This window comes from Methylomonas methanica, from assembly GCF_001644035.1.
GTDB lineage: Bacteria > Pseudomonadota > Gammaproteobacteria > Methylococcales > Methylomonadaceae > Methylomonas > Methylomonas methanica_A.
The window spans coordinates 1-57,671 of record NZ_LUUG01000052.1 but is presented as its reverse complement, the minus strand read 5'-3'; the positions used below and the strand labels follow the sequence as shown (position 1 = coordinate 57,671).

The following is a 57,671-nucleotide window of genomic DNA, read 5'->3' as shown; positions in this document are numbered from 1 at the left end:
AAAAATGGGCGACAGAAGTCGAGCATTTGTCGATCAAGGCTTAGTCATGGCAACACAGAATGAAGGCATTTTACCGCGTAACTTCGATTTGGAAGAATACCGCCGTGACGTAGCGCTGGTTCGGCAATTGGAGCCAATTGTTCTGGCCGCGAGGCAATTAATCAAACGTATAGAAGATACCTATCTGGCCGCCGGCAGCGATGCTTATGGACAAACGCTGGTCGTTTATCAGGCCGCAAAACTGGCTGGTAAAGACGGCTCTTTGGCCGAACACCTGGACAGCCTAGGCAAACGCTTCGCACGCAAATCGCCTGGACCCAACCATGGCGCAGCAAATCCCGCGTAACTAGCCTAGCATGTGGCAACTGAGGTTTTGAGGTAGCGCAGTTTCACTCACGGCCTCAGCATTGTCATCTGAAAGCGCAAGACGCAAACAACTAGCAACAACGATCTACTTCAGAACCCCAAGGTTCGCTCTTTGGACCTGATCATTCTCAATCAAAGCCTCGCCAACCTACCTCTGAGCACAATCATTCGCTTTCCGAGCTTGGAAGCCCTCCTTCTGAGCTCGGCAATTTTCACTTTGAGCATGATCATTCAAGCTCGGAACTAGACAAACCACTCTTTCAGCTAGATCATTCTCGTTCAGAGCTTGAATGATCTCTCTCTAAGCTCGGCAGTTCTCCCCCGGAGCTCGACAAGTCACCCTAAAAGCCTGGGCACTCTGGTTCGGAACTTGAACATTCCCCCTCTGATCTGGTAAATCCATATCCAGAGCAAGATCGTTCTCTATTAACACTAGACTAATCTCCTTCAAAACCCGCCCCATGTAGCTCCCGATTGGATATGCCTAATGCAGGTTTTGAAAATCACAGTATTTATCAAAAGCTACATTTAATGATGGGTGAATATCTACTTCTATGCCCCCTCAAACCGCAATCTACGGGAAGCTCTAAAATCCCCTCGCTCTCTGGGCAATGCCGTTAAGCAAGGAAAATCATTCCTTCTCAATCCTTACCCGCAGGGCATAAACGGAGAGAGATTCTTCGATTTTTAGAGGTTCCACGTTGGATCTAAGTCTTCAGGTCCAAGCCGAAATGGTCTTGGATTAAATTCCAAATCCCGACTTGCATCTTGATGATCGAAAACTAAGTCGCGATTTGTGCGTTCCATCATTGAGAACGACCAACTACGATAGCGCGGTAAGACCTTTAGAAGAACAAATCCAATCCGAATTAAAAACATAGGAATTTGAATAAAACGCTGCTTAAGACCCATAGCATTAAATATGCGTGCTACCATGTCTCTATAGCTCAATATCTCCGCACCGGACAGATTGTAACTCTTATTTGCCACATTCTCGGCAAACAAAGCGGAGACGCACGCCTGTGCCACATCAGAGCAATGAACCGGTTGTCGCAATCCGTTGGCCTTGCCTAGCAACGGGAAAAAGCGGAATCTGCGAATCAAGCGCGCAATTTCGCAAATATTTTTATCGCGCCCCAAGCCGTAAATTAATGTTGGCCGCAAAATTACACATTCAACGCCAGCATGGGCAGACCACTCCTGTAAATCAAGTTCTGATTTTGCAAAACGCTGAGCAAGCATTTGGTCCGAAGGATCGAAAGAATCCTGTTTAGTAAAGCGGCTAGTCGATGACAAGACTACAATGCGTTTTGCGTTACTCGCTTGAATTGCGGGGAGATACGACGGCAAACTCCAAATAGGTGACAAACAAATCCAATAAGAAATGTCTTGATGCCCACCTACTGCCCCCAAGGATTTGACGGGGCGCCAAACAACACTGGATGCACTATCTGTAACTATGTGGCGCGAAAATGCGACTACTTCAAAATCCGCTTGTGTCAATAAAGGTAACAACGCCAAACCGACATGACTAGTTGCACCTAATACTCCTATGGTTTTGCCATTAGCCATGTGTGTGACCTATGACTTACCGAAGCGTTTGAAAGTGTAATAACCCGCTATTAACACAAACCTAAACCAGACACCTAGCGTCACCAAACCCATCAAAACGCCGGGATATTGATGTCTAAAAAATTTACGATAAAAACGCAGCATACCTTTATGCTTATGCCATTCCACGAACAATGGACGAGAACGGCTACAAGCACCTTGTTCATGCACTATCTTGGCCGAAGGGACAAACATGATTTTCCAACCCTTTTGCCGGAAACGCATGCACCAATCCAGGTCTTCGCAATGTAAAAAATAATCTTCGTCCCAAACACCAACATCCTTGATAGCTTCACGTTTTACCAGCATGCAAGCCCCAGAAATTGCTTCCACCTCAATCGGTTGTTGAGGCAAAGGCTGATTGTGAAGATGAAAATCAAAGAACAACCGAGGCCAACGCCCGGAAAAACGCACCAAACCAAAAGCACGCACAAAGGAACGCCATGGCGTCGGAATTGCCCGCCGCCCCCCAGCCTGTTCAGTACCATCTGGGTTGATCAAATGACCACCAACCATACCAACACTGTCATTCGCAGCCAGTGTCATTATCAACTGGCTCAGCGCATTCGGCTCAATTGTGCAATCCGGATTCAGGAATAATAAATTATTATTATTCGCTAAGCGTATTCCTATATTACATGCAACCGCAAAACCCACATTTACTAAATTGTTTACAAGTTTTACGTCGGGGATACCCACTAACACATCCAAGCTATCATCTTTCGAAGCATTATCAACAACAATAATCTCGACATTCGAGGCGCATGCCGATAAAGAATCCAAACAAGTTTTTAATAAGTTGCCAGAATTATAATTTACGATAATTGCCGAAATAGTAGCGGGCATAGTCTATTTAACCTTCGAAAAATTGTCGGTCATTTAATTGAAATAACATTAAACTATTGTAAGTTTTTAAATTATTGATAATTTATCATGCCAAATTTAGACACTAAAAATGCTATTAATTTTTTGCAAAATACTACTTAATTTTGGTGTTTATTCGAAGTCTCTATAGTTGTCAATAATCATACACCAAATAATATAGCTAATTTATAACTATTGAACCAACCTCGCTTAATTAGTTATTAGGTTCTAAAATCGAATTAGGCATACGGCGACATCGCTTACCATCCTTGTCAAGGCGTCCACCCTGCCCATTAAGGCCATGCCATAATCCCAGGCTCATATGGCGGAATCGCTGAAATCGCTCCCCAGCAAAAACTAGAAAATATCCTGCAAACTGCATTAATCGCCACAAGAAATGAAGCCTCCAAACACAAGACATCGGTGTGTCACGCAACATAAACAGGGTGTTCCGAAACATGTAATAGTCGCGTAAAGGTGAGTGATACATCACCTGCCGATATCCGAAAAACCAAACACGTTTAACCTCATCACCTAACTGATGAGTCAATCGTGAACTAGGAACACCCAACAATCTATATCCCATAGCCCTTGCTCGAAAACACCACTCCGTATCCACATGATCAATGAAATAGGATGAGCGCATACCACCAATACGCTTTATTACATCTGTCGAAATCAGTGTTCCAGATGCAATCAAAAAACCCACATCAATCCGAGCAGGAAGTTCATCACTGCCGACTTGAGGCGACCACCTTCTCGGAATCCCCCGGCGTTCAACCAGAAAAAAAGAAGTTTTATTAGTCCGCTTGTCTACTATAGCAGGTCCAACTGCCGCCACAGGAAGAGCAATTGCATCCGTTTTGGCAGATGTCAAAGCAAAGACAAGTCCTGAAACCATAGTCGGATAAGGAATACTGTCTTGATCGGACAGCAAAACAAAGTCAGCCCCAAAATTTATTGCCTTCTCAATGCCTACATTTTGAGCCGCCGCGATACCTATATTTTCAGGCAGTTGCGATAGCTCAACATTTAAATTTGCCCAGCGGTCCATAATCCGCAACATATCAGCTGAGGAGGCATTATCGACTACGAAAATATACGCCACCTGTGGAAGCAACGCTTCCAATAATGCTTCAAAGCCTGTCACATCGGGGTTATAGGACACAACAACAGCCACAACCTTGGGATTACAAGAAGAAAAGTTCTGCATTTAGTCCGACATAATAAACTGCTTAGATCTTAGCCCGAACACATAAATCCGAAATTCCAAACAAAATCAGGAGCGGAATTCCGAGCAACTTAATGTGGAAACCATGTTTTCCAGGATGTGTCAATTTTTATTAACTTCCTGAATATCCAAAATGACTATAACTAACCTAGCTTAAATGCTAAATGAATACGCCGAACTCCCAAAGTAAATAACTTTCGAAAACCACCAGTGGAATAAACATGACGAACTCTTGTAAACAGAGAAGGCTTAATGGCTGTCTTTCCAAAACAATTCCTAGCAAACTCTCTATCTGCTGATGGTTCAATTGAGGCCACTATATCTAACAGAGGTTTTGTAACATTTTCCCATCGAAAACGGATCTTAAAATTAGCAACTTGCGATGAACATTTTTCGTAAAACTGAACATCTTGCTGCAAACGGCTTATCTCTTCGACCCAACCATCCAAATCCTCAAAATTAACTGTAGCCCCCAAACCCTCAGAAGTCACTGTATCGCCGAAATAATCGCCTCGCGTCGTAACAATAGGCAAATTACACCATAAATAGTCCAACATGCGTGTACGGAATGAAAACCTGGTTTCCGGGTTGTCGAAATGAGCACTGACACCTATATTTGCATCCATGAAATATTGACTGCGTGTCTCATAGTCAACCCATCCAGAATTGAAATGAACAAAGCGATCTAATAAATCTAGTTCACGTGAAAGCGATATCGCTCTAGCACAAATATCGTGATCCTGGATACCTGGATTTGGATGCTTAACCCCAATGAACACGAGATGAACATTATCTCCTCTATCATTCAGAATGCGAATTGCTTTGATGATAGTCAACGGGTCAAACCACTCGTATATCCCCCCCCCCCAAACTGCAACAAAATGGTCTTTAGGAATATCAAACTTAGCACGTAATGTAACCTGTTCCGGGGCTGGATCGGCATTTGGCAAACCAAAAGGTAACAAAAGGATTAAGTCATTTATATTAGCCCTATTTGACTTTTCCCATCGTAGACCGTTAATCCGCCCCATAACAGTTAATGCACCTAGCCAAAAATCTTTTTGTTTCTCGCTAGCGCATAAAAAATAATCAGCATAGGCGAGCTGCTCGGCAACTACACTGGAAAGATGTTTACCCATACTCAATCGCTCGCTCATATCAATGCCATCAGATACTTGGTGATACTCCAAAGGAATAGGGCAATATAAGTCGGCAATTAGCACGCCTGATATTTCTTTCAGAAAGGGGTATCTAACCAAGGCGTCTCCTTGGATTAGAACAACATCTGATTTATCCGCCAACGATTTTAATATATCCGGCTGAATTTCCAATAATTTGAATCTAACAAAATTCTTACCGCTAACTTTAGGAGCTACAAGTGTGGTATCGAATTTTTCGGCTGCGGACTGAGCGATTTCGATACAACGAATCGCGGGCCCCGCCATCTTTTCACCAATTACATCATTACAAACCACAAGCAACGAGCGCTTGGGAAGCTTACTTTCAGCTTGATTATTCATATTCAAATTCATCGATATAAAGAGTACTGACCGCAACTAATGATTTAGCTCGGTCAAAAAAATAAAACATATTAATATACAAATTCAACCTAACACATCGGTAATCAATGAAGTCCATTCAGCCAAATAGCGCTCATAGTTAAAAACTTCAATTGCTGTCAAACGCGCCTTAGCACCGATTTTCGACACTTTCTCTGGATTTCGAAGCAAATAGAGCAAAATATCACGTAATTCTTCCGGATCGTTTGAGTAAAATCCATTTACGCCATGCTTAATAAACATATCAACATCATGATTATCGGCGTTTACTGTAACTACCCCGCACATCATTGGCTCCGCCCTTGCTCTAGGCATAGGAGAACGCAAAGTTGGATTAAAATAAACACTATATTTACGCAACTCATTGACATAATTACGATACTTCGCCAATGCAAAAACATTTCCAAAATAGTCCACATCAGGGTCTGGAACACGCAATTGGCTGGGCCAAAACTGCTTTGGAAAGGTTTCGTCGAAAACTCTCTGATGAAGGTAATAGCCTCGATAATGAGGACGTGACGTTACGAGTGGTCCCAGTGGGGATAAAATACCCTTTTCATACCGAGCAGGAGGAAATTCCATAGGATCAAATCCGTGCCATATCACTCTTGATCTTTTAAATCCCCATTCCCGCCGCGCCTGATGCGAATTACACACAACCTCTATATCACCAACATATTCTACGAGTTTATCTCTGGCCGATTCTATTACCGACATCAGGTCATCTCCATCATACCCTGGCGTGTATTGCCCATGAAACTGGGGTGTTCCATGACAAATCGCAACCTTTGGCAGTTTGATATTCTCGACAAACCAACGAAAAGTGGCACCCCATTCCACCCCTAAATGACCATTAGTATTCTCGTATGACAAGACATTTTCATCAAAATGGAGAATAGCCAAATCATAGAGTCCCTCATTAAACTGAGCAGGTGTAATAAATCTTGCGTTTGCCGGCATTGGACGCTGATTAAAATCCCAAAACTCAGAGATCGGCGACCCCAATCCCACCATCAAATCAAACTGATAGGGTAACTTGTACAACTCATACTGATGAGGCACATGCCAACGATAGGTAATTACCCTAAGCTTCCGGTTATAACGAGCATAAAGCGGAGACCTAGAAAAAAGGCTTTTAATAGCAAATTGATCTTTTAATTTATCAACATTAAACCCTTCAACCAATTCAGAGGATATTTGTATATCATCAACTAATCCTGACTTCTCACTAAGGATTAATGTGCTAAGCTGAGACCGTAGATCCAAAAAGCTACTACAATCATCAAAATCGAAAAGAAAGTCTTTCGAATCCTTATTTCCCCCTTCCCACCCAACAGTGAATGCTATCGCCTCACTTGCAAACTTTAGACGTCCACCGTTCTCATAAATTTTGTATCCTAATAATATCGCTTTTAAATTTAACGATAGTTTCTGATCATTGACTGAGCACTCATCTAATAAGGAAATATCTGATCGACGGATAGATAAATTACCAACTCTGCAATTTAGAAAACTCTCAATATAGATAGGCCCCCTATTTAGAGCCCTAAGCTGGCATGCTTCAATATCTTGTTCCAATTCGCAAAGCTTAGCCAACGAAGCATCAGGCCTATCTAAGCTAACTACCGGCCCAATAACAACAACGCAATCCCGGTAAGAATGAGCGTCTACATGAGCCTTTAAGAAAGCGCTATTCACAAATATTCCGGAATCAGAAAGAACAATCAACTCGCCTTTGGCCGCATTAGCCCCCAACTGCCATATTTTCGAGTTTGTATCGGAATTGTTGGTGACATAAGAGCAGGTTATTGGCTGTTTCCTAGAATACTGATTGCTTAATTGCTGAATAACAAGACGTAGCCATTGGATACAGTCATAACTATCTGATGGACCTACTAGAACCAACTCAATTGGCCCTATATACGATTGTCGAACTAACGATTCAACTACAAACTGTCCCCAAATTAGAATATTGCAGACAGAAAAAACAATAGAAACCAGGGGCTGTTGGCGAACTATAAGCTGATGACGTATCTCCTCCAACTGTAAAGCAGTTTTCGATAAATCCACAATACTATTTACATCCGCCGGAAACGCAGATTGAGCTTCTACGGAAATAACATAATCAATATAGTTATGCCAAGTCTTCTTGAGCTGTTCAGAAATTATCACTCCTCGTTCCACAACCAAGATAACGGGCACGCCCATTTGGCGCGCACGACATACGACCTTGCGTATTATTTCTTGAGTGGTTGTAGCGGGAATAAGCACCATAGCCAACTTGCTTATCTCAAAGCCAAGATGGGTATTTATAAGTTCCAGCTTAACGAGCGTGTTTTGAAAAAGAGACGTAAAAATCACACCTTGCGAATCAAGAGGCGAATCTGACACCCAAACGAGAACGGGTTGGTTATATGATTTCATCCCAGTTGCTTGTATTGACTTACGACGATAATACAAGGCAAAACTGGAAACTCTGACATCCAATTCTAAGCCTAAACCCGGAAAACTACTGATGGCTGGATTCCGACGCAAACCCAAACCATAATAGCCTTGAGGCTTACGGATTAAAAGATCCGAACCATTTTCTTTTGCAACCCATAAACCCAAGTTGTTACCGGGACGACCTTCAGACGACTTGATAGAAACGTAAACATCAATTCCCTTTACCGCAATGGGATTATCGGGTGCAATCCATATAATTGAATTGTCGCGACAATCTTTGGCATGAACTACGCTGCTGTGTAGAATTCGGCCGGCTTCCGTGTGAATTTTCACTAACAGCGAACATTCGTTCGCCCGGTTGTAAGTAGCAACTCTTAGCCCCAGGATGTCGATTGTGCCCGATATAACATCAATACGCTGCGTAAACCAAGCCCCTTTTAATATCGGAATAACTCTGGAACCCGGATCTATCTGTTTCAAACACTGTTGAGTGTCCGTAGAATGACCCTTAATACTCGCAACTAGGAGTTTAAATTTCGATGCCCTTTTCAAAAACTTAATCAAGGCTTTTTAAGAAATATTAGTTGGCCTTAAAAAAGCCCATGCTGAAGAACCAGCCATAACAAAAGCAACAAGCAACGTAGCAATCTGAAGTACAGTGGCAACAGCAACAGCAGTGGGTGCTGAAACAGTAAACAGGGATAACGCCCAGACCGCAGCAACCTGATAAACACCCACATAACCGGGTGCTGAGGGTAAAGCTGAGCCAGCAGAAAAAAATACCCAAAGCAACAAAGGAGCTTCTAATGGAAGAGACAGATTAAAAGCACGAAGCAATACGGAAATAGCGCCATAATCTGCAAACAGAATCAAAAATGCAATCAATACAAGCTCAATGCTCAGCCAGCCCGTTACCAAATGGCGGAGCTCCGTGCGTAATTCAGTTAGAAACACTTCTAATTTGATTGGCCAGCGCCGCAACAAACGCTTTACTAACTTCGTAAAAAATATGTCCATAAATCCAGAACTCCTTGCATACATTACTATCCCAAGGGTTACGATCACACTAGTTAAAAATAAAGTAGTGACCCATTTTTCCAGTACGTCGCTAACAGGAAAAAGCAGGTAGAGTAAGGCTGCACAACCCATAAGTACAAAGACATCTATTAATCGATCGATCATTGCGCTCGCTAAAGGACTTGCGATGGTTGTCTTGGTCATTTTGGCTAAAGTAATGACTCTCACTACTTCACCAGCACGCCCTGGAAATATCAGATTGGAAAGAACACCAAGAGTCGTAGCTCGGGAAAATTTGTGCTGTTCACTTCTTGTAAATCCGGCAATGATACGCCATCGCATAGCTCTAAGTGTAATCCCAAGCCATAATGATACCGAGCAGACCATTAAAGGACCAATCTGCACTTCGGTAAAGGCACTAACTAAGCTATCGTAATCTACATTCCGAAGGGCCAACCACAAGAAAAAAATGCTAAACGATAAACTTAAACCCAGCGCGGCAAAACGACGCAAGTTAAATCTACTCACGATATCCGTTCCAACTCAATAAAAGCAAACATTGCATATCGCGTTTCACCAAAGTAACGCTCCAATGTCCGCAATGGCCTATATATCCACGCAGGTAAAAAGCTGCGCATCGACACTCCACCGGAGAGCAGGTATACAGACGGCATCATTAACTCGATAACGTTTATACGCCATTGAGGAAAATCTGACTCAAACGTTTTGCGATCCCGTTCAAACACTATCCAGGGCAAAGCACCATTCGCTCCTGAAAGTGGCCCATCATTCGGTATTTCCCAGCCACTCTCGATGGAAAATGGCTCAGGGTGTAAATGAGTGTAAACCCACTCAGACCAACGAGTCCTCCATGGCTCAATCATCACAATTTTACCCCCTGGTTTTACACAACGAGTTGCTTCTAAAAGAAACTGCCGTACATTCGGAATATGGTGAAAAACATCGGTCATCACTATTGCATTTAAAGAACCATCCAAAAAGGGTAAATCACAAGCATCGGCCACCAGTTTAACGCCTGGTGTTTCGAAGATCTCGCTAGTGATCACATTTGGGAGGAGTTTCTCGAAAAAACCTGCCCCGGAACCTAATTCGAGAATATCCGTTTTCACGGGTAAAGCGCTGACAATTTTTTGATACCATTCGGAATATAAGGCACGCAAAAATGCTTTATCTTCAATAATTTCGCGCCTCAGACTAGTAGTCAGAGGATCATCCACGGAAAAACCACGCGTCAACGGGTGTGACAACACATGATGCAAAAAACCCATTAGTATTTTTCCGCTCAGATAAACTTAATACGACGAGCAGCAAAGACAACCATGTTTAGCAATAGCCAACCATGCCGCCAACGGGAAATATTTGTCTCTCCATAGCGTCGAGCACGATAACGAATCGGAACTTCCATAATTTTGAGATTTAAACGAGCAGCCCCAAACAATAAATCAAAGTCCCCAAAGGGGTCAAAATCTCCAAAGTAACCACGATTGTCGGCGATTCTTTGGTAGTCACTGCGCCATAGAACCTTAGTACCGCATAGCGTATCTCTGATCGGCTGACCTAATAGCCAACTAAACGCCCATGAGAAAAATTTATTACCCAAGAGGTTAGCAAAGCGCATCGCATCCTCATCCATGGGATAAACCAAACGAACGCCATTAATAAATTCCCCAACGCCACTTACCATTAGTTCATAGAACCTCGGGAGATCTTCGGGTGGCACTGTGATGTCTGCATCCAAAATCATCAAAATATCGCCACTGGCAATATCAAAGCCTGCACGAACTGCATCACCTTTCCCCTTTCCAGGCTGCTTTAGTAACTTGCAATTGCGCTCTGGATGCGCAGCGATGGCCCTTTCGATTACTTCATATGTGTCATCGGTGGAATTACCTTCTACGAAAATAATTTCTGTACCTCCACCCATCTCAGGGATACGCGTCATCAATTCTTCAATGTGCCCAGACTCATTTCTGGCTGCTACCACTACCGTAACTGATGGATTCTTGATTTTCGGTAACATTATTCGGCGGGCCAACATGAAATTCGCCATCGCCATCAACCTAAAAGGAGAAATCTTTGCCAAATACCTATTCGCAAAATTTGCAACAGGTAAAGCTAAAGGAAAAAGTACTTCCTCCCACTCCCTTAACGCTTCATAACCAGATATTTCCAGGAGATTGGCCATATCATGCCGGGTAAGCCAATTTTGTGGAAGGTTAGGTGTGGCAACCCCCAGCTTTTGGGCTATTTTCAGGGGGCTATTCCATAGATGGCTATAAAAATTAAATATCAATCTTGTACGAGAATTACAGTACCTCTGTAAACAAGCAAGCGTGGCCTGCACATCCCAGAGATCGTTGACCAACTCCGATACAACAATATAATCAAACGTTCGTTCACCAAGTTCTAGCTCATGTGCATCCGCAACGACAAACTCTAGTTGCGGATGTGCTGTTCGAGCCTGTTCAATAGCTTCCGGGCAAAAATCAATTCCAACACCATTGGAAGGCCGCAGAGCCGCAAGGAGATCCCCCCCGCCACAACCAAGTTCGAGAACACTAGCACCAACCGGCACCAAATTAGAATAACAGGTTTGAAGCCGTTGACGATAAAACCCACCCCATGATTTAGAAGCTTTAACAAAATTACCACTCCAAAACGAGCGGCGCTGTTGCTGATAATCAGACGCTTCTACTTCAAAAGTTCCTATCTTTTGCATACGCATTTTTTATTCCAATAATTTGATTAAATTCAGTTTCCTGTAGGTTTCACCAAAAACCGTCTTAACTTCATTAGGATCAACACATAACTGAACATTCTTGCCATAATAACTGGCAAGGCTGCTGTTTGAAAAAATTCGCCAAGGCCCTGGAATGAATGGATCCCGACGATCTTGCTGATAAACAGTCAAAAGGCTCCCTAATTCTTTAAAGTCAGATGCGTCTTCCTTCCACCATGAATTGATAGGGATACGATTGATGAACTCTATACGCCCAACCTGACCTTTTTGGAAGTCTGGCTTAATATCACTACCGACTAGATCTAGCAGCAATGTTCCATTGTATCCAAGCATAGTTGTGACCGAGTGCTCACCTTCCTGGCAAACAGGCGCTACTAACGATTCAGAATTAACAAGGCCTCTAATCGGGGTATAAGGAACCAACAGTAGTATGAACAAAACCAATACAAAACCAATATCGAAATAGGGTTTTGAATCTGATAATTCCATAGCGCTCTGCGCAATATCGGATACTGGTTTGGTAGCTATTTTGCCAGCCCGCATCAGAAAAAAGACTACCCAAGAAAACCCAATTGTCATTTGCATCACATCGACAGGAACGGTTGCTGCAAATACCCTTGAGCCACCATCTCCCAACAGGAATGGAACTGATAGTAATATTCCAACTGAACATAATAAAACTAGTAAATAACGTGGGTTTCTGCGATTAATGAATAATGGAACCCAAGCTAACCACCATGCAGATTTCACAAATATCGCAAAACCACCCAGCGCCTTATAACCATAAGTACCATCATTGAAAAACAGTGTAAAGTTACCAACTAAGCCGTCCAGCATTTTTAGAGGATGCGCTACTATATTTTCCCAGGCGAGTTGATAAATGGCCCTAGACACCACCGAGTCAGATCCAATGAGTTCTGGATGATCAATTTGCACCTGTGACCAGCCTTTACCCCCAACTGAAAGACCATACAAGGTATATGAGAAATTCCCATGTGAACTACCGGGATTACCTCCAACTGCGGCAACAAGTAAAGATTGCAAAATAAAACCGATTAAAACCCCACCACATGCAGCAATAAGCCAATTGACAACCGGCTTATTCCACATTCTGGCAACAATGCCGGTCCAAATTACTAAACATGGCAATACAAAAAAAGCCCCTGCTCGTGCATTTAAGGCAATAGAAACGATTCCAATACCAACGAAAATCCAATGGATAGATCGTCGATTGCAAGCATTGAATAGCACCCCGAAAGCAATAGCTCCGAAGATCAAACCCGCATTCTCGGTCATCGTCATCGTAAATGCATTTTCAGCCGCAAAAACAAATAGCAGAGAGGTGCTTATTACCACACCGAACATACCTGCAACACTCAATGCTCTTCGGGAACACAAATAAATCGACAATGACACCAGGACAGCCTGTAAAATCAAAGTAGCGTGAATATTCCGTTGCCCAATCCACGCAATGCCGGCTAAGAGACTTGGATAGATTCCTCGACGCTGGCACCACTCCCCAGTAAGCGAAGGATGCCCAAAATTGCCAAAATCCAACAATGAATTGGCACATATCCAATACATATGAGAATCACTGTATTGATAACCGCTTCCAGTCGAGAGATTAATCGAACTTCCAAGCATCCAATTCCAAATAAGAAACCAGAGTGAGTACAACACGGTAACTACGGCAATTAATATGCTAACTGACGGCTTATTCTCGATAATATCTTGCGAAGGAGTTACATATTTTGTAATTATTTCGCCTACTCGAGATCCCCAGCGAATATAAAATAAATTTATCCCGAACCTGCTTTTAAGAAAAAAATGGAGCATAAAAACAGAAATCAGCGCAGAAAAATAAACCCAATACTGTAGGTTTGGCTCCATTACTATTTCATAATGCCGCCCATTATTTCGGGGATCGGAGCAGTCGGAGACGGAAAAGAAAAGTCCCTCGTACCAATGAGAATAAGCCCCCTCCCCTTTTGTGCGTATTACGTCATGCAGTACGTGGGGCGTTCCCATAGGGACGCCATTTTCACGAAGTACTAGTGTCGAAGCATTTTGATTTGATAATGTATCACTTGTAAAAGAGGTAATGGGCCACCCAAATGGCCGCATCTGTAACATTGTGCTATAGGCACATCCAGAATCATGCCGAATTCCCTCCACTGGCAAGCGATATACTTGCTGCCCAGTAGTCGACATAATCACCGCGATCAAGCTTAACCAAGACAGAGACAAAAAACATAAAAGCCCCCTCCAACCAGAATAATTAAATCTGGTAATAAAACCGGAACCTATTAATAGCATGACCTTAAATCCTCGCAAACGGCTATCAGTCCATATTTAAGTAATGCTGGAGTTTCATCTAACCCGTTCAACCGAGACGCACCCATCAATTTTATAGAGTCTGTCATCAGACCGACTTGTAAATAGGTTCATACGACCAGCGACATACATCTTATAGATATTATATATTTTTATAAAAAACATATTTATTTTGTAACCACAAAAAGACCGCTGACTGAGCGGAGTTTATCAGGGGAAATATTAGAATAGCAACTCGACTGCTCAAAAGAGAGCCTGGAAAGGAAATCGTTAAAATATTCGGGTTCAACATTCATATTGGAATCATATTTAACACTAGAAAATCCAGCGCCGAAAAATAATTGCTCTAATTGGTACGGCCTAACTCGGTTGCCACACTCGCCAAGGCGCGCATCAAACATCCTTACGAACTCAATTTCATCAATCAGTAAGAATTCTAACGGCCTAGAAAAATCACGATGATCTCTAAAATCTACCTGGTGAATCCCAATCGCGCCAGACTCCATAATTGAATATAAAACCTTAGAGGCAATTCTCGGATTATAGAGATGTTCAAACACCGCATTCGAAAGCGTAATATCAAATTTCTGTTCAATTTCTTGCAACTCTTCTAATGGCGATTCCAGTAGATTAATCAATTCCTCTTTGTATCCATTTTTTGCACATTCCAATAATATAGAAACGTCCGACTCAGAGTCCAAGGTCGTCAAAATATTAGCAACCTCTCTATATAACTTTGGATGATAATTTTCATTGAAATCAGCAAGAAACCTATCCGCCACAGTAACCGAACGCGCCCCCCAAGATCGCATTATCAAAGCCGTAGCGAAGTTAATCCCTGGCCCCAATTCTAAAATAGACTTTCCTTTAATGAAAGATTTACCAGATGGAATAGCATTTAAGTAATTAAAAGCAATGTTTACTGCATATTCAGCATCTAATGTAACTTTCGACTCATCAAATGAATACCAATTATAATTTACAGGGGTGTTACCAGAAATTCGCTTAGCATCTTTTGCTGATTTTCCTTTCATGGGGGCAGCCACATAATATTTCCTGCCATTGGTGATTGGAGACGAGTTATCTGGGGTTGAAAAATACAGATCATCTCCCCAATGCGAAAACAGCCCATTACCAAAATTTCTTATCGAATCATGAAGTGCTGAACCTTGGCAAAAACCAATATTATCTTCAAACAAGATAAGTTTCGACTTTTCATCATTATCTTCTGACTCTCCAACAATAATATCGTCAGGTAACTTCGTCACCCAGCAGTATCCTGAATCATGGTGTATATCGGCCAATTCGAATAATCGAAAATCGCCTTGGTGTGAACACATATTCATCCTAATTTATAAATCCACCTAAAATAGTTGAGAACAAGCCTTGCCTTGTCTGCTTTCGAAAACCGTAGTTTCGAATTCTCCAAATTTTCGACAATTGCCTGCCTGAGTTGTATATCGGTTAGTAAGCTAACACATGAATCCGACAACCGTTTTTCGTCCCCAATTTCAGCCACAAAACCAGTAAGGCCGTTCTCTACCAGATCAGGAATTGCACCAGCCTTGGTTCCAACCACGGGTAAACCTACCGTTTGCGCCTCCATAACAACATTAGGTGTACCCTCAAAGCGAGAAGTAACTAACAGTAAAGTAGCAAGAGCAAGAAAATTGGGAACATCATTCCGTCTTCCCATAAGAACGAAACGATCTTGCAGACCAATTGCATTAACCCTAGCCTTGATTTCCAGTTTCATCGGCCCTTCGCCCAACAACAAAACCCTTGTATTAGGCACGCGATTGATTACATCTTGGCAAACATTTACAAAAGTAAGTGGCTCTTTTTCCTCAGATAAACGAAACACTCCGAGAATAATTTGTTCGCTTGATATAATTCCCAGTTCATGACGGATTTTTTCGACTTCAACTGGGTTAGGTGCAATAAACTCGTTTTCATCCAACGCATTTGGCAACAATAGTACTCTGGCCGGATCAATACCAATCCAATTAGCATAATCCATATTACCTGCTGTAGAGTTTCCGGTAAGTATGATTTTATTTGACTGAGTCAATAAACGATAAGCAGGCAAATACCATGGAATATTTAGATATGAAAAATTTGTGGGATTATAGTTACGGAATGAAATTATTACCCGATCAATTCCAGAAATTAAGGAAGCAACAGCTCCTACAATATTTGTCGAATCTAGCTGAGCAGCAACCGCGTCTGGATTTAATCTTTTTAGAACAGAGGTCAAGCGAAGCACTTTTTCGGCTATGGGCGATTTGATTTGATCAACCAACGGAAACAATTGAGAATCTGCTGGAATAGCTATCCGCGTATCCTTAAGGCCGATTTTATCTATCTCGATTACAGCGATGTCGGCATTTTGCAGCAAAGGCAAATAATGTGCTGCAGGACCTTCGAGCGTATCGACAACTACCGTAACTTTTATGCCAAGCTCTTTCAGTCCAACTGCCAAATTACACCATTGCCGCTCTGCGCCGCCGGAAGTCAATCCATGGGTATAAATAACTACGCTGGCTATGGTGGTATCAGATGGGGAGGCTTTTTTATTCGATATAGAAACCAAGTATTCCAAAGACTCTTGAAATGTCCCTGTGGAGTCATCTAATAATTTGCATACGGATACCGGTAAAGCCCCTTCCAGTTTCCGGTTGCTAAGGGCAACACAATATTCTGGGAGGAAGCCAAAATACCATGGCCACTTTCTGCCTCCCATCTTAGAAAAACTTATGATCTGATTTTGAATTGAATATCTTCCACCGCCAACTGCCTCAATATCTTCTATCGGCGTTGTTATGGGTGGTAACTGATTGAAGCCTTCAAATAAAACATAACCAGCTCCGAGCTCATCAGTTGATTTTAAGGACAAAGCAGACATACAACGTGTTTCATATCTATTTGTTCCATCAACAGCCGTGGCATCTTCAAGCTTCCACATTGCAAGAGCATAGAACCTTACAAACAAAGCATTTACGAGTTGCCCAATAAGGGAAAAGTAACGAAATTTATAATACTGTTGCCCCGCATCACGATCATGTATGTTTCTGACAACCAACCCAGCAGCTCGTTTTTCTCTAAGTTGCCCAATCAAGAAGGGAGTCGGGACAAAGCCGTCCCAATCCGCGACAATCAAATTCTTTCCAAAAAGACTCACTCCAGCCTGATCAAGACCTTCAATTAATGCCTTATCAGGTGGGCAGGCAAAAACATCACCAGACACCTCAAAGGATCCAGGTTTGTCCGATAACAACCCCCCATCTATTCCTTCACCTTCAGGATCAATTTTTGACAAAACTGATGCAATAGATAGTTGGGCATGCCAACCTAACACATCGTAAATATTCGAAATTTCATCCAATGCTTTTGCAGGTTGACTAACTAATAGAGTGGATGACGAAATCCAACTAAAGTAGCGCACTAACTTATTTGCATTCGGGTGATCGAACCCGTGACCAGAAACATAATGAATCGCTTTAACCTCATCTCGTTGAGGAAGTTTTGCCGGTCGGTCGCGCAACCAATGCTCCAGCATCACAACGCTCCAAACCTGATAAATTGAAAACCCAGCGTTTGTACTTTGCAAATCAATAAATTTTTGCGCTCGCTCCCGCCCAATCCATTCGCCTAACTTGCTTTCTGGACCCAATGCGTTTTGTAATGAGTTCACTAAAGCCGACTTACCCCATTGTGCGTTAAGAGGTAGCCCAAAACCTTTTTTCGGCATATCGATAATTTCTCTTGGAAGATAACGATAGGCGATATCTTTCAGGAGAAGTTTTCCCTTTCCTTCCTCTACCAAATAATCCAATGGCACGCGCTCGGCAAATTTTGCCAATTCAACATTTAAGAATGGTGTGCGGACTTCAAGCGAATGCTGCATGCTCATACGGTCCACCTTGGGCAAGACAGCTCCAGGCATATAATTCTCGACATCGGTAGCCCGCAGACGGCATAGCAGAGACCTCTTGTCCGTGTCTATTTCACCAATTAGACGATCAAGATGATCCGATGCACCTTGAGGCAACAAACCGAACAGACTACCCAAACGATCGGGGGTGAAGACAAGAATCCGTCCAGAATAATAGGCACTTCCAGGCGTCCAGACTGAGTTGGAATAACCTCCCTGCCTTAATGAGTTTTCATTGAGCGTTTCAAAATATCGACCATAGCCGCCAAACAACTCATCTCCACCATCACCGGACAGCGCAACAGTGACATGCTGACGAGCAAACTTTGAAAGCAAGTAGGTTGGCAGACAAGAGCTATCACCATTTGGCTCATCCAAATACCGCCCGGCATGCTCAAGGAAGTCAGTTGCTGAAGGCACAAGAATCTGATCACGATGTTCGGTACCCAGATGTTTGGAAAACAACCTGGCCAGCTCGTGTTCACTATCTTCAGCACCCTCAAACCCAATCGAAAAAGTCTGTAGTGGGACCCCTAATTTCCGCCTGGCTAATGCACATACGGTGGATGAATCGACTCCACCGGAAAGAAAAGCTCCAAGCGGCACATCCGATATAAGACGACGCTTTAGGCTTCTTACTAAAATATCTTCCAATTCATCGGCAAGTTGCTCTCTTGAGGCCGAACTAAATCCCGCAGCCCCTGGTGCAAATTTAAAGTACCGATGTAGTCTTGATTCTTGACCATCCTTTAAAACTAACAAATGGCCAGGCGCTAACTTTTTTATATTCTGATAGATCGTGCGTGGTGCGCCAATGTACTGGAACATCAATAACTCAGCCATAGCATCAGCACTTACATCGCCGCTAAAACCAGGCACTTCCTCCAAACATTGCAGTTCCGACGCAAAAGCCACGGCTCCGCCGCCTAACTCCATGTAGTAAAGCGGCTTTTCACCAAATGGATCTCGCGCCAGAATCAAATCGCCCGAAGGCGAGTGGAATGCCGCAAAAGCAAACATGCCGTCCAAACGAGAGAGCGCATCAAGCCCCCATGTTGCAAGTGCGGCAAGCAAAACTTCGGTATCGGTCCGACCATGACACTGAACCCCCTGAGCAACTAAATCCAGCTTCAGTTCCTGAAAATTATAAATTTCGCCGTTAAATGAAATAACCCATTCGCCGTTATTCCATTGCATCGGCTGACGTCCGGCGTCAGACACATCGATAATGGATAAGCGTCGGTGACCAAGTACGCAACGCCCTTTAGAGTCACCCCAAATTCCGTCGGCATCAGGCCCACGATGAACCATACGGTTGGTCATCTGTTTAACCAAGCGCTCTTGCCCATCCACTTCGGAGATGAAGCTTCTAAACGAATAAACTCCTGCAATACCGCACATAACTATTTATGTCCCTAGAAATGATGCCGAAGAATTGTATCGCTACACTGCTTAGAAAGGGCTTCAAGCAATTGTTTAGCCATACTTTCCGGCGAAAGATATTTTTCTGCGTAAAGTCGAGATTTGACACCGATGTCCTCAAGCACGGCAGGATTAGCCTCCAGAATGTGGAGGTGCCTCTCGATTTCTTCAGGGGTCGTTGCGTTGAGTCCCGGCAAGGGTTCTGAGAACCGCTCACTAAAGATTTCATTCCTAAGATTGGCCATCACCGGCCGTCCGAGAGCATAAGCATCCGTCGTCACCATCCCAGGGAATGATGTTCCAAATTGATCGCATATCAAATCTGCGGCAATCATTTCTTGATAGAATTGAGCCAAAGACATCTCGCCCAGCCAACTAACTCTGTCAAATACACCCAATTCATTTACAAGGGCAATGGCAGCCTCTAGATCCTGCCCTTTGCGCGGCAATCTTAGTTCACCCTTTCCGCCACTTTTACAATAGAGAGCAAAGCCCTTCAAAAGAACATCCGTTCCTTTGAAATCCATCGCACTTAGCGCCCGATTAGCTTCAGGCCGAAATACAACACGAGAGCCACACAACACAATTAATTTGTCATTTTTTGGCATGGCTTGCGGTTGCAAGTCAATTGTATTGGAAAGGTGAAGCATAAATCGATGAGCATCCGCAACGCCTATATCATCTAATTGTTGATCTCCAGACGGTACTAATCCTCGTTGACCATAACATACGAGTTCGGCGCCAAGAATTCCATCACGTTGTCGCGATACAAAATCCGCCATTTTTCGGATGTAGCGCCGACCTTCCAGAGAGCGTTTAAATCCAGGGTCCCACATACTCGTACGAAATTGTAAGGAGTCATAGTTTGCATAATAAGACAAATCAGATCCAGTCAAGACCACAACATGAGGAGTACACAGATAACTGGCGAATGCTGGTCCAACATCATTTAGAACCACTAGATCGACATTGTGAGTCAAATGATGAATCGCTCTATCTAATGCGGGGGTTTCGAAGGCCAGATCCACATCGGATAGATCAGAACAATCGATAATCCAATCTGGATAGGCTCCAGCCCATTCGTGATAGCGGGCTTCCGGACGATGTAATAACTCTTTACGGTTTATAACAAGACGAACATTATGCCCCAGCAATTTCAATCCCTGCGCCAACAGCAATGGATAGTTGTTTGTATTGCCAAAAATGGCAATGGAAAGCTGTGTCATCCTGATCAATCCTTATCCAACTTTAGACACCATACCCAAATTCTGAACTATTTTTTTTGTCTTGTAGACTACCTGTAAAACCCATTCGAAAATGATCTCGGTAACAAATAATCATATTGCTAATCACATCGACCAAAACCTTGGGTTATCGCCAAAGGCCTAATTTTTATTTTCATGATTTTTCCAATAGTCATGATAGACCAAACTCGACAACCACTTTATTCGGCGTTTGGCTTTGAATATAATTTTTAGCATCTGGTCCGCAGTTGGCTATCAAATCAAGCACCGTTACTGCCCCCTCGAAATCCCCCCAAAGTTGGGGATATTCCAGATATTCATAAGACTTGTATTCCAAGCGGATTCCATGCTCTCGAAAAGCCTGCTTATCTAAATATGAGTCCGCGCTCGGGCCACTTAGATATGTCGTTGCGTCAAGCTTTTTCAATAAATCGATTAGCCGGTCAGTTTTGCTACCAATCAGAGATAATTCTCTTGACAATAGCATAGGAGTCGAAATATTAAGGTATTCGCAAATCTGTCTGATCAATTTTATATTTAACTGACTTATAGTCTGATCTTGCCGACAATCCAAACATGAGAGTAATTCAGTAATATCGCGAAAATAAGGAGCTTTCGAATAATTAGCTTTCCATGATCCGAAATGTTTTTCTGTCCATGCCCTAGAATTATCAATCCATGTCTCATCAATCAGCTGATCTAATCTTTCATGACGTATAGGTACAGTTAACCATTGCAAACCGTTATAAACTTTTATTTTATTTCGGTTTCGCCAACTGTTTTTAGAATACTGAATATCATCCAAAAAAACGAAACAATCGACGCTTGCTATAAAATCGAAATATCCCCGCCAAGGAATAAATGATGACTGAATGACTCCTACTCTCAATTTGAATCTACCATCATTAATCAATGACTGAAAAAAACAAAGCTAACATCATGACAATCAAAAATTAAGGTGCTGTTAATTTGATGGCTTAACGTCTTTGTGCAACAAAAAACTTACGCGTAATCTGCTGACAATTTGAATAACGCCCACTATCTATAATGCTTTCGACTATAGCTTGATTCACACCTTCATAACTTGAAAATGCATCATCAAAACAAATCCAACCGCCTGGTAGCAAAAACTGCTCTACTATTTCAATATCCTTCGATACTGCTGAGTAGCTATGATCACCGTCTATAAACGCTAGCCTGAGTTCCAGCCCCTTAGGAGCAATTGTTATAAACTTTTCTAAGTCGGCTCGATAAGGAGTAACGAAGTCTGTCAACTCATTTTCTGCCATTGCAACATTGAAAGCCTGCAATGTGCCAGAAAAACGTTCATAGAGTGGTGCAATATCCCGTAAATAAGGTTCAGCCCACACAGTTTGATCTCCATATGCGCCTATTCTCCTATTATCAATACTAACTACTAAAGAATAAGTACCATCTTCATTTTGGTACCAATCATTTTTTTCAGGAAAAAGATCAACACAATGTAACTTGCCCTTATCTGAAAGTTTGGCTGCCAGCCCTAATGCCACAGCAGAGCGACCACACCAAGAACCGAGTTCTAAGATATCACCCCCCAAGCCCGCGCTGGAAAATGCTAATGTAAATAATGAAAGCAATTGATCCTGTGGTGACCAGCCAGGAATATCTTTGGTTGCCTCTTCAATCAAGGCTGCAACGGGTATTGTTTTCATCACTATTTATAAATTCTCTTCTTCAATAAACTCTTCCACCATGTCCGCATAACTGCGACCTTGACTAGGCCAACGGGTTGATTCCCAATCAGGACAATTACCGCAAAAACCGTGATTCTGATAGTCGTTTGTCAAGTGTGCTCTACGCAACTGATGATAAAATTCACCCTGCCACTCCTTGTAAATGGAAGTATTAAGATAGTCCGCCACTTTGGAACCATGAACCCAATCAGATGGACAAAAACTCAGATCCCCCTTGGCATTAATCACGACTCTCTCCCATGGATACAAGCAAGGGCGACGCTTAATTTTGCTCTGATCCTTACGGCGCATATCTGCAAGCTCTTGGACCGCACCAGAACATGAGTGAAGACGACGTATAATCACATAGTCAGCGCCTTCCTCTTTCCAATATCTCTCGAAGTCCACCGCTTCATGGGCGTTTTCGGGTTGCTCGACAAAGCTCACAACTACTTTAGTTTTGGCCCTTGATTCGCGTACCCAACTTATCAGGCGGCGAACGTTTTCTCGCGTTACACCTAGATCACCATTGACCCGAATTTTTGCGTACGTCTCAGGGTTAAAAGCATCAATACTAATATCTATCATATGAACACCCGCCAATAACAGTTTTTTCGTACGTTTTTCGTTCATGATAGTCCCATTCGTCGTTAGAGTGACATATACCCCTGAACGATTAACCGCATCTTCAATCATGTCGTATGCATGAGGATGTATCAATGGTTCTCCATTACTCGCGTAGCGAATATATTGAGTTTGACCTTGACCATGCTGCCTGACTTCATCAATCATTTTTGCGTTCAGAACTGGATCTAGGTAACGAGCACTATAGTGTTCTGACTTCTTAAAAGTGGGATGCGGACAATGTGTGCAGGCTAGATTACAAACCTCGGTGATATCCATGAGTATCTGGGATGGAAAATCCGATGTAAGGCGACCACCAAAATTGTATTCAATTTCATCAATCAGATCAGAAGGACTTTCACTCATTTTACTGTTCTCTTTTATATTAATTTCACTAAGTGATCAAAAACGTAATCAACATCGTTTAACGTCATACGAGCACTTATAGGTAGCGTCAGAATAATTTCAGCCAAACTCTCTGTAATTGGTAAGGAATTTGACCCATCGTGATTATAAAGCGACTGAAGATGCAGCGGCCGATAATGAATGCTCGCACCAATATTTTGATCTCTTAGCGCCAGCAAAAGTTGATCGCGCGACTTACCAGTCTTCTTCGTGCCAAAGCAGCCGACTAGCAGGTGCCGAGCATGCCTTTCCTCAAATACTTGGCTCTGAAAAGGGATACTTATAGCAGCCTCAGCAAACCGTTCCTGATACCGTAAAGCAATACACTTTCTCTTTTCCGCCATCTCATCAAAACGTTCGAGCTGAACTCTACCAATTGCGGCTTGAAGGTCAGTAAAATTCATCTTGTAGCCCAACTCTGTCAATCCGGTCACAAAGGCAGTAGATGGCCTTATATATCGCGACCATGCATCAGACCCCATACCACTCATGCGCAAAGAACGAAGATGATTAGCTTTCTCTGCATCATAAAGCGCAATAGCGCCACCATCAGCCGTGGATAGGTTTTTATTTGCATAGAAACTGAAACAAACGGAATTGCCCGAAGCTCCAACACGCTGACCGTTGCTATATTTAGCGCCAAACGCATGCGCAGCATCCTCAATGATGGATATTTTGGATGGCAACTCAGTACGCAAAGCCTCAACATCTATTGCATAACCGCCATAATGAACAACAATAACGGCTTTAGTTCTGTCAGAGAGTTTTGCAGCAACAGTTTCCGGTGTAACGCACATACTCAACGGATCGACATCGCAGAATACTGGTTTTGCACCCAAATAAAGAGCAGCATTTGCAGTCGCACACCACGTTAAACTGGGAACGATGACCTCATCACCCGGCCCAACACCCTCAGCTAAGAGCGCAAGAAAAAGCGCCGAAGTACAGGAGTTAACTGTAACAACCTCTGGGGCACCAATGTACTCCGACAACTCGTTTTCAAATGCTATCGTCTCTTTCCCCATACCGACCCAACCAGAACGCATGACGCGCGCAACGGCGTCTATCTCTAAGTCAGTAAAATCTGGGGTCCCAAAAGCCAGATAGGTTTCTCTTTTATTCAAAATCAATTCTCATACCGATGCAGTTTGAACTGCATTTATTATTAGCGAAGCCGGCAAAGTCACGAATCCGTCTATCATTCCGTTTCGGCGAGGGGCAACCCGAAACTCATAGGCATGTGGCACCATATCGACAAATACCCAATCGTCACCTGGCTTTGACGGTGGATGTGAAAGCCCGCAAGCCAAGGCATAGTTACCGTGTAAAAGAGGCAGCTTAAATTTCCAATCAAATTCATAAATCTTTCCTGCCTCATATTTATGACCCATCTCCTCCAGTAGCCTTGTATCAAGAAAAACTACATCCTTACCCTGAAGGGTGCGAATCTTTATGGATTGATTAAGATTGCTCAACGACTTTTTAAAGCGCACAAAAACACGAATCTGCACGTCTTCATCAAAATCAAAATCAGCGCAATAATCACCTTTGTGCAACATATTTACATTAATAATTTCGGCATCACCATTGCTCACACGATGATATTGAGCTCGTTTTTGAAAAGCTTCCTGTCCAAAAGAGGTAGAAGTTATTTCGAAATTGGAATTGTCTGTTGGGCTTGCGCTTTCAGGTTTTGCGACTGCTAGACTATGAGATACGTGCTCATTTGAAACATTATTCTTTGCCGCCAGGTTCCTGTCTTCGAGTTGCAATTTGACATATTGATCAGAAACAGTTGCGGCAGCACCCTTTGCTCGAATCACTCCGTTCTCTAAAAGCACGGCCCGCTGACAAATTTGCCTGACAGTGCCAATATCATGACTAACAAACAAAAGTGCCACACCAGAATCCACTAACTTATTGATCCTAGACATGCATTTTGCCTGAAAAAACATGTCTCCAACTGACAAAGCCTCATCGACAATCATTATTTGAGGCTCGACAGCAGTTTGCACGGCAAAAGCCAGCCGCATCATCATCCCGGAGCTATATGTTTTTACTGGTTGCTCAAGAAAGTCGCCAATGTCCGCAAATCCAGCAATATCATCAAAACGGTTGAGCGTTTCCTCTCTGGATAGTCCGAGAATTTGCGCATTGTGAAAAACGTTTTCCCTGCCGGTGAACTCCGGATTGAAACCGCTACCCAGTTCCAGTAAGGCTGTTATTCGACCCGCTGTCTCAATAACTCCTGCGGTAGGTGATAAGGTTCCGGCAATGATTTGCAGTAATGTACTTTTACCCGCGCCATTTCGCCCAAGAATACCGACAGCCTCGCCAGGTAAGACTTCAAAACTAACATCTTGAAGCGCCCAATGCTCGCGGTATAACTGTTTTGGCTTTTTTGACTTTAATATTGCTGGAAAACGGTCCCATAAGGCCTGCTTGAATCGATCCTGAGGATTAGGAAAAATCCTATAACATTTGCTTATATTGGACAGCTTAATAGCCGGTTTTATATCTTGTTGCATTGCTATCTCTATCATCAAATCACATCGGCAAATGCAGGCCGGGAACGCTCAAAAACCCAAAGTCCACACCAAGCAGTGATGCTGGATACAGCAAGATTAATCCCCCACGGCATAAGGCGAAGTACTTCTCCGTTTAGTAAAACATTACGCATTTCTTCTATGCCATATGTCAAAGGATTAAATATCATCAGCTTTTGCGCAAATTCCGGTGCGGCAGACGTCGCATAAAATACCGGGCTTAGGAAAAGAAGCATCGACATTAGAATGCCAATAAACTGTTCAATATCCCTAAAAAACACCCCTAGGGCAGCAAGAAACCAGGCAAACCCAATCGCGTATAACATAATTGGTATCAAAACTAGGGGGGCAAATATTGCAGTCCAATTGATACACAACCGCTCAGCCAAAACAAATACCAACAACAGGCCAAATCCAATCAGCGAGTTGAATAGAGATGTCAATAAATTACCAACAGGTAACAGTTCAAGCGGGAAAACAACTTTTTTGACATAGTTTGGGTTGTTAACAATTATGCCGGGGGCTTTAGAAACAGTTTCTGAAAATAGAGCATGCACTATCAAACCACAGTACAGCATTTCCACAAATTCCCAAATATCGCCTTGCCCTCGCCATCGAGAACCGAAAATAACCCCAAATACAAAGCTATAAACTGCAAGCATCATGAGTGGATAGATGACAACCCATAGGAAACCTAGAGTAGTCGCGCGATATTTGGCTTGTAGCTCTCGGCCTACCAGTGAACGTAAAAGGTCTCTGTTTTGATAAAGACTCGCTATTCCGCTTCCAACAGAAAATGGCTTCATAATATTTAAATATTAAACTGCTTAGTTATTGCATTGAGCAAAGAACATTATGACTAGTGGATCGGGAAACAAAACCTTGGCAACACAAGGCTATTTACACCGAGCCAAAAATACAATGGATGGAATCAATAGGAAAATCAACCAAATTCCAATCAGACAAAGTGTTCTGCTTCCAACAGTTTTTTACCTTGTTGATCTTTTATAGATAAGGCTGGCTTGCCACTAAATAGCCAATCTACGCTGATTTCTTCATCATCCCATGCGATACTGCGCTCAAACTCCGGCGCATAGTAATTAGTGGTTTTATAAAGAAACTCTGCCGTGTCTGACAAAGTAAAAAACCCATGTGCAAATCCTTCCGGTATCCACATTTGCTGTTTGTTTTCAGCAGATAACAATTGACCAACCCACTTACCAAAAAACGGCGAGCTTTTACGAATATCCACTGCCACATCAAATACTTCACCTTGCACTACCCGCACCAGTTTGCCTTGGGCTTTGGGGGGCAATTGATAATGAAGGCCGCGCAATACGCCTTTTTGCGATTTTGAGTGATTGTCTTGTACAAATTCGCGCTTGAGGCCTGTAAGTTCTTCAAATTTTTGTTGATTGAAGCTTTCAAAGAAAAAACCACGGTCATCGCCAAATACTCTTGGGGTAAAAAGAATCACATCGGGTATGGATAGACGAGTAGCTTGCATGATTTACCTAGTGATTAACGGAAAAATTAACTATTGGGGATCTCTATAAATTAAACAAACTCCTTCTCCCTCCAGGAGAAGGTTAGGATGAGGGTATCAAATAAAGCGTTTTTTTAATTTAATCCTCCTCACCCCAACCATCTCCAGCAGAAGAGTGGGGAATTAACTTAATAACCCGGCCCCAAATATCTTCGCCCCCGTGCAGTCGGGAGCCCAGCGGCTATACTAGATTCCCGCCTTCGCGGGAATGACGACTCCAGTGAATTTAAGAGCAGGGCTAATAAAATCAATAATTTATACCCCTCACCCTGGCCCTCTCCTTTATGCCCAGTGGACACGGAGGGAGAGGGGATTTTTAGAGGTATCCTGCTAAGTCTAGCCGGTGAATATTCAGCCATGAAGATATATAAGCTGCTCAGCGGTGGCGCCTTTTACAGAGTCAATTGTTATACGACGATCCAACGTGACGAATCTGGCTTGATGTTGCAAAGCCAAAGTCAGCAGATAAATGTCCGTCACTTGGCGATGACCTAGCATACTTGACCAGTTAAACACACCGGAATCCAACAAACTTATACTATCCGGCCAAAACTCGTGCTCCACTGACTCCGATGCTTCTGCTAATCTTTCGGCGACATGTGCAACGGGAAGAGCGCCCGGATAGCTGGGTTGCGACATTATCCGGATACATCCGTTTTGGGTAATCGGACAAGAAGCCCAGCCCGATGATAAATTCTTATCCAACCAATTCATTGCTATTTGGTGATGCGCATGCCCGGCGTCCATCAGCGCAATCAACACATTTACATCTAGCAACGCGCGCATCAAACTCCTTCTGTATCCCGCAATTCATTGACTTGGTCGTTAGTCACTAGCACACCACGAGCTGCAAAAGGTCGAAAGCCCCCTATCGTTTTGCCTTCTGCGTTTGCAACTTCTCTCGATCTCTGAGTGCCCATTAGGGCTTCTCTCATCAGCCTGGAAATAACACGTCCTACTGCTACATTCTGTATTCGCGCGATTTCTTTGGCAGCTGCCAGAACATCATCTTCAAGGTCAACAGTTGTACGCATAGCAATCTCCAATCAATCTTACTCCATCAAGATGATACCGCATCAAGATGCGCATAACAAATACTCTACTCTGCTTAGCGCTCTATCTGATCCGAATATTTACATATTAAAAATTGAGTCAAATTCAGCTGAAAAATCGTTTAGCTTTGGTTCAATCTTTAGTGACTCTCGACAATATTCCAAAAATCGTCCTGCAACTTTGTATAGCTCTGGTGTAAATGAGCGTAAAGCGTTGAAGTGTTCAGTAATTTCCGCATAATCGATTTCATAATCATGCGCAGCCAAATTACGAACAGTCCTGCATAACTGCCAAGTTTCTATTGATTCAATAACTCCAACCTTTTCGTAAAAACTTAATACTTTAAGAAATCTGTCGGCAGGTTCTCCAGACAGTAGACATGCATGACGCATCGCCGCCGCCAGCGTATCTTGCAGCTTGGCAAAGCGCTCATTTACCGCCGCCAGTATTTCAAACAGCTCTACACTTTTTTTTTCGGTTTCCAACCAACCCGAAGCTAAAGGCCACTTTAGTTTTCGGCTAGACGCATCCAGAAAATACACGCACCGTTGAATTGCTTCCAACAAATCAGCAAGATGCTGCTTTTCCGCATCCAAAGTGGATTTATTCATTGCTATGCGCTCAATTTAACTGCGCTGCCTTTAGCAATTTGCCGAAAAGGGCTAGCCTTGGTGACTCTTGCCTGACAAATAATATCCACAGGCAGCCCAAGCTGAGACTCTAATTGCATCTTAATCTGCGCCCTTCGTAGTAAAGATATCGGCTGATCAGATTCTATAAATAAATCTACATCGCCACCCTTTGCCTGATCATTCAGCCGCGAACCGAACAAGTACACTGCAACATCAGTTCCTGCTATGCCGAGTATTGTTTCCGCGATCAATTGGGTTTGCTCCTTACTTAAACGCATTATTCGTATATATAATATCTTTGTTACGTGATTTAATAAAAACTCCTTTTTTGCTTTTTAAATTCCCTCACCCCAGCCCCAACGCCGTTAAGTTAAGGCTCTTCCCCCTTTGAAAAAGGGGGATCAAGGGGGATTTATTCCGAAAATCTCCCCTGCACCCCTCTTTTTCAAAGAGGGGAATTAACCACGCCGAAACTTAACTTAACGGCATTGACCCCAGCCCCCTCCCTCAGGGAGAGGGGGCTTTTCCGAGCAACCTCCAAATAAATAAGGAGATTATTGAGTTTGGGACGTTTTTATTAAGCAATTAGGCTAAAAAACCTGTTTATTGAGTAACGCGAGAAGATATTGTCCATAACCATTTTTCGCCAGTGGCTTAGCCAGTTTTTCGATTTGCTCATCACCGATCCAATTGCTCCGCCAGGCAATTTCTTCCGGACAAGCGATTTTCAGGCCCTGGCGGGTTTCAATGGTTTCGATGAAATTGCTGGCTTCGATTAGACTGGCGTGCGTGCCGGTGTCCAACCAAGCATATCCACGCCCCATAATTTCAACGCTCAGTTGCTGACTGTCCAGATAAACTCTGTTTACATCAGTAATTTCCAGCTCGCCGCGTGGCGATGGTTTTAAATTGGCGGCGATATCGACGACTTGATTATCGTAAAAATATAAACCGGTCACTGCGTAATTGCTTTTCGGTTGTAGCGGCTTTTCTTCCAATGATGTCGCCCTACCTTGCGCGTCAAAACTGACTACACCGTAACGTTCCGGATCTTGCACATGATAGGCAAATACCGTTGCACCCGATTCCTGATCGCCAGCTTGGCGCAACTGCACGTGTAAGTCGTGTCCGTAAAAAATATTGTCACCCAGGACTAACGCACTTGGATGCGAGCCGATAAATTCTTTTCCGATAATAAATGCCTGAGCTAAACCGTCCGGACTCGGTTGCACGGCGTACTGCAAATTGATGCCCCAATCGCTGCCGTCACCCAACAACTGCTGAAATAAAGGCGTGTCTTGCGGGGTAGAAATGATCAGGATATCGCGAATCCCGGCTAGCATTAAGGTACTGAGCGGATAATAAATCATCGGCTTATCGTAAATCGGCAGCAATTGCTTGGATACCGCTTTCGTCACCGGATAAAGCCGGGTACCGGAGCCTCCGGCCAGGATTATGCCTTTACGCTGGTTCATTAGTGTTTTACCTACCTTATATTAAGCCGTTTTGGCATCCACCGCTGGCAACGACAAGCGCATGGCTTCGTTTTCCATTGTTTTTACAACGCCCAGCAATACATCGGTAGCCGCATTGGCGGACAACAGCGATTGCAAAAATAATTTTTCATCGTCCATGTACTCATGAACCAACAAATTCCGAAGCTTTCTAGCCGCTATGAAATCCTCGGCCCCCGTCAGCCAACCCATTCTCTCGGCAAACACCAAGATGTCCAGCAACGATTTTGGCTTTTCGCCCAACAATGCCGCGAAGCGTGGGATTAGTTTCTCGCCAATAAAATCTTGTAATCGCCCAAAACGACCAACAAACGCATCGACTTTTTCAGCCCGTTCTTCATTTTCGTCCAATGCCTTTACCCAGGCCATGTCAATGGCTTCTGTAAACAAAGTGCTTTGCGTATACCTTAAGTGTCCTGCTTCCTTGCTAGCAATTGCCAATGCCAACAAAGCGTCTTCCGCATATTCTGCCAAATAAAGGGCACTCAAAGATAAACTCCAGTGCGCTCCGCAATCTCGAAAATCCGTGCTGGCGGCGTGTCGGCATCTTTAACGACTATGTCAATTTTACGGTCGCCAAAGGCCAATACCAAAGCGGCATATATCCGACAAATCACCTCTGCGCGGTTAAGTAGTACCTGATCCGTTTCAAAACAGAGATCAATATCCCCACCTTTGTCACCATCTTTACTGCGCGAACCAAATAGACATATCCGCGCCTTATCGCCTAAAAATCTATGCGCCGTGCTACGTATGATGTGGACTTGTTCGTCGGTCAAGCGCATAACTATCGACTATACAATTCAGACAACATGCGTTCGACGCCCAATTGCCAAGCCGGCAGTTGTAAATCAAACACGGCTTGCAACTTCTCGGTATTCAATCGTGAGTTTAACGGCCGCTTCGCGGGAGTTTGGTAAGCGCTGGTGGGAATGGCCGCGACCGACTGCTTATCGGTTTTCAGTTCTATACCGGCCCGACGCGCATAGTCAAACACCAGATGTGCATAGTCGTACCAATTGGTTTCGCCGCTGGCGGTCAGATGATAAACACCGGCCACTTCCGAGGTTTTCAGCGCCTGACGAATGGCATGCGCACTCACATCCGCCAGCAATTCGGCTCCCGTTGGCGTACCGACTTGATCGTTAATCACCGACAGTTGTTGCCGCTCTTGCGCCAAGCGCAACATAGTTTTGGCAAAATTATTGCCCCTGGCCGCATAAACCCAGCTGGTCCGAAAAATTAAATGCCGGCAAGCGCTGGCTTGAATGGCTAGTTCGCCAGCCAGTTTGGTTTGGCCATAGACATTCAACGGCCCGACTTGATCGCCTTCCCGCCAAGGCTTATCGCCACTGCCGTCGAACACGTAATCAGTGGAATAATGCACAAGCCAGGCACCGCAGCGCTTGGCTTCTTCGGCTAAAGTACCCGGCGCCACTGCATTGACGATATTCGCCAATTCGCTTTCCGACTCGGCCTTGTCCACTGCGGTGTAGGCTGCGGCATTGACTATGACATCAGGACGCACCGCACGGACCGTTTCGGCAATCCCGTTGGGATTGCTTAAATCGCCGCAATAATGCTGATCGAATCTATCAAGCGCGACCAAGTTACCCAGGGGTGCCAAGCTCCGTTGCAATTCCCAGCCAAGCTGACCATTTTTACCGAACAGCAAAATTTTCATTCAGAACCAGCTAATGAATAGCCTCGGGACATATTTATCATGCACTACGCTCAGCATAGTTTTTGTCCAGCCAGGACTGATAGTCGCCGGACAATACATTGCCGACCCAGGCTTGGTTATCCAAATACCACTGTACGGTTTTGCGGATACCGGTCTCGAAGGTTTCCGCCGGTTTCCAACCCAGCTCTCGCTCCAGCTTGCCGGCATCGATAGCATAACGTCTGTCGTGCCCAGGCCGATCAGTGACGTAGGTAATTTGTTCTGCATATGACTTGCCGTCGGCTCGCGGCTGTAGTTCGTCGAGAATACTGCACAGCGTATTGACCACATCCAGATTGGCTTTTTCGTTCCAGCCGCCGACGTTATACACCTCGCCAAGCGTGCCTGACTCCAGCACCCGGCGAATTGCGCTGCAATGATCCTTCACATACAGCCAGTCGCGAATCTGTTGACCGTCGCCGTATATCGGCAAAGGTTTACCGGACAAGGCATTTTGAATGCACAGCGGTATCAGTTTTTCCGGGAAATGATAAGGCCCGTAGTTGTTGGAGCAGTTGGTGGTCAACACCGGCAAACCGTAAGTATGGTGATAGGCGCGCACCAAATGATCGCTGGCGGCTTTACTAGCGGAATATGGGCTGTTCGGTTGATACTGGTGGGTTTCGGCAAAGGGCGCTACGGCCTTTTCCAAGGAGCCGTAAACCTCGTCGGTAGACACATGCAGCAAACGGAATGCCTGCTTGGCGGGTTGCTTCAGGTTATTCCAGTATTGACGCACCGCTTCCAGCAAACGGAAACTGCCGACGATATTGGTTTGAATAAAATCTTCCGGCCCGTGAATGGAGCGGTCGACATGCGATTCCGCGGCAAAATTAACCACAGCCCGAATTTGATGCTTTTCCAACAAACTTAGTACCAAGTCGTAATCGGCAATATCGCCCTTTACAAACTCATGCCGGCTATCGCCCTGTAGCGAAGCCAAATTCTGTAAATTGCCCGCATAGGTCAATTTATCCAAATTGACGACCAATTCGTCGGTTTGCGACAGCCAATCCAACACAAAATTGCTGCCGATAAACCCGGCCCCACCGGTTACTAAAATGCTCATATATAAAGATTTTTTTAATTTTTCTAACCGTCTGCCCGACGAAAAACGCTAATTTTATCGGGACCATTGTACCTTAGTACCATCGCTCAGTCTCTAGTGATTCTGCAAACATTAAGGCAAAAACAGTTTAAACCTGGCCCCGCCCAAACGACTTTCGTTGTCGATCTGCACAAATCCGCTTTTCCCGGCATTTTTGTGCAGGCCGGCCATCACCGATACAAAATACAAACCCAGGCCGGTATTTCCCGATACCCAATCCAATTCGGCCGTATCGTTTAAGTCTGCGGCTAAAAAATGGGGCGGATAACCCTCACCGTCGTCTTCGATGGCAATAGTTAGGTAGCCATCTTCTTCAGCCACGACAATCAAAATGGTTTTGTGGGTATAGCGCAAAGCATTATTCAAGACGGCTGCCAGCGAGTTGCTGATGATGGCATTATCGCAATAGCACATCTCGTCGGCAACGCAATCCACTTGTAGATCGATATTGTGCAAACCGGCCAAGCGCGCCTGTTGATGAATCGCTTCGTCGACAATGTCGATCACCGGGCATTCTTCGATATCCAAACTAAATTTTTGCGAATCGACCTTATACATAACCAGCAATTGCATCAGGCTGTGATTAATCCGGGCAGCCTCGAACTCCAACTGATTCAATTCGGCGGACTGGCCGTCTTGCTTGGCAGCAGTTTGCCGAACCAGCTCCAGCAAGGTACCCAAGGAATTTTTTATATCGTGAACAGTGGACGCGAGAATAGTGGGAAACAAGCCGTTGCTTTTAGGATTGGTTTGCATGGTTTTAAGCCTTGGCCGTCTGAGACTGTCTCAATTTTGCATATTCCATTTGTAATATCCCCAGCTTATGTTGATCAACGCCAATTTGCTTGGCTTTATTGATTAAAGCTTTGATACGTTGATTTTTTTCTTCGCAAAATTCATTAACCTTCAAATCGTGAATCATGATTTTCAGCATATTTACGATGATAGTCTTGTTATCCGGCATGGTCAGGATGGCCTGTTCGAATAGCTCCAAAGCTTCCGAGAATTTACCCTGCTTGTACAAAGCCACGCCCTTGTTATTGGTGGCGATCAAAGCCTGCTTGGTTTTTTGAATCAGGATTTCCGAGTGATTATCCATGCCGATGCCGCTTTGCATGCGGCGTAAATCGTTCAAAAATTGTTCGTCATCGATATGCGCATGAATCAGATCGTAAAGTATTTCTTCGGCTTTATCGTGTTCGTCGCTCAGGAAACAGGTTTTCACCACCTCCAACTGTAAGTCCCTGGGCGCTTTATTGCCCAAGCGGCTACATATCTCCACCGCTTTCAGCAAAGCCTTCTGCGACAATTCCTCGTTACCCAGGGTTTTATACACATCGGCTTCCACCGTCGAGGCGCGTAATTCCGCCTCGGGATGATTCGAGTATTCCTTGCGCATTTCCTCCAGCGTTTTCAAGGCATTGTCGGCAGCATTGGTTTTGGCGTACAGCTTAGCCAATCCGGAAAAATCGCTACAGGAGCGATGCACGGAATGCTTGCCCAGCTTTACCACCGATTTATAGGCTTTTTCGGCGGTTTCCAGATTGCCGTTCTTATCCGCCGCCTCGGCCAGTTTTTTTTGCCGAAGTATCGACTGTGGCGACAATTGCAGAGCCTGCTGCAACACACTTTCGACATCGTTGTACTGATCCAAAGCTTCATAGGCCTTACCCAACCAGTCGTAACACTCCATCAGCATCGGATTATCCGCTACCAGACTCTGAAAACCGGCAATCGCTTCCTCGATATTATTGTTTTGGAAATCGATCACCCCCAAGCCCAAGCGCGCCCAAGGCAGCTCTCTATGCTCCAAGACTTCGTGATATATCTGCCTGGCCTTGTCGAAATCGCCCGCGGAAATAGCCAACTCCGCACGCATTTTCAGCAAATGCAGATGCATTTTCTTGTCCGCCGAGAGCAGCAATGCGTCGCATAACTGAGTTGCCTTAGACAAATCGCCGCCCGCCAGTGCCTTGTCGATACTGGCCATAAATTCCTTGCGGGCAAAATTACGCGTCAGCCGACTCATCAATTGCTGAGCATTGAAGGGCTTGGTCAGATATTCGTCAGGCTTGCTGTCCATGACCCCCAACACCGCACTGGTAGTCTGCTCGGCGCTGATCAACACAAACACGCAGCGATAATCGATTAAACTCCGGTATCTGGCTTCCTCCAATACCTGTTGCCCGTTCTTACCCACACCCAGGTTGTAATCGCACAGCACAATATCGAAACTGCTTTTGCTCATCGCGTTAATCGCGGCAATGCCGTTATCCGCCTCGACCACGGTAACGGCTTGCAAGCTATACAGCATGTCGCGCATGGCTCTGCGGAACACGGGATTGTCCTCGACAATCAGGATACTTTTGCCGGCTAAACTAAAACTCATGACAGGAAGGCTAATAAAACGCTCAAGAAATCGGCTCCATAAAATCCACACAGCGGGCGGACTTGAAAAATAAAATTATCATCCCCAACTCGCCCCAATCCACTTCACAACCTAAATGAGTATAGACATGACTGTTGAGGCAAACAAACAAACCCTAGGTTTTCAAACCGAAGTAAAGCATTTACTGCACTTGATGATTCACTCCTTGTACAGCAACAAGGAAATCTTTTTACGCGAGTTGATCTCCAACGGCTCCGACGCCGCCGACAAGCTACGCTTCGAAGCTTTGGCCAACGACAGCTTGTACGAAGGCGACAGCGAATTAAAAATCCGCATTGATTTCGACGAAACCAAAAAGACCATCACCATCAGCGATAACGGTATCGGCATGACCCGCGCCGAGGTGCAAGACCATATCGGTACCATCGCCAAATCCGGCACCAAGCAATTCTTCGAACGCCTGACCGGCGACCAAGCCAAGGACAGCGAACTGATCGGCCAATTCGGCGTGGGCTTTTATTCGGCCTTCATTGTCGCCGACAAAGTCACGCTGACCACCCGCAAAGCCGGCGCACCGACTTCGGAAGCGGTGCGTTGGGAATCGGCCGGCGAAGGCGATTACACCATCGAGTCGGTCGACAAAGCCACCCGCGGTACCGAAATCGTACTGCATCTGAAAGAAGGCGAAGAGGAATTTTTAAACAGCTGGAAACTGCGCTCCATCATTAAAAAATTCTCCGACCATATTTCCCTGCCCATCGTGATGAGCAAGGAAATTCCGGCAGAGAAAGACGAGGAAGGCAACGAAACCGCACCGGCCCGCGTCGAAGACGAAACCGTCAACAGCGCTTCGGCCTTATGGACGAAAGCGAAAGACTCGATTTCCGAAGAAGAGTATGCCGAGTTTTATAAACACGTCTCGCACGACTTCCAGGATCCCTTAACCCACGTCCACAGCCGCGTGGAAGGCACCAACGAGTACAGCTTGTTGTTGTACGTGCCCAGCCGCGCGCCCTTCGATATGTGGGACCGCGACGCCAAACACGGCGTTAAGCTATACATCAAAAAAGTCTTCATCACCGACGACGCCGAACAACTGATGCCACGCTTTCTGCGCTTTGTGCGCGGTGTGATCGATACCGATAGCCTGCCGCTGAACGTGTCGCGCGAGATCTTGCAACAAAGCAAGCAAATCAGCGCGATCAAAACCGGCGCGGTGAAAAAGGTGTTGGGTATGCTGGAAGACCTGGCCGAAAACGACGCCGAGAAATACCAAAAATTCTGGGAACAGTTCGGTAACGTGATCAAGGAAGGCCCGATCGAAGATCACAAAAACAAAGACCGTGTCGCCAAGTTACTGCGCTTTTCGTCTACTCATACCGACGACAAAACTCAGAACGTGTCGCTGGCGGACTATGTCAGCCGGATGAAGGAAGGCCAAGAGAAAATCTATTACGTCACCGCCGACAGCTTTGCAGCCGCCAAAAACAGCCCGCACCTGGAAATTTTCCGCAAGAAAGGTATAGAGGTATTGCTTCTGTCCGACCGCATCGACGAATGGCTGGTGTCCAGCCTGACCGACTTCGACGACAAGCATCTGCAATCCATCGCCAAAGGCGAACTGGATTTGGATAAATTCGACACCGAAGAAGAAAAACAGCACCAGGAAGAAATCAACAAGGATTTCGAATCGGTGCTGAAACAAATCCAGGACGTGTTGAAAGACAAAGTCAGCGAGGTCAAAGTCAGTCACCGTCTGACCGACTCCCCAGCCTGCTTGGTGACCGGCGCTTACGACATGAGCTTGAACATGGAACGCATCATGAAAGAAGCCGGCCAATCGATGAACATGATGGGCATGGGCGGCAGCAAGCCGATCTTTGAGATCAACCCTGACCATGCCATCGTCAAGGCCTTGAAAAACGAGCAGGACGATGCCCGCTTCGCGGACATCAGCCATATCTTGTTTGATCAAGCCATTCTTAGCGAAGGCGGTCAACTCGACGATCCGTCGGCGTTTGTGCATAAGTTGAATGGCTTGTTGCAAGGACTGTTGGGTTAAATTCTCATCACGCTAAACAAAAGGCCGGGTAACCGGCCTTTTTTATTGCTATTTACCTGAACGGAGAGGACGCATAACTCGCCCCAACCCGGAGAACATTATTTTCGACCAAGCAAGCGGCTAGCGATTAAAACGTTTGCTAAGACCCAGGCCAGCAATAGAAAAACCGAACAAAAACCCACTCGCGGGTAACGGCACAGGCGCTAGCTGACGTGTCCAAGCCCCCGGATTGCCGGTCACCGACCCAGAAACGCTGTAAATTAATTCGCCCGAATCCATTGCAGCTAAGCCATTTGCAACCGAACTTATCGAAACGCCCCCCAGCAAACCGGGCCTACCATATTCATGTTTATTGAGTACCGCACTCCAATTACCGCTGAAATGCCCGTCGGCGTCGGTATCGAACTCTATTCGAGCACTCCTGTCGTAATAGGTCTGAAAGTGCGGGTCGACCCCGGCATTATTGGGATTTGTGTAAAAAGCCGCAGTGTCCATTCTATAAAATTGCCCTAAACCAAAACTGAAGGTAAACGGGATGCGCGCGCTGGAATAGTCGTCAACATCAAGAATAGCCCGTCCGTTTTTGGGTAGCAGCGATTCTTCAACAATAAAGCTAATGTTTACACCGACATCCCCAAAACCCGGCGGATCTATGTAGGTAAAGGTATTACCGGTATAGGTGTATTGAATCAATGCCGCTGTCGCGGGCGTGCATAAACCGGCGGACACTATTATCGAAAAAATTAATGCCAAGTAACGAACGATGATATTCATGGTGTTTACCTATGTGGCCGGTTGCTACCGAGACTGGTGAGTTCTTGATGATACTCGCGCGCACCCTAGCTTTCAAACCAATCCGCCAAACATCGTAAATTTTGCTTATCGCTTTATTCCTAAAACCAATAATCGGCCCCCACATGGAACTCTCGTTAGCCTGTACTGCTAGTAGAAGCTCTATTTCCTCGTTCCCACGCGCCGCGTGGTAATGCAGGGCTTGGCCGCGCTGCGGCACACACGCACCGCCGCGCGGTACATCTGAGTTCCCACGTGATATGTGGGAACTCGAGTAATATACCCACAGACTTCCATTTACTTGCTTTTCCTGACGGCCCTCAAAAACTGGAACCCGGTTGTTTAAGAAACTCAAGCTCTTCGGCAGTTGAGATACGACCCAGAATTTGATTGCGATGCGGATAACGGCCGAAGCGATCAATAACGACTTTGTGCTTTAACTCAAATTGATAGTTATCCGGCAAGCCATTTTCGCGGTAGAGCTTTTCCGCCCATGCATGGATGGTTTTGGACTCGCTGTGCATAAAGGGCAAATACAGAAAACTGCGCTCGATGGGCGACAAGCCTAGATCAGCACCCGCCGCTATCGCTTCCTGCGCCAACACCAAAGCTAGCGAATCATAGGCGAATGCCAAAGGGGAGTTACGGTAGATGTTTCTGGAGAACTGATCGATGACGATGACTTCGGCGAGCCGGCCTTTTGGCTCTTGCCGCCAAGCGAACAATTCGCCTTTTACGGCTTGTTGGAGTGTGAGTACGAATCGGTCTGCGATGGTTTTATCGAAGTCCGGATTGGCTGACCACCAGAGTTTGGGGGCTGTTTCTTCAAACCAGAATGTTAGGATTTCGTGGTAATTGGTCATTGGCGTTTTGTTGTGTCGCGGACCGAATTAACTCCGCCAAGAGAAAGTCCCCAAAGAAAAACCACCAGGACGCCGCTTAGGCCACTTCGCCCATCGTTCGCGATTAATGCAATCACTTTGTTCAGCACATCTAAGGTCGTAAAACGGATATTGCTGCGCAACCAGTATAAAACACCAGGAGCGTGGCGCGCTGGCAACGTCGGTTTTGGGAAGATCACTATCTATGATGCCGTATTCAGCACACATCAATTATATCCATTACACCCCGGTCAAGCATGGTTTGACTTCATTCGAAATGGGAGAACCTGAGAATTGGCGGATGACACTTTGCTTCTTCACCCTACGGCCCGGCAAAAATAGGCTAGCGCCCAGCCATATCGGCTTTACGTGCAATCATCTTTTCGGCCAGCGCATGACCGCCGCCGTAATCAATAATAAGCTGGCGAATTTTTTCGTCGGGAATCCTGAGCACCACCATGATAGCCTGTTTGATGTCTTCTGGGCTCATGCCTGCGAAGAGTTTGCCGGCATGTGGGTTGCCATCGTCGTTGCGCAGCACGTCTAGTTCGTCCACGCGGGTGCCGAATGCTTTGCCTTTCGGATCGCCCTGAGCCCGGAATGCCAGCGCTCCACCCACATCCAGTGTCAGCACTTTGCCGTTGACGACACCCTGGTTTTCGCCATTAAAGCCGGCGACATCCCAATTGGCGGTCCAGGCATGCACACCAAACCACTGCTGAGCCTGTTTGCGTTCGCTTTGACTGAGATGTGCAATGCACTTTTTGTCGAGTTCGACCCACTCAGTCGCGATCTGCTCAGGCGCTTTGGTGTTCACATAAGTCAAAGTGGGTGCACCGGCGAGTTGGTACAGCTTGGCTGCAATCATTTCATTGCGAGCATGCGCCGGAGATTCCAGAGTCTTCACGTAGTAACGCCGGCCGTTACCGTCCTGAAAAATGCCCGCGGGATTGGTGCCCAGTTGCCCGCTAATCCGCTGCATGACGGTGGTATCAATCGTTGATATATCTGCGTACATCGCTATGTTCCGGCTTAGGGGATGGATTTAGTGCGACGCACCAGCGCCAGTTGCGCAGGCGTTTCGATGGCGCCCTTACGCACGTGCCGAACGGCCTGTATCCCCACTTCGGCATCCATGCCCAATTCCACAAGCAGCCGCGCCGCGATCATACCTGCCCGCCCCAAGCCACCCTTGCAATGCACGAGCACGTCTTCGCCATTGCGCAACATCTGCCGGATCTCCTGGCCTTGCGTCAGCCACTGCTGCTCGAACGCCTGGGTAGGCACGGAATAGTCGGCAATCGGCAAATGGCGCCATGCTATGCCGCGCCTGCGAATTTCATGTCCAAGCTGCGGCACCTTAAGCGCCTTGAACTCAGCGGGTTCGATTAATGTCAGCACCAGCTTTGCCCCCCAGGCGGCGATGACATCCAGATCGATACCAAGATCGCGCTCCCAGGCACCCGTGTAAGCAAAATGGTCGTGCTTACCAGGACAGAAAGTGATCCCGATCCGGCCATGCGAAGGACTCGCACGTACTTCGGCGATCTGAAGCGGGTGTGTATGGCTGGTCCGCGCAGCTGTCATATTGCCATCCTGCCGAAATATAGAAGGGGGAGCTTTTTAATTTTTAGAATTAAGTTGTCCGCATGCTGCCAATACGTCATCGCCTTTCGCGCCTCTTATTAAAGTCGGGATTCTAAATCCATCTAATACTGCTTTAAAATTTTCGACTTCATCCAAATCGGGGCTCTCGTAACGTGAGCCAGGGAATGGGTTAAAAGGAATTAAGTTTATATAAGCACGTTTTCCTGCCAGTAACGCCCCCAATTTTTTAGCATCATCCGGAGAGTCATTGAAACCTTTTATCAGAATATATTCATAAGTAATGAATTGCTTTTTTTGCAATGGTATTGCGTCTATGTAGGTTAATACCTCAGCTAGCGGATATTTTTTATTAATCGGAATAAGCTCATTCCTCTTTTCCGCAAAGGGTGAATGTAGCGATAACGCCAGGTTCACGCCGGGAGTTTCCTGGCTCCATCTTTTGAGGCCGGGGATATATCCCGCCGTTGAAATCGTAATTTTTTGCACACCAATTGACGTTCCGCGTTGCGATAAAAAAATTTCACAGGCTTTTTTAACAGCATCAAAATTATGCAAAGGCTCGCCCTGCCCCATAAAAACGATATTTAAAATCCGCTCTTCTCCCGGCCTATTGCTTGCCAACCAGCGCCACGCTTGGAGAAACTGGCCTACAATTTCGCTGGTAGTCAAATTCCGTTTAAGCCCCTGCTCTCCGGTAAAACAAAAAGAGCAATTCATTGCGCAGCCAACCTGCGACGACAAGCAAATAGAATATTTATTGTTAAACGGAATAAGGACAGTTTCGACTTTGTGATTATCTTTGAGCTTAAACAAAAACTTTACTGTTCGATCTTTTGACGACTCATGCACCGTATCGATTTCGGGCAAAGAAAAGTCGAAATGCTGTTCGAAATAAGCTAATGATGATTTTGAAATATTATCACGACATTGAATGCTTTCTTTTTTCTTATAATGCCAATTAAAAAGAATCGCAGCTACCGAAGGGTTTAAATTATTCTGATTTATTACCGTTTCTAAATCGGAATAATTTAAGTCGTAAAAAGATTGTTTCAAAAAATATCTCCTGGCTATTCCAATATTCTACCAATCCCCATTGGCTTGAAAAATTGGATTTTAACTTTTCAAAAATATACGGGTCCGCAACGGCTCAATACCAAACCCGCACGCCGACTACACCGCGCAAGCTGTGCTGGTGTTCGCGGAGCGACGCTTCCTCGACGTAGTCCATACCCACATAAGGCGCAAATTCGCGTTCGATCTCATAACGCAAGCGAAAGCCCGCTTCAAATTCGGTAACGCCGGCTTTCACGCCGCGATTTTGTATGTCCTCGGCAGCCACATTTACTTCGACGCGCGGCTGTAGAATAAGCCGCTGGGTCAATAGCATTTCGTAACCGAGCGTCAAACGCCCCAACACATTGCCTTTCTCGTTGATGAACATCGCGCTGTCCACTTCGATGAAATATGGCGCCAGCCCTTGAAAGCCGATGACCGCATCGAAAGTACGTTCCGGTTCTATCGCGCGCCGGGCGCCGATCTGAAAATCCCAAAACGTGTCGATATTGCGACTGTACAGGATCTGTAAATCGGCGCGGCCGAAGATATTTTGATCGGCGGAATAATCGCCTTCCGATTTCAACCAAAGCTTGTTTTCGTCGGTGCCGGTCCAGTTCTGCACATCCCATTTGAACAGATGCAAGCCTTGATTACCTTCGTATTCCAGCCTGTCGGCCTTGAAATGATTAAATACCATAGCACTGTCGTGCGCCACTGCGGCGGAACAAAACAAAGCCAGACAAAACCAAATATTTCGGGGGCTAAGCAAAGCCTTACGGATGCACATGTTCCGCCCTTTCCACGATCAATTTACGAAACATGCCGGTATCCATGTGATACAGCAAATGACAATGAAAAGCCCACTCGCCTTCCGCATCGGCCGGCACATCGACGCTGACGGTTTGGCCGGGCTTGACGTTGATCACATGTTTTTTCGGGTTGTACATGCCGTTACCGTTGTCCAGATACTGCCAGAGGCCGTGAATATGGATGGGATGGTTCATCATGGTTTCGTTGACATAGGTGAAACGAATCCGCTCGCCAAACTTGACCCGTATCGGCTCAGCATCGGCATATTTGGTATCGTCGAACGACCAGATATAGCGCTGCATATTGCCGGTTAGCCTTAGCGTGATTTCCCGGTCCGGCGGCCCCATCAACGCGTGATTGGGTTGCGCAGCGATTAACTGGCTATAGCTCAATGGATTTACTGTATCGCTGGTATCCGCAACAGGCATGACATGCCCGGCATGCGGGTTTGGCACTGTCTCGGCTGTTGTTTGCCGATGGCCGACGTGTTCAGTCTTGGTGGAGGCGGGTGTAGCCAAGTGTTCCGTATGCGCGTGACCAACTTCCTCGCCGGCAACCGGCTGAACCGATGTTTGATGAGCAGCGTGGCCGGCATGCTCGCCGCCCATATCCGCCAAGGTCAACAAGGTCATGGGGCGCATTGTCGGCAACGTGGCTTGCAAGTCTGCGCGTGGGGTCAACGTAGCGCTAGCATAACCGCTGCGATCCATCGCTTCGGCAAAGATGCTGAAAGCCTGTTCGGTTTGCGGCTGCACCAACACATCGTAGGTTTCCGCCACCGCAATCCGGAATTCATTCACATCGACCGGCTCGACCGGCTGCCCGTCGGCGGCAATTACCGTCATTTTCAGACCCGGCAAGCGCACATCAAAATGGGTCATCGCCGAAGCGTTGATAAAGCGCAAACGAAGTTTTTCGCCGGGTTTGAACAGATAAAGCGGTTTCGCTTCCGAGGTTTGGCCGTTGATTAAGAAGCGGTAATTGGCACCGGTCACGTCGGCCAAGTCAGTGGGTTCCATGCGCATTTCGCCCCAGGCCATCCTGTCGCTAACGGTTTTCCAAAAACCCAAGCGTTGAACATCGGCAAAGAAATCGCCTACGGTGCGCTGCTGAAAATTGTAATAGTCACTTTGTTTTTTCAAGCGGGCCATGGTCCGCGCCGGGTCAGCGCGCGGCCAATCGGACAGCATGACCACGTAATCGCGATCTACCGTTTGCTGTTCCTGTTGCGGGGCTATGATCAGCGCTCCAAACAAACCCTGTTGTTCCTGCATCCCGGAATGACCGTGATACCAGTAGGTGCCGCTTTGCTTGACTTTAAATTGATAGGTAAAGGTCTGGCCGGGTGCTATGCCGTCGAAACTAATGCCCGGCACACCATCCATTCGGTAAGGCAGAATGATGCCGTGCCAGTGGATCGAGGTGTGTTCTTTAAGCTGATTGCTGACGTGCAGAGTAACCTCCTCACCCTCTCGCCAATGCAAGGTAGGCGCGGGCAAGGCTTCGTCCGCGAGCACGGCCTGCTGGGTTTCGCCAATCAGATTGATAGCCTTTTCCGAGATCGATAGACGATAAACATCGGCCTGCGTCACGCTAGACAGCAGACTTGCCAGCAACAGCCAAGCCGCCGAATATCTAGCGCCGGAGAAAACCCAATAGTGCATAACACCCCTAAAGACCGATTAGTAGGTGTTTACTCTAACATTTTTAAAGGGATCGATACGTTGCTGAACGCGAACTCAGGTCTTGCTGGAGACCAATCGCCAATGCCGCAATATCGGTACTCCCACGTGCCGCAAGCTCGGCTGGGCACCAGATTAACTTGCAGGGACAGAATTAATCGTCCAACACAAAATCGCGCGAGTCGCGCATGCCTTCCAGAAAATTAAACAAGCGTTGCGGACTGATCAGACAGCCGGCCGCCGCTTTTCTCGGCATGATTTCCACCAGCACACCCTGCGCCGTCAGTTTGTTCAAAACCTGATACATAAAAAAATCCAGCGTCTCCGCCACGCCTATCATATTTTCCCAGTCGCCGACCGCCGCCTCGTCGGCATAACGCCGGTACGGCCAGACCGGCAGAGTTTCATGGCCGTCCACCACCCGCAAAATCCATTGCCGGCTTTCTTTCAAACCCCAGACTTCGTCCATTTCGACGATGCGATACATAAAATATTCCAACAGATCTTCATCGCTCATGGATTGAGCCGCATCATATTCTTCTTGGTAAGGTTCGTAGCGCATAGTACCGATCCGGTGATGGAAAACCACATTGCAGCAATAATCGCACCACGGTAATCGGCTATCAGCAAGCCCGCCAAACTCGGCGAATTGTCGGGTTTGCGCGGAAATAGAGCGTATCGCTGCGCGTTGGCTAGCCGATTTATTGTCGTATAACCGACAAAACCTAAACCGATTGCCGCGCAGCGCGTATTTAGCAAAAAAGCCCAATCCGATAAGTTGTATAGTTGCGACCCTTTAGCATAAACAAGCAAAGCCATGAAATTACTGATACGCAATCTTCCCCGCACCACCACCGAAACCGAATTGCGGGCCATGTTCGCGGAACACGGCAGCGTGCAATCCTGTTCACTGGTGATGGACAAAGACACCAATAGCTCGAAAGGCTTCGGCTTTGTGGAAATGCCCAAGGCCGGCGAAGCCAAGGCCGCCATCAAAACCCTGAATGGTCTGGAAATGGACGGCAACCGCATTCGTGTGAAAAAGGCCGAAACCAACCCTGGCGAAGCCGCCGATGACTAAACCCGGCAAGCAAGATCCATTGCATGGCATCACACTGGAAACACTGCTGACCCGTTTGGTGGAAAAATATGGCTGGGCTGAATTGGCTAGCCGCATCGACATCAATTGCTTTGCCAAAGACCCCAGCATTACCTCCAGTCTGAAGTTTTTGCGCAAGACGCCCTGGGCAAGACAAAAGGTTGAGGCGCTTTATTTGCAGAGTTCGTGGGCAGAAATCCAAGATTAGCTTTTTATCGCTGATGCGGCCTTATTGGCCTCTCTTGGTGCCAAGAAAGATATTGATTTTTAAACAAATCTAAGGATATAGTCTTGCCATATACAAATACAAGGTGGCAACCATGGCTACGAGCACGATTTTCACTAATAACCGCAGTCAAGCAGTGCGCCTCCCCGCCGATATGCGTTTTCCCGATTCCGTTAAGAAAGTTGAAGTTCGGGTCATCGGTCAAGAGCGCATCATAGCGCCGGCAGAATCCACATGGGACAGCTTTTTTTTGAATGGTCCGACGGTCAGCGACGACTTCATGACCGAGCGCGCCAGCCAACAGCAAACTGAGCGTGACAGTTTTTAGGCAAACCCATGCTGAAATACCTGCTCGATACCAACATTGTCATCTACGTTATCAAGCGGCGGCCGCTAGAAGTATTGACTAAATTCAATAACGAACATGGACGCATGGCGATTTCCGCTATCACGCTCGCCGAGTTGGTACATGGTGCCGAGAAAAGCCAATTCCCCGCTAAAAACCTCGCTGTAGTCGAAGATTTTTGCAGTCGTTTACAGATATTGCCTTACGGAGATACCGCCGCCTACCACTATGGCAGCATCCGCGCCGCGCTGGAACAAATCGGCCAAACCATCGGCATTAATGACCTGCATATTGCGGCCCACGCCCGCAGTCAAGGGCTAATTCTGGTGAGTAACAATTTGCGCGAATTCAAGCGTGTACAGGGCTTGTTATTGGAAAATTGGGTGGCGTGATTTATTCAACTGAATATCGACGCCTCCGTTTGGAAATATTCGTTTACCCTCTGACCAAGCTATTCAATCCAATCTAGCCGGCCTCCTCCACTATCGATTTGATAGCCGACAAGCCCTGCTCAAACTGACCGCCCACCATTTTGTCGCAATTCATGACCAAGCTCATGAGTTTGCCGATGAAGTTATTTTTACCGGACATACTCCAGACCACAACAGTATTTTCCCCTGCGGATGTGAAGGTAAACTCGGCGGTATTGCTGGCTTTAAACGGTTTAAGAAAATCCAGTTTGAAACGGATCAAGTCGTGCGGGCAACTCTCGACGATGGTCATACTGCCCTCGCCTACTTTATTGTTACCGGCCCAACTCATGTTGGCACCGGCACCGGCTTGCGGCCCTGAAAAGCTGTTTTTGGCATTGGGGTCCAGTTTGGCCCAGGGCGACCAAGCCTGCCAATTCTGCAAATCGTTAATTTGATTAAAAACCGTTGCCGGCGGCGCGGCCATACTGATGGACCGGGAAACCTGGAAAGTATCCGGCTGTCTGCTGGCCAATGCCAGAATAATCAGAACAACCACTGCAACGAAGATCAGGATAATGTCCAACATGGCGAAATTCTCCGGTTGTTAAAAAATGCTAATGCCTGCTATCGACGTCTCCACCATCGCGAATAGCACTCTGCAAATCGATCAAACTCTGCTGGCTCACCCGGATTACGCCCCGATACGGCCGGTCCAAATCCAGAATAATGAACACCATTACCACAATCAGCCAGACCATGATGTAGGTGACAAACGATGTCCGATGCCCGGCCAGACCGTTGGTATAGCCGACCAGAGCCCCGCTAATCACAAAGGTGATGTACAACAACCCCAGCACCAACTCGGGTACATGCCGATTCACCTCGGCATCGCGTTTGCCGAAATTATCGATCAAATCGTTCAAGGCAGGGATAAACAAACCAGTGGTCACCGGACTGGGTGCCTGTTCATTCGCTTGCCGGGCATAATCCCAAAGCTTTGCTTGCATGCGTCCGGCCTCCGCGATCAGCGCCTCCCTCTGCCCGCGCTGGGTTAGATCGACATAGCCGGTTCTGACCCGCAAATCCAGATAATTACGAATTACGCCGCTTACTTCTTCACGTACCGGCTTCGGCAATAACTGCGCACGCAAATAGGCGGTACCGATGGCATTGGCTTCGTCGACCACCGCCTCGCTACGACTATCGTAACGCTGTAAGGATAACGAGAAAGTAAAACCCAACAGCAATGCCAGAATGCCGAGTAATGACCCGGAAATGGAATTGACATGGGCTTTGAAATTATCGTCCACCTTAGGTTTAATCCGTAAACCCAAGCGATAACCCAGCTCGATTGTCACTGCCATCGATCCCAACAACACGCAGGCGATCAGTAAACTATCGATGTCGTAAGTGATCTCAGTCATGACTTGAACTGGCGAAAGTACCGAAAAGGCTTATTTGAGCAAACTTGCGGTTGGTTGATTATGAAGGACATGTAAAAATTTGTCATTCCCGCATATTTCTGACGCTAGCTTGTTGATTTTACGAGTCTTACGCATTGAACCATGCGGAGATCAGGACTATTTGCAAGTACTGCGCGGCATACTTTGTTTGACATTAAGCCCGCTCAAAAACCGGCCAACGGCAATCCACGCCAGTTCGCTGCGCCGAATAGGTGTATAACTTCGCTTACGGGTTATTCAAGTCGTTGGTGTTCACTGGCATACAGGCATCATTTTGATTATTTGCCGGACAAAATCACCAATACCAAGGAGCCAACAGCATGAGCAAAGCCCAAAAAAGCAATAAGGAAACCAAGAAACAACCGGCCTTAAGCCCGAAAGAAAAAAAAGCCGCGAAAAAAGCTAAGAAGGAATCCGCGTCTTAAACCGCCCTCTGGCTATGCGACCAGCGTGAATTCACTCTGGTCTGCTGCCCACTCAAGAAAAGCGCCCGTCATTCCAGCGCGATAGTCCCCTCAATACAATGACTGATGCCCACCGCCGGCGCTTCCAAAGTCATCTTCACGTTGATACTTTCCGAACCGCTTATTTTTCCGGATTCCAATGCTTTAGCCACTGCGTGCTCAATTTCGCGTTGGGAACTGATACCGACTGTTTTTAGAAATTTTCTGATTTCCATGTTGAATGTATCTTCGTTCATAGCGTTCACCTGTTAGTGGGTTGATTGAATGGCTTCGGCAACTTTACTGCTGCTTGCCTGTCTGTAGAAGCTTTCGAGAAAAGTTGTTGAGCGAACTAAAAATAACGGGAATATCCCTATCGATGTCAACGTTTCGGTCCGCCCGACCTTCGATAAGCTGCCGTTAGCGAATCGTCTGCAGCACCTTGTCTGGATTTAGCCTGTGATTCAGTTGGACAACTGCTGTTGCTGGGCTTTGGCGTTGAAATGATCGATATCGGTGATCAATTCGCAATGGCTTAAATCATTTTGCAATTGCGCGTAGTAAAAATAAGCCCCGCTGCCGCCCAGCCAGACCTGGGTGGCCTCGCTGTTGACCGAATCTATTATCAGCTGTAATTCGTCTATGGTTACTTGCTCCGGCGGGGTCTTTACCAATCCCATGACTATCACGTCCGGCTTCAAGTGCTGACAGGCCTCGATAATATCCTTGGCCGGTAGGTCCGCACCCAGATAATAACAATTGTAGCCCTGGTTGGCGGCAATCAAGCAGCTCACCAAAATCCCAAATTCATGCGGATCGCCGCTAGGCGTGGCAAACAGCATGCCCGGATTGTTTTTAGAGTGGTGATGCAAATTGTTCACCATGCTCAACACAATCCGTTTGATACAGCTGGAAAACATGTGTTCCTGGGCGATATTTAATTTCCCATCGTGCCAAAGCTCTCCCACCGTCTGCAAGGCAGGCAACAAAATGTCTCTGGCGTAGTCCAACGGCTCGGCGGCGATCAGCGCCTTCTTCAACAATTGTTCGCAACGTTCGATGCGATATTGTTTCAAGGAATCGATGATCTGCGCCAACAGCGGCGATTGCTCTTCTGACGGTTGAACACTGACTTGTTTCTGAAAATCTTGTAGTTGCTGGTTGTCCAGGGCAGCCAGCTTGCCGATGGGATGACCCTTTCGGGTCAGATTGACCAACAGCGTCAATTTTTCCAAATCCTGTTGAGAATAGAAACGCCGCCCCGTGCTGTTCCGCGCCGGCATGATGCAGGCGTAGCGACGTTCCCAGGCTCTTAGTGTTTCCGCTGTTAATCCGGTTAAGGAGGTAATCGCTTTAATTGAGTACATTGTTCAACTTTTGTATAGAAAATACTTTGACAAACATTCTACATTCTAGTAAGTTATTTGCCAACAACTTAAATAACCAAGTGAATTGATTATGTCCAACTTAGCCACATTGCCAATCGATAGCGAGATGGATTCGGTAACAGAATCCCAACCCAACTCACTTGCCGTTCAAGTTGAACAGGCCAGGCAGACTCTGTTAGCGTTATTGCTGGAAAACAAGCAGACCAACGCCTTGATAATTAACAGATTTTTGCACGACCTCAATTCAGGCGTGGACTGCTCCGATCTGATCGTCGCCAAAAATTCAGACGACTACAAAAGATTGCTGCAACTACTGGTGAACAGCCAGGCGGAGAATAAAAACAATCCGGTTCTTTATGTCGAGAATAACGGACAGGACAAAGTTGTACAAGCTGATAATGTTGTACAACTTATGGGTTCGGAATTTGCGCAGCAATCCTTGGTGGCTCGTTCGGTCAATCGCTTGTTGTACAGCCTGCACTTGTTACCGGTATTTTTGATGGACAGCGCGGCGCAAGCGGACGGTGTGTTGAGCGCAGACACCGAAGACAGCGCCGACTTCAAAAAACGCCTGGGCAAAGCCAAACGCGAATTGAGAAGCTTGCGGCAGGAAATGATCTCCGCCAACACCGGCTTGGTGGCATTCGTTGCTCACAAGTACAAAACCAGTAATTTGAGCTTTGAAGATTTGATGCAGGAAGGTTTGGTGGGCTTGATTAAAGCGGTGGATAGATTCGACCCTGATCGCGGCATCTGCTTTTCCACTTATGCCATTTATTGGATCAGACAGGCCATATCCCGCCTGATAGTCAAACAAGAAAAAATTGTCCGTTTGCCGGTCGCGTTGGCCGAAAAAGCCGCCACCGTCTTCGAGGCCATGCGCAGTTGCTACCTTAAATATGAGCGCTGGCCGAGCATCGCCGAATTGAAACTTGCTTGCGATTTGTCCGAGCAAGAGATTAAAACCATCAGCAGTTACTACCAAGCCACGCATTCTTTGGACGCGGCAATAGGTGATGATGACGATAATCTGGAATTGATGGCAAAAATGCAGCAGCATCAATTCAGTCTGCCACTCGATGAACTAATTGATCAGGATCTGGCTCAATATGTCGACAAAGCAGTTGCTTCGCTACCGGAAAAACAGGCGGCGATTTTAACCATGCGTTTCGGTCTGCGCGATCACACGGAAATGACCTTGCAGGCAGTAGCGGATCAGCTGCATGTTACTCGGGAGAGAGTCAGGCAAATTCAAAATGAAGCTTTAAAAAAATTGAAACAACAATTTGGCTTTGACCTTATGCTATTTCTCGAACCCAAGGATGGCTAACAATAACAATCATTGACCCAGGTCAGGCTAACACTACAAGAGGAGTGATTATGTCATCAGAAAAACAAAACACCAGTAAGCAAACGCCGCAGTCCGACTGGAAGTTGGAACTGGATAAGCAGTGGAAGCAAGTTTCTAGCAAAGCGGGCGACTTTTTTAACGATCACAAAAGTATGTTTTCTTTAACCAACATCGCCGCCGCCGTTGGTGGTACGTTAACTGTCGTCTGGCTGGCCAGCGGGGTTTACATTGTGGACCAAGGTAACCGAGGCGTGGTAAGCCGCTTCGGTGCGTATTCGGAAACCACCTTGCCAGGCCCGCACTGGCATATTCCGGCGCCGATTGAAAGCGTAGCTAACGTGAACGTAGAGCAACAACGGTTTATCGAAGTCGGATACACCGATTCCAGCCGGGTTAACAAGTCAGCCGTTATCCCGCAAGAATCGTTGATGCTGACCAGCGACGAAAACATCATTACCGTACGTCTGGCCGTGCAGTATCAAATCAATAATGCCCGCGACTACTTGTTTAACGTCAAAAACAATGAAAACACGCTGAAGCAATTAACTGAAAGTGTGGAGCGCGCCGTGATCGGCCGCAACAATATGGACTTCGTGTTAACCGAAGGGCGCAGTCAAATCGTCGCCGAGATTAAAGAACAGATTCAGGAGGCAATGGACGGCTACAAGGCCGGCATCAGCATCGCCAGCGTCAATTTGCAGGATGCCCAGCCACCCGAAGAAGTGCAAGGCGCGTTTGAGGATGCGATCCGAGCCCGCGAAGACAAGCAACGCTTGATCAACGAAGCCGAAGCTTATAGTAATGAAGTGATTCCTAAAGCGCGCGGTGCGGCATCGCGGATTATTCAAGAAGCGGAAGCCTACGAAGCCGAGAAAGTGGCCAAAGCCAAAGGTGAAACCGAACGTTTCGATCAGTTACTGGTGGAATACGACAAAAGCCCAGCCATCACCCGTAAACGTTTGTACCTGGAAGCCAAAGAAAAACTGTACAGCAGTACCAACAAAATCATGCTGAACGATGATCAATCCAACCCGATGATGTACATGCCTTTGCCGCAAACCGTCACGCAACATGCACAGCCTGCCGCCAGCCATACGGAACCGGAACTTAGCTCCGAGCCGCACAACGGCGACAAAAACGGGGCTCGCAAATCCACCGGCAACGAATTACGTCCTAGCAGGAGCAAACAATGAGCAGCAAAACCACCCAAGTTTTAATTCCGGCCGGTTTGACTCTGTGTGTACTGGCCTATATGTCGGTTTTTTACGTCAAAGAAAACGAAAAAGCCATACTGTTTCGTCTCGGTGAGATGGTCACATCCGACTACACGCCAGGGCTGCATTTCAAGACCCCCATCATCAATAACGTCAGCACATTTGATGCGCGTGTGCTGACCTTGGATGCGAAATCCGAGCGTTTTCTTACCTCCGAGAAGAAGAACGTTATTGTTGACTCATTCGTTAAATGGCGAATCGGTGATGTGGGTCTCTTTTACACCACGGTCGGCGGCGACGAGTTTCAAGCCAATCTGCGCCTAGACCAAATCATGAAAGACGCGATGCGCAGCGAATTCGGCGTACGGACCATCAAGCAATTGATCTCCGAAGACCGCAACGAACTGAGACAAACTTTGCTGGCAAAATTGTCGCCCACTGCCGAAAAATTCGGTATCGAGTTGATCGACATTCGCGTTAAACGCATCGATTTGCCGCCGGAAGTCAGCAGCTCGGTGTATCAACGGATGCGCGCGGAACGGGAGCGGGTAGCCAGAGAATTCCGCTCGCAAGGCGCGGAAAGTGCCGAGCAAATCAGTGCGGAAGCCGATAAGCAAAAACACGTGATAGTTGCTAATGCCCAGCGCGATGCGGAAAGCATTCGCGGTCGCGGCGATGCGCAATCAGCGGAGATTTACGCGAAAAGCTACGGTAAAAACCCCGAGTTTTATGCGTTCTACCGCAGCTTGCAGGCATACCAAACGTCGTTTGAAAAAACTCAGGATACTTTGGTGTTAAAACCGAACTCCGACTTTTTCAAATACTTCTCCAGCGAAAAGTAAGTTAGGAGACAGCTATCATGAAAAAAATGTTCATTTTTATCACCATCCTGCTCGCAGCAGGGCTGGTGGTGTCGGCGGTGATGAACCGCAACATGCCGGAATACGATCCGCATTTTGAAATTTCGTATTCCGACTTTATCGAAGACGTGCGTAATAAAGTGGTTACGGAAGTGGTAATAGATGGCAATTACGTCGACGGTCACCGCCAAAACGGCACGCGCTTCGCGACCTACAATCCCAATGACTCCAGAATGATCGACGAGTTGCTGGAATACGGCGTGAAGATCAAAGTCGAGAAACCGCAACAACCGTCCACTTTGATGAATATTCTCATCTCCTGGGCACCTACCCTCTTGCTGATCATGGTGCTGGTGTATTTCATGCGCAAGCAGGCAGCCATGGGCGGACGCGACGGCCAGATGGGTTTTGGCAAAAGCCGGGCAAAACTAATGGCTGAAGATCAGATCAAAGTGCGCTTCACCGACGTGGCCGGCGTGGAAGAAGCCAAGGAAGACGTCGTGGAAATGGTCGACTTCCTAAGAGAACCAGGCAAATACGAAGCTTTAGGCGGCAAGATTCCGCGCGGCGTGTTGATGGTCGGCCCTCCGGGCACCGGTAAAACCTTGTTGGCCAGAGCGATTGCCGGCGAAGCAGGCGTACCCTTCTTCTCCATCTCCGGATCGGATTTCGTGGAAATGTTCGTTGGTGTCGGTGCCTCCAGGGTCAGAGACATGTTCGAACAAGCGAAAAAGCGCGCACCCTGCATCATATTTATCGACGAGATCGACGCGGTCGGTCGGCAACGTGGCGGCAGCGGCATCGGCGGCGGTAACGACGAACGCGAACAAACGCTGAACCAGCTGCTGGTAGAAATGGACGGCTTCAGCGGCAACGAAGGCATCATCGTTATCGCAGCTACCAACCGCGCTGACGTGTTGGATAAAGCTTTATTAAGACCAGGCCGTTTTGACCGGCAAGTGCAGGTCGGTTTACCGGACATCAAGGGCCGCGAGCAAATTCTGAAAGTGCATGGCGCCAAAGTACCACTCGCGGAAGACGTGAATATTAACGATCTGGCCCGCGGCACACCCGGTTTTTCCGGGGCAGAGTTAGCCAACTTGATCAACGAAGGCGCCCTGTTTGCTGCCCGCAACAAAAAGCGCATAGTGACCATGAATGACTTGGACAAAGCCCGCGACAAAATGATTATGGGTGTGGAAAAACGCACCATGGTCATGACCAAAGAAGATTTGTTGATGACTGCTTACCACGAAGCCGGACACGCCATCGTCGGTCGCAATGTGCCTGAGCACGACCCGGTCTACAAAGTGAGTATCATGCCGCGCGGCGGTGCTTTGGGTATCACCATGTTCCTGCCGGAGCGAGACCAATACAGCGCATCCAAGGATAAGCTGGAGAGCCAAATCGCCAGCTTGTTCGGTGGCAGGGTAGCGGAGGCCTTGATTTACGGCAAAAACAAAGTCACCACCGGCGCGTCCAACGACATCATGCGGGCTACGCAATTGGCTAGAAACATGGTCACCAAATGGGGCTTGTCGGATCGTCTGGGCCCCATGGACTATGGCGACAGCGAGGGCGGATACATGGGCCCGCAATCCAAGCCAATGTCCGAAAAAATGGCACAAACTATCGATGAAGAAGTACGGGCGGTAATCGACGCCAATTACAACCGCGCCGAAACCATACTGAAAGAAAACATCGAAGTGTTGCACAACATGGCTCAAGCCTTAATGGATTGGGAAACCATCGATAAATTTCAGATCGATGAACTGCTACAAGGCAAAAAACTTGCACCGCCGGAACCGGAAGTAGAAGAACCAAAATCGTTTGAAGAGATCGAAGACTCGATAAACGACGAAACCGGCGATCACCTGGATCAAGGACAAGTACTGGCGTCCTAAAAGTCCTCCTCTATGTACCCTCCAAACGCTGTACTCTTGGAGGGTATCTTTTTTTCAGAGGTAGCAATATGCATACTCAATCGATAACCACAAAAACCATGAACGCACTGCAATTGTTATTGCAGATTAATTTTAATGTAGCGGTGATTCTATTATTGATCAGCGGTGCAGCGACGATATTCGGTAATACGCTTTTTTTTGAAGATAGTAGCGATCTGTACGGTCCGTTAGCCAATAATATGCGGTTAATGATGTTTTATTTGTGTTTAATCCAAATCGCGGCGTACAGTTTTTATAAATTGAGTAACAGCCCGGAAGCATTGGCCGCGTTAGGTGTTTTTCTTCTTCTGCTAATCGGTTCGCTGGAGTTTTACTGCTCGATCAATCAAATTGAAATCGACGAAAACTATAGGCAATTATTTATTTATTCCGGCTTATCGCACCTGCTTTATGGCGGCTGCGCGGCCATGCGGCACCAGGAAAACTAAGAATTTGTAAGCTTTCTGACACAATGCAGACTAGAATTAGATACTGAAGTATTTCTCTTTACTATGATAGGCTTTGCTTAGCACAAACCATAAAGCAAATTTATATTTTCTTTTTAAAGTTCAGTCTAATCGACTGTTTAGCTGTAAAGCCATCTCTAAATCAACGCCATCGAGGTATACTGAGTAAATACACAAAAAGCCGAACCGCCTGAAAGTGATTTAATTCCATAAATCCAAATACAGTTTTATAGGCTTTACGTGTCCAGAAAAATTATAACAACGCCGAGCAGAAAGCTCCGCGAGGGGGAAAGATCAAATGCACATCAAATTTCCGTTTGACTCACACAAGCCCGTTGCCGGCGAGGCATGCATCGACATCGACAAACCAGTTGACGATGTTTTTCATTATGTCGGTGAAAAATTTTTTGAGAATTATCCAAAATGGGCTGTGGAAGTAGTCGATTTTGAACCTCTCGACGGAAAAGAAGTATTCGTCGGCGCCAAGGCCAAACAAATCCGTAACGATAACAACGGCGAAATCGAATCTGTTTTTGAAATCACCGATTATCAACCCCGATCCAAGCTTATCTTTCAAGGATTGACCCAGCCTTACAAGCACAGTTATTTTCTTGAAGTCGTTCAAGAAGACCGGCAACCCACCCGTTTGACGTTTCGATTTGAATTTTTGGAGCTTGAGGTGTTCATGCGGCCTTTCGAGAAATTAATTCGTTGTGCCATCGAAGACGGTGCGGAAAACACCGTCGAAAACATTAAGAATTTAATATTAGTAGAATGCAACTAGCATATACAAACTCATAATTATTATAAAACCCGGAGTTTAACCATGGCTTTTATTGTTGAAAAAGATAGCGGGCTTATTCCGCAAGTACTTTCCGCTATTTTGGACGAATGCGTAAACGGCGTCACACTGGCGGACCCGGACCTTGAAGACGCGCCTATTATATATGCCAATAAAGCATTCGAACGTTTAACCGGATATACTCATGACGAAATAATCGGTCACAACTGCCGTTTTTTGCAAGGTGAAGATAGAGAACAAGAGGCGCGGTTTAAAATCGCCGAAGCCATGAAGAATCATGAATCGGTTGAAGTGACCTTAAGAAACTACAAAAAAGACGGCACTTTATTTCACAATCGTTTAAAGATAACCCCATTATTGGATAAAAAGAATCGGGTAATTTATTATCTAGGCGTGCAATATGATATTACCCAGCAGGTAAGTGCCAACAATGAAATAAAGGAATTAACCAGTCTATTAAATGCGATTCAAGGAAGTTAAATTACCGTGCGATAAATATATTTTGTAGAGGATCTCCATGAATACAACTGCAAACGCCAACGGCGACGATGGCCTGTTTTTTAACGAAGCCTTATTTGGCCTGGCGATATTGGCTTTCGTGCTGTTGCTTATCATAGAAAAAACCAAACCTTATCGCCAGTTTTCCGCTAAAACTTATAAAGAGTCCTTTGTCACCAACACCACGGCATTCTTGGTTAATAACTTAATCCTGAATCCGTGACTCC

At 46.1% G+C, this 57,671-nt stretch carries 56 protein-coding genes (1 of these 56 running past the window's edge); 14 read left to right on the top strand and 42 right to left on the bottom strand.

All coding sequences use genetic code 11. The annotated features are described in order from the left end of the window. A protein-coding gene (locus A1332_RS06180; protein ID WP_064007682.1) for a hypothetical protein crosses the window boundary here: on the top strand, positions 1-346 show its 3' portion. Its footprint begins 131 nt before the window's first position; the window shows 346 of its 477 coding nt (coding positions 132-477); its start codon lies off the left edge, out of view; the stop codon is at positions 344-346. A 707-nt stretch (positions 347-1,053) separates the two neighbouring features. Here the strand turns inward: A1332_RS06180 and A1332_RS06175 are convergent. The 30 genes from A1332_RS06175 to A1332_RS06030 all read right to left on the bottom strand — a co-directional run bounded on the left by A1332_RS06175 (position 1,054) and on the right by A1332_RS06030 (position 36,040). Further along, positions 1,054-1,938: an SDR family oxidoreductase gene (locus A1332_RS06175; RefSeq protein WP_064007681.1), complete on the bottom strand. Its 885-nt coding sequence runs from the start codon at positions 1,936-1,938 to the stop codon at positions 1,054-1,056. Positions 1,939-1,947: 9 nt separating this feature from the next. Next, positions 1,948-2,823, bottom strand: coding sequence for a glycosyltransferase family 2 protein (locus A1332_RS06170; RefSeq protein WP_064007680.1), 876 nt, complete (start codon positions 2,821-2,823; stop codon positions 1,948-1,950). A gap of 232 nt (positions 2,824-3,055) precedes the next feature. Next, positions 3,056-4,054, bottom strand: a complete 999-nt coding sequence (locus A1332_RS06165) for a glycosyltransferase family 2 protein (RefSeq protein ID WP_064007679.1) — start codon at positions 4,052-4,054, stop codon at positions 3,056-3,058. A 161-nt stretch (positions 4,055-4,215) separates the two neighbouring features. After that, a complete protein-coding gene (locus A1332_RS06160) occupies positions 4,216-5,592 on the bottom strand; it encodes a hypothetical protein (RefSeq protein WP_157203958.1) in 1,377 nt (458 codons plus the stop codon). Between the two features lie 84 nt (positions 5,593-5,676). After that, positions 5,677-8,556 carry a glycosyltransferase gene (locus A1332_RS06155; protein ID WP_157203957.1) on the bottom strand — a complete coding sequence of 960 codons (2,880 nt, stop codon included), beginning with the start codon at positions 8,554-8,556 and terminating at the stop codon, positions 5,677-5,679. Positions 8,557-8,646: 90 nt separating this feature from the next. Next, positions 8,647-9,621 carry a lysylphosphatidylglycerol synthase transmembrane domain-containing protein gene (locus tag A1332_RS06150; RefSeq protein ID WP_064007676.1) on the bottom strand — a complete coding sequence of 325 codons (975 nt, stop codon included), beginning with the start codon at positions 9,619-9,621 and terminating at the stop codon, positions 8,647-8,649. Next, positions 9,618-10,382, bottom strand: coding sequence for a class I SAM-dependent methyltransferase (locus tag A1332_RS06145; protein WP_064007675.1), 765 nt, complete (start codon positions 10,380-10,382; stop codon positions 9,618-9,620). The genes A1332_RS06150 and A1332_RS06145 overlap by 4 nt, the downstream gene beginning before the upstream one ends. A 14-nt stretch (positions 10,383-10,396) precedes the next feature. Beyond that, positions 10,397-11,839 carry a glycosyltransferase gene (locus A1332_RS06140; protein ID WP_197491407.1) on the bottom strand — a complete coding sequence of 481 codons (1,443 nt, stop codon included), beginning with the start codon at positions 11,837-11,839 and terminating at the stop codon, positions 10,397-10,399. Between the two features lie 3 nt (positions 11,840-11,842). Continuing rightward, a complete protein-coding gene (locus A1332_RS06135; protein ID WP_157203956.1) occupies positions 11,843-14,170 on the bottom strand; it encodes a hypothetical protein in 2,328 nt (775 codons plus the stop codon). 185 nt (positions 14,171-14,355) lie between these two features. Further along, positions 14,356-15,456, bottom strand: coding sequence for a hypothetical protein (locus A1332_RS06130; RefSeq protein WP_157203955.1), 1,101 nt, complete (start codon positions 15,454-15,456; stop codon positions 14,356-14,358). 74 nt (positions 15,457-15,530) lie between these two features. Beyond that, positions 15,531-19,523: an asparagine synthase (glutamine-hydrolyzing) gene (asnB, locus tag A1332_RS06125; RefSeq protein WP_082879561.1), complete on the bottom strand. Its 3,993-nt coding sequence runs from the start codon at positions 19,521-19,523 to the stop codon at positions 15,531-15,533. 14 nt (positions 19,524-19,537) lie between these two features. After that, positions 19,538-20,770, bottom strand: coding sequence for a glycosyltransferase (locus A1332_RS06120; RefSeq protein WP_064007671.1), 1,233 nt, complete (start codon positions 20,768-20,770; stop codon positions 19,538-19,540). 190 nt (positions 20,771-20,960) lie between these two features. Beyond that, positions 20,961-21,677: a WbqC family protein gene (locus A1332_RS06115; RefSeq protein ID WP_064007739.1), complete on the bottom strand. Its 717-nt coding sequence runs from the start codon at positions 21,675-21,677 to the stop codon at positions 20,961-20,963. Positions 21,678-21,765: 88 nt separating this feature from the next. After that, positions 21,766-22,479: a class I SAM-dependent methyltransferase gene (locus A1332_RS06110; RefSeq protein WP_064007670.1), complete on the bottom strand. Its 714-nt coding sequence runs from the start codon at positions 22,477-22,479 to the stop codon at positions 21,766-21,768. Positions 22,480-22,485: 6 nt separating this feature from the next. Next, positions 22,486-23,490, bottom strand: coding sequence for a radical SAM/SPASM domain-containing protein (locus A1332_RS06105; RefSeq protein WP_064007669.1), 1,005 nt, complete (start codon positions 23,488-23,490; stop codon positions 22,486-22,488). A gap of 14 nt (positions 23,491-23,504) precedes the next feature. Next, positions 23,505-24,653, bottom strand: a complete 1,149-nt coding sequence (locus A1332_RS06100) for a DegT/DnrJ/EryC1/StrS family aminotransferase (RefSeq protein WP_157203954.1) — start codon at positions 24,651-24,653, stop codon at positions 23,505-23,507. Positions 24,654-24,662: 9 nt separating this feature from the next. Next, positions 24,663-26,072 carry an ABC transporter ATP-binding protein gene (locus A1332_RS06095; RefSeq protein ID WP_082879559.1) on the bottom strand — a complete coding sequence of 470 codons (1,410 nt, stop codon included), beginning with the start codon at positions 26,070-26,072 and terminating at the stop codon, positions 24,663-24,665. Continuing rightward, complete coding sequence (locus A1332_RS06090) at positions 26,072-26,881, bottom strand: ABC transporter permease (RefSeq protein ID WP_064007667.1); 810 nt, start codon at positions 26,879-26,881, stop codon at positions 26,072-26,074. The genes A1332_RS06095 and A1332_RS06090 overlap by 1 nt, the downstream gene beginning before the upstream one ends. Before the next feature lie 152 nt (positions 26,882-27,033). After that, positions 27,034-27,582: a dTDP-4-dehydrorhamnose 3,5-epimerase gene (gene rfbC, locus A1332_RS06085; RefSeq protein ID WP_064007666.1), complete on the bottom strand. Its 549-nt coding sequence runs from the start codon at positions 27,580-27,582 to the stop codon at positions 27,034-27,036. Between the two features lie 390 nt (positions 27,583-27,972). Then, positions 27,973-28,407 (bottom strand): TA system VapC family ribonuclease toxin, encoded by a 435-nt coding sequence (locus A1332_RS06080; RefSeq protein WP_064007665.1) that lies wholly within the window; start codon positions 28,405-28,407, stop codon positions 27,973-27,975. Then, a complete protein-coding gene (locus A1332_RS06075) occupies positions 28,407-28,655 on the bottom strand; it encodes a hypothetical protein (RefSeq protein WP_064007664.1) in 249 nt (82 codons plus the stop codon). The genes A1332_RS06080 and A1332_RS06075 overlap by 1 nt, the downstream gene beginning before the upstream one ends. A 99-nt stretch (positions 28,656-28,754) precedes the next feature. Beyond that, entirely contained in the window at positions 28,755-29,285 is a 531-nt protein-coding gene (locus tag A1332_RS06070) for a hypothetical protein (RefSeq protein ID WP_064007663.1), read from the bottom strand. A 2-nt stretch (positions 29,286-29,287) separates the two neighbouring features. Then, positions 29,288-29,584 (bottom strand): nucleotidyltransferase family protein, encoded by a 297-nt coding sequence (locus A1332_RS06065; RefSeq protein WP_064007662.1) that lies wholly within the window; start codon positions 29,582-29,584, stop codon positions 29,288-29,290. 312 nt (positions 29,585-29,896) lie between these two features. Then, positions 29,897-30,781: a glucose-1-phosphate thymidylyltransferase RfbA gene (gene rfbA, locus A1332_RS06060; protein ID WP_064007661.1), complete on the bottom strand. Its 885-nt coding sequence runs from the start codon at positions 30,779-30,781 to the stop codon at positions 29,897-29,899. A gap of 21 nt (positions 30,782-30,802) precedes the next feature. Beyond that, positions 30,803-31,309 carry a hypothetical protein gene (locus A1332_RS06055; RefSeq protein ID WP_064007660.1) on the bottom strand — a complete coding sequence of 169 codons (507 nt, stop codon included), beginning with the start codon at positions 31,307-31,309 and terminating at the stop codon, positions 30,803-30,805. Next, positions 31,306-31,599, bottom strand: coding sequence for a nucleotidyltransferase domain-containing protein (locus A1332_RS06050; RefSeq protein WP_197491406.1), 294 nt, complete (start codon positions 31,597-31,599; stop codon positions 31,306-31,308). The genes A1332_RS06055 and A1332_RS06050 overlap by 4 nt, the downstream gene beginning before the upstream one ends. A gap of 8 nt (positions 31,600-31,607) precedes the next feature. Further along, positions 31,608-32,504 (bottom strand): dTDP-4-dehydrorhamnose reductase, encoded by an 897-nt coding sequence (gene rfbD, locus A1332_RS06045; RefSeq protein ID WP_064007658.1) that lies wholly within the window; start codon positions 32,502-32,504, stop codon positions 31,608-31,610. 37 nt (positions 32,505-32,541) lie between these two features. After that, complete coding sequence (rfbB, locus tag A1332_RS06040) at positions 32,542-33,612, bottom strand: dTDP-glucose 4,6-dehydratase (RefSeq protein ID WP_064007657.1); 1,071 nt, start codon at positions 33,610-33,612, stop codon at positions 32,542-32,544. Positions 33,613-33,723: 111 nt separating this feature from the next. Further along, positions 33,724-34,407, bottom strand: a complete 684-nt coding sequence (locus A1332_RS06035) for a sensor histidine kinase (RefSeq protein WP_064007656.1) — start codon at positions 34,405-34,407, stop codon at positions 33,724-33,726. A gap of 4 nt (positions 34,408-34,411) precedes the next feature. After that, complete coding sequence (locus A1332_RS06030; RefSeq protein WP_064007655.1) at positions 34,412-36,040, bottom strand: tetratricopeptide repeat-containing response regulator; 1,629 nt, start codon at positions 36,038-36,040, stop codon at positions 34,412-34,414. Positions 36,041-36,167: 127 nt separating this feature from the next. Here A1332_RS06030 and htpG point away from each other — a divergent pair, with 127 nt between their 5' ends. Continuing rightward, entirely contained in the window at positions 36,168-38,102 is a 1,935-nt protein-coding gene (gene htpG, locus A1332_RS06025) for a molecular chaperone HtpG (RefSeq protein ID WP_064007654.1), read from the top strand. A 120-nt stretch (positions 38,103-38,222) separates the two neighbouring features. On the opposite strand, the gene A1332_RS06020 is transcribed toward htpG, so the two are convergent. The 8 genes from A1332_RS06020 to A1332_RS05985 form a co-directional block, all read right to left on the bottom strand. Beyond that, positions 38,223-38,876: a hypothetical protein gene (locus tag A1332_RS06020; protein ID WP_064007653.1), complete on the bottom strand. Its 654-nt coding sequence runs from the start codon at positions 38,874-38,876 to the stop codon at positions 38,223-38,225. 338 nt (positions 38,877-39,214) lie between these two features. Further along, positions 39,215-39,757, bottom strand: a complete 543-nt coding sequence (locus A1332_RS06015) for a DUF924 family protein (protein ID WP_064007652.1) — start codon at positions 39,755-39,757, stop codon at positions 39,215-39,217. A gap of 361 nt (positions 39,758-40,118) precedes the next feature. Next, complete coding sequence (locus A1332_RS06010; protein ID WP_064007651.1) at positions 40,119-40,793, bottom strand: hypothetical protein; 675 nt, start codon at positions 40,791-40,793, stop codon at positions 40,119-40,121. Between the two features lie 14 nt (positions 40,794-40,807). Beyond that, on the bottom strand, positions 40,808-41,362 hold the full coding sequence (locus A1332_RS06005; RefSeq protein WP_064007650.1) for a cyclin-dependent kinase inhibitor 3 family protein: 555 nt from the start codon (positions 41,360-41,362) through the stop codon (positions 40,808-40,810). Positions 41,363-41,398: 36 nt separating this feature from the next. Next, positions 41,399-42,436 carry a 23S rRNA (adenine(2503)-C(2))-methyltransferase RlmN gene (gene rlmN, locus A1332_RS06000; RefSeq protein WP_064007649.1) on the bottom strand — a complete coding sequence of 346 codons (1,038 nt, stop codon included), beginning with the start codon at positions 42,434-42,436 and terminating at the stop codon, positions 41,399-41,401. Positions 42,437-42,530: 94 nt separating this feature from the next. Beyond that, on the bottom strand, positions 42,531-43,226 hold the full coding sequence (locus A1332_RS05995; protein WP_231890222.1) for a copper resistance protein B: 696 nt from the start codon (positions 43,224-43,226) through the stop codon (positions 42,531-42,533). Continuing rightward, entirely contained in the window at positions 43,213-44,913 is a 1,701-nt protein-coding gene (locus A1332_RS05990) for a copper resistance system multicopper oxidase (protein ID WP_082879558.1), read from the bottom strand. The genes A1332_RS05995 and A1332_RS05990 overlap by 14 nt, the downstream gene beginning before the upstream one ends. Before the next feature lie 172 nt (positions 44,914-45,085). Next, positions 45,086-45,493 (bottom strand): DUF2750 domain-containing protein, encoded by a 408-nt coding sequence (locus tag A1332_RS05985; protein WP_231890221.1) that lies wholly within the window; start codon positions 45,491-45,493, stop codon positions 45,086-45,088. A 255-nt stretch (positions 45,494-45,748) separates the two neighbouring features. Between A1332_RS05985 and A1332_RS05975 the strand changes: the two genes are divergently transcribed. From A1332_RS05975 to vapC, 4 genes are all read left to right on the top strand, one after another. Then, a complete protein-coding gene (locus A1332_RS05975; protein WP_020482220.1) occupies positions 45,749-46,012 on the top strand; it encodes an RNA recognition motif domain-containing protein in 264 nt (87 codons plus the stop codon). Next, on the top strand, positions 46,005-46,238 hold the full coding sequence (locus A1332_RS05970) for a VF530 family DNA-binding protein (RefSeq protein ID WP_064007646.1): 234 nt from the start codon (positions 46,005-46,007) through the stop codon (positions 46,236-46,238). Before A1332_RS05975 ends, A1332_RS05970 begins: the two co-directional genes overlap by 8 nt. 112 nt (positions 46,239-46,350) lie before the next feature. Then, complete coding sequence (gene vapB, locus A1332_RS05965; RefSeq protein WP_064007645.1) at positions 46,351-46,584, top strand: type II toxin-antitoxin system VapB family antitoxin; 234 nt, start codon at positions 46,351-46,353, stop codon at positions 46,582-46,584. Between the two features lie 8 nt (positions 46,585-46,592). Further along, complete coding sequence (vapC, locus tag A1332_RS05960) at positions 46,593-46,994, top strand: type II toxin-antitoxin system tRNA(fMet)-specific endonuclease VapC (protein ID WP_064007644.1); 402 nt, start codon at positions 46,593-46,595, stop codon at positions 46,992-46,994. Positions 46,995-47,067: 73 nt separating this feature from the next. Here the strand turns inward: vapC and A1332_RS05955 are convergent, their stop codons facing one another. The 4 genes from A1332_RS05955 to A1332_RS05940 all read right to left on the bottom strand — a co-directional run bounded on the left by A1332_RS05955 (position 47,068) and on the right by A1332_RS05940 (position 50,288). Further along, a complete protein-coding gene (locus tag A1332_RS05955) occupies positions 47,068-47,601 on the bottom strand; it encodes an SRPBCC family protein (RefSeq protein ID WP_064007643.1) in 534 nt (177 codons plus the stop codon). Between the two features lie 28 nt (positions 47,602-47,629). Then, entirely contained in the window at positions 47,630-48,439 is an 810-nt protein-coding gene (locus A1332_RS05950; protein WP_064007642.1) for a DUF4239 domain-containing protein, read from the bottom strand. A gap of 532 nt (positions 48,440-48,971) precedes the next feature. Then, the gene (locus tag A1332_RS05945; protein ID WP_064007641.1) at positions 48,972-49,178 is read right to left on the bottom strand and encodes a DUF6494 family protein; all 207 of its coding nucleotides are present in this window, start codon (positions 49,176-49,178) and stop codon (positions 48,972-48,974) included. Between the two features lie 207 nt (positions 49,179-49,385). Then, a complete protein-coding gene (locus A1332_RS05940) occupies positions 49,386-50,288 on the bottom strand; it encodes a MerR family transcriptional regulator (RefSeq protein ID WP_064007640.1) in 903 nt (300 codons plus the stop codon). A 91-nt stretch (positions 50,289-50,379) separates the two neighbouring features. On the opposite strand from A1332_RS05940, the gene A1332_RS05935 reads away from it, so the two are divergent. The 8 genes from A1332_RS05935 to A1332_RS05900 all read left to right on the top strand — a co-directional run bounded on the left by A1332_RS05935 (position 50,380) and on the right by A1332_RS05900 (position 57,667). Next, positions 50,380-51,639: a sigma-70 family RNA polymerase sigma factor gene (locus tag A1332_RS05935; RefSeq protein ID WP_064007639.1), complete on the top strand. Its 1,260-nt coding sequence runs from the start codon at positions 50,380-50,382 to the stop codon at positions 51,637-51,639. A gap of 50 nt (positions 51,640-51,689) precedes the next feature. Beyond that, a complete protein-coding gene (gene hflK / locus A1332_RS05930; protein WP_064007638.1) occupies positions 51,690-52,853 on the top strand; it encodes an FtsH protease activity modulator HflK in 1,164 nt (387 codons plus the stop codon). Then, complete coding sequence (gene hflC, locus A1332_RS05925) at positions 52,850-53,716, top strand: protease modulator HflC (RefSeq protein ID WP_020482229.1); 867 nt, start codon at positions 52,850-52,852, stop codon at positions 53,714-53,716. Before hflK ends, hflC begins: the two co-directional genes overlap by 4 nt. A 17-nt stretch (positions 53,717-53,733) precedes the next feature. Continuing rightward, complete coding sequence (gene ftsH, locus A1332_RS05920) at positions 53,734-55,638, top strand: ATP-dependent zinc metalloprotease FtsH (protein WP_064007637.1); 1,905 nt, start codon at positions 53,734-53,736, stop codon at positions 55,636-55,638. Between the two features lie 98 nt (positions 55,639-55,736). Beyond that, the gene (locus A1332_RS05915) at positions 55,737-56,126 is read left to right on the top strand and encodes a hypothetical protein (RefSeq protein ID WP_082879568.1); all 390 of its coding nucleotides are present in this window, start codon (positions 55,737-55,739) and stop codon (positions 56,124-56,126) included. Positions 56,127-56,442: 316 nt separating this feature from the next. Beyond that, the gene (locus A1332_RS05910) at positions 56,443-56,928 is read left to right on the top strand and encodes an SRPBCC family protein (protein WP_064007635.1); all 486 of its coding nucleotides are present in this window, start codon (positions 56,443-56,445) and stop codon (positions 56,926-56,928) included. Between the two features lie 42 nt (positions 56,929-56,970). After that, on the top strand, positions 56,971-57,426 hold the full coding sequence (locus A1332_RS05905) for a PAS domain-containing protein (protein ID WP_064007634.1): 456 nt from the start codon (positions 56,971-56,973) through the stop codon (positions 57,424-57,426). A gap of 37 nt (positions 57,427-57,463) precedes the next feature. Next, a complete protein-coding gene (locus tag A1332_RS05900; RefSeq protein ID WP_064007633.1) occupies positions 57,464-57,667 on the top strand; it encodes a hypothetical protein in 204 nt (67 codons plus the stop codon). The last annotated feature ends 4 nt before the right edge of the window (positions 57,668-57,671 follow it).

Bases quoted from the DNA above. Each gene is read 5' to 3' on its own strand.
- A1332_RS06175 (WP_064007681.1), bottom strand. From the start codon at position 1,938: ATGGCTAATGGCAAAACCATAGGAGTATTAGGTGCAACTAGTCATGTC.
- A1332_RS06170 (WP_064007680.1), bottom strand. From the start codon at position 2,823: ATGCCCGCTACTATTTCGGCAATTATCGTAAATTATAATTCTGGCAAC.
- A1332_RS06165 (WP_064007679.1), bottom strand. From the start codon at position 4,054: ATGCAGAACTTTTCTTCTTGTAATCCCAAGGTTGTGGCTGTTGTTGTG.
- A1332_RS06160 (WP_157203958.1), bottom strand. From the start codon at position 5,592: ATGAATAATCAAGCTGAAAGTAAGCTTCCCAAGCGCTCGTTGCTTGTG.
- A1332_RS06145 (WP_064007675.1), bottom strand. From the start codon at position 10,382: ATGGGTTTTTTGCATCATGTGTTGTCACACCCGTTGACGCGTGGTTTT.
- A1332_RS06140 (WP_197491407.1), bottom strand. From the start codon at position 11,839: ATGCGTATGCAAAAGATAGGAACTTTTGAAGTAGAAGCGTCTGATTAT.
- A1332_RS06135 (WP_157203956.1), bottom strand. From the start codon at position 14,170: ATGCTATTAATAGGTTCCGGTTTTATTACCAGATTTAATTATTCTGGT.
- asnB (WP_082879561.1), bottom strand. From the start codon at position 19,523: ATGTGCGGTATTGCAGGAGTTTATTCGTTTAGAAGCTTCATCTCCGAA.
- A1332_RS06120 (WP_064007671.1), bottom strand. From the start codon at position 20,770: ATGACACAGCTTTCCATTGCCATTTTTGGCAATACAAACAACTATCCA.
- A1332_RS06110 (WP_064007670.1), bottom strand. From the start codon at position 22,479: ATGAAAACAATACCCGTTGCAGCCTTGATTGAAGAGGCAACCAAAGAT.
- A1332_RS06105 (WP_064007669.1), bottom strand. From the start codon at position 23,490: ATGAGTGAAAGTCCTTCTGATCTGATTGATGAAATTGAATACAATTTT.
- A1332_RS06095 (WP_082879559.1), bottom strand. From the start codon at position 26,072: ATGATAGAGATAGCAATGCAACAAGATATAAAACCGGCTATTAAGCTG.
- A1332_RS06090 (WP_064007667.1), bottom strand. From the start codon at position 26,881: ATGAAGCCATTTTCTGTTGGAAGCGGAATAGCGAGTCTTTATCAAAAC.
- rfbC (WP_064007666.1), bottom strand. From the start codon at position 27,582: ATGCAAGCTACTCGTCTATCCATACCCGATGTGATTCTTTTTACCCCA.
- A1332_RS06080 (WP_064007665.1), bottom strand. From the start codon at position 28,407: ATGCGCGCGTTGCTAGATGTAAATGTGTTGATTGCGCTGATGGACGCC.
- A1332_RS06075 (WP_064007664.1), bottom strand. From the start codon at position 28,655: ATGCGTACAACTGTTGACCTTGAAGATGATGTTCTGGCAGCTGCCAAA.
- A1332_RS06070 (WP_064007663.1), bottom strand. From the start codon at position 29,285: ATGAATAAATCCACTTTGGATGCGGAAAAGCAGCATCTTGCTGATTTG.
- A1332_RS06065 (WP_064007662.1), bottom strand. From the start codon at position 29,584: ATGCGTTTAAGTAAGGAGCAAACCCAATTGATCGCGGAAACAATACTC.
- rfbA (WP_064007661.1), bottom strand. From the start codon at position 30,781: ATGAACCAGCGTAAAGGCATAATCCTGGCCGGAGGCTCCGGTACCCGG.
- rfbD (WP_064007658.1), bottom strand. From the start codon at position 32,504: ATGAAAATTTTGCTGTTCGGTAAAAATGGTCAGCTTGGCTGGGAATTG.
- rfbB (WP_064007657.1), bottom strand. From the start codon at position 33,612: ATGAGCATTTTAGTAACCGGTGGGGCCGGGTTTATCGGCAGCAATTTT.
- A1332_RS06035 (WP_064007656.1), bottom strand. From the start codon at position 34,407: ATGCAAACCAATCCTAAAAGCAACGGCTTGTTTCCCACTATTCTCGCG.
- A1332_RS06030 (WP_064007655.1), bottom strand. From the start codon at position 36,040: ATGAGTTTTAGTTTAGCCGGCAAAAGTATCCTGATTGTCGAGGACAAT.
- htpG (WP_064007654.1), top strand. From the start codon at position 36,168: ATGACTGTTGAGGCAAACAAACAAACCCTAGGTTTTCAAACCGAAGTA.
- A1332_RS06020 (WP_064007653.1), bottom strand. From the start codon at position 38,876: ATGAATATCATCGTTCGTTACTTGGCATTAATTTTTTCGATAATAGTG.
- A1332_RS06015 (WP_064007652.1), bottom strand. From the start codon at position 39,757: ATGACCAATTACCACGAAATCCTAACATTCTGGTTTGAAGAAACAGCC.
- A1332_RS06010 (WP_064007651.1), bottom strand. From the start codon at position 40,793: ATGTACGCAGATATATCAACGATTGATACCACCGTCATGCAGCGGATT.
- A1332_RS06005 (WP_064007650.1), bottom strand. From the start codon at position 41,362: ATGACAGCTGCGCGGACCAGCCATACACACCCGCTTCAGATCGCCGAA.
- A1332_RS05995 (WP_231890222.1), bottom strand. From the start codon at position 43,226: ATGTGCATCCGTAAGGCTTTGCTTAGCCCCCGAAATATTTGGTTTTGT.
- A1332_RS05990 (WP_082879558.1), bottom strand. From the start codon at position 44,913: ATGCACTATTGGGTTTTCTCCGGCGCTAGATATTCGGCGGCTTGGCTG.
- A1332_RS05985 (WP_231890221.1), bottom strand. From the start codon at position 45,493: ATGCGCTACGAACCTTACCAAGAAGAATATGATGCGGCTCAATCCATG.
- A1332_RS05975 (WP_020482220.1), top strand. From the start codon at position 45,749: ATGAAATTACTGATACGCAATCTTCCCCGCACCACCACCGAAACCGAA.
- A1332_RS05970 (WP_064007646.1), top strand. From the start codon at position 46,005: ATGACTAAACCCGGCAAGCAAGATCCATTGCATGGCATCACACTGGAA.
- vapB (WP_064007645.1), top strand. From the start codon at position 46,351: ATGGCTACGAGCACGATTTTCACTAATAACCGCAGTCAAGCAGTGCGC.
- vapC (WP_064007644.1), top strand. From the start codon at position 46,593: ATGCTGAAATACCTGCTCGATACCAACATTGTCATCTACGTTATCAAG.
- A1332_RS05955 (WP_064007643.1), bottom strand. From the start codon at position 47,601: ATGTTGGACATTATCCTGATCTTCGTTGCAGTGGTTGTTCTGATTATT.
- A1332_RS05950 (WP_064007642.1), bottom strand. From the start codon at position 48,439: ATGACTGAGATCACTTACGACATCGATAGTTTACTGATCGCCTGCGTG.
- A1332_RS05945 (WP_064007641.1), bottom strand. From the start codon at position 49,178: ATGAACGAAGATACATTCAACATGGAAATCAGAAAATTTCTAAAAACA.
- A1332_RS05940 (WP_064007640.1), bottom strand. From the start codon at position 50,288: ATGTACTCAATTAAAGCGATTACCTCCTTAACCGGATTAACAGCGGAA.
- A1332_RS05935 (WP_064007639.1), top strand. From the start codon at position 50,380: ATGTCCAACTTAGCCACATTGCCAATCGATAGCGAGATGGATTCGGTA.
- hflK (WP_064007638.1), top strand. From the start codon at position 51,690: ATGTCATCAGAAAAACAAAACACCAGTAAGCAAACGCCGCAGTCCGAC.
- hflC (WP_020482229.1), top strand. From the start codon at position 52,850: ATGAGCAGCAAAACCACCCAAGTTTTAATTCCGGCCGGTTTGACTCTG.
- ftsH (WP_064007637.1), top strand. From the start codon at position 53,734: ATGAAAAAAATGTTCATTTTTATCACCATCCTGCTCGCAGCAGGGCTG.
- A1332_RS05915 (WP_082879568.1), top strand. From the start codon at position 55,737: ATGAACGCACTGCAATTGTTATTGCAGATTAATTTTAATGTAGCGGTG.
- A1332_RS05910 (WP_064007635.1), top strand. From the start codon at position 56,443: ATGCACATCAAATTTCCGTTTGACTCACACAAGCCCGTTGCCGGCGAG.
- A1332_RS05905 (WP_064007634.1), top strand. From the start codon at position 56,971: ATGGCTTTTATTGTTGAAAAAGATAGCGGGCTTATTCCGCAAGTACTT.
- A1332_RS05900 (WP_064007633.1), top strand. From the start codon at position 57,464: ATGAATACAACTGCAAACGCCAACGGCGACGATGGCCTGTTTTTTAAC.